The following is a 56779-nucleotide window of genomic DNA, read 5'->3' as shown; positions in this document are numbered from 1 at the left end:
CCGAAAGCGGTAATGTGGCCGCGTATTTGGCGTCGATCCCACCAAAGGTTTTCGTTTGCCCCATACCAAGTGTTTGGTCATCCATGGCCCAGAAATGTGGCCCGTTGAGTTGGGCTTTGTTGGCACCGTGATCTGCAGCCAGCTTTGTGACATCGATAGCCTTAAACAAATCCTCCGGGCAACCGGCAGAGTCGCTGGTGTTGTAAATGTCTACATGGTCGTCGAATACCAGTAGAAACTCGCAATAGCGCATACCTCGAATATCGTTGAGTGTAATGCTGTCCATTTGCTGGTCTTGCGCACGCGCCATACCCGTGACCGCCAAAACGACTCCGAATAAGGAGGATATAGTTTTTGTCATTGTATTCATTTGTTTGTCCTGACTCTGTCGACGTGCGCGCCCCATGCTCGCACACAACAATGGTTTGACATAGCGCTCAATCACAAATGTCGCCGTCAGCGCAGTTGCGGACAGCCGCGCCGCGCCAGCCAGTCACACCGGGACCACGAGCGCCGACGCCCACACCATGAAACCCCGCGCCGACTCCTCCGCCTGGCCCGAAAGTGTCGATGAACAGCGCCACCGCGCCGCCGGTCGCAGGCACCGTGCCGCCCAGCAATTTATAGTGATAGACGAGGTCGCCGCCCTCCAGCGCCGGATCGGACAGGACTAGGACGGCCGCCTGGTTCTTTTCCTGACCTTCGTTGTAGACGGACAGGGTGGCGTTCGGCGGGTTGATCGCGAAACTGTCGTCACCGGTAGCCCAGTGTTTCACAAAGGTCTCAGTGTCCGCATGGCCGGCGATGCGAACCGGGCGGTCGCTGAAGTAGATCGTTTGATCAGAGACTCCGACCAGCCGCAGGGTCTCCGTGTCGGCCTGCATCGACTTCGCCCCTTGGACGAAAAGCAGGTGAACCTCCGGTTCCTCCGACGAGACGCTGGTGAGTGGCAAGATCGCGAGGGCAGCAGAAAGGAAGGCCGCAGGTATCGCCGTGTTCATGATCAATCGCTTCTCAGGCATCTTTTTTCTCCGAAAATCGGGGAGGCTCCGGCGTCGTGGGCACCGTCACGATCCCGCAAGTTCCTTGTTGCAGGCACGGGTGGCCTCGATCGCCGCCTTGGTGCCGGTCAGGTCGACAACGAACAGGCCCTCTTTCTCCGGAAAGGCGACGAGGACCTGACCGTTCGCGACCGCGTCCACGAATTCCGGGCTGTCGGTCAACGCGTAGCCGCCGGCATAATCGCCGCGGAGCTTGCTGCTCTTGATGCCATAGGATTTGCCAACGAACACCTTGCCGTCGACGATGACCTCGATTTCCTGGCTGTCCTTGATCTTGACGTCGGCGAGCGTGAACACGCCGACATAACCATACTGATGATCCTTGGTCAGGCCCATCTGGAACACGTTGCCGACGTCGTCGACCCGTTCGGCCAGGCAGGTCTTGGTGTCGCCGTCGGCGTAGACCGTCCACAGCTCCATTTCCTTGTAAACGGTAAAGGAATCCGCGCTCGACGGGATCGGGCTGTCGGTGTCGGCCAGAGTGGCGGTCGCGGATATGGCTGTCACGACGATGGCGGCGAGGAACATGTTGGGTTTCATGATGTCTCCTTGGGTGAAAGGGTCGGGTATTGGAAATCCGGACGGGTCATCCGCCGCGTTTCGGCATCGGCTGCAGGACTATGAAACCATTGTCCCACATGTAGTAGAACCGCCCGCCGAAGCCCGGCGACAGCAGCGTGTTGAAATTCATCGTTTCGAAGAAATCGGACTCCGCCAGCACGCGACCGGTCTTAGCGTCCAGCCAGATTGCCTGCTGCTTGTAGGTCGGGTTTGCGGTCTGCATCAGCATTTCCTGGGTGACCCCGGGTTCGGCCCGGGCGGTGCCAAGCACGCGCTTGTCGGCCGGACCGTACAGCGCCTGCAGGGCCGTGGTGGCGCCATCCATTGTCCAGGCCACGGTCATTTCGCCGGTGGCCTGATCCAGCGTGACAGCACCGATCTTCATCATGTTCTGGTCGGTCGAGAACACCATCGAATTGTCGACATCAACTGCCGCCTTGGGCGGCGCCCAACTCATCCCCGTCGGCAACTCGGTGCCAAAGGGATAGACACGGGTGATCCTAGTGGGGTCGCTCTGACTGACCGCCACGATCGAGGAGGCGGCTTTCGTTGTGGGGGCGCCGTTGACTTGCAGCACGATCCAGTCGCCGAGTATGCCCGGCGCGTCGCCCGTGGTCTGGCCCTCTTCGAGATAGTTTGGAACGATCCAGTTCTCGTCTTGCGACAGGCTTTTGGTCTCGGGGTCCCAGACGAATCGGTAGAGCTTTAGTATTGAAGGCGCATAGATCGTTATCTTGCCGTTGTGCATGGTAATCGTGTGCGGCACGAGCGTGTTTTCGGGAACGCTAACACTGTCGTAGATCTCGAACGTGTCCGAGTTGATGGCGTGAATCGTCGAACCCGGCGCGGCTTCCGCGCCACCAGGGCACTGGACCGCCGCCAGTGTGCCCTGAATGTTGCAGGGTGTGGGCCGGGTTTGGTTCTTCACGATCAAGGTGCCGTCCGGCGCAATGGTCAGGTGCTTGAAGTTGCTGCCTTCGGGCGGCGCATCGGCCGGAAGGTCGACATGTTTCAGGGTGCGCCCGGTATCGCCATCCAGCAGCACCAGATGATTGCCAAAGGCGATCGGGATATTGCCGTTGGGCAGGATGTTGAGGTTCGCCGCCCCGGTCCATTCGCCGGAGACGTTGGCGTTTTGCAGGACCGTGCGCCAGATTTCCTTGCCTGTGGTGGCATCGACCTTGGCGACGAACGGCCCTGGCGGCACCACGCCTTGTGCTGGCGGGTTGTTGCCGCCGGTCAGGTACAACTCTCCCGGATAGCGATTGTTCATGAACAGCACGCCCTGATACTCGCCATCGGCGCGATAGGCGTAAACGTCGTTGGGCCCGTCCCAGTCACCCAGGAACGTGGCACAGGGGTAAAGCTGGCTGCGCGTGGAATCGGCGACTTCGGCGCCATTCATCGATTTGAAATATCCCGGTGTGTCCAGCCCCTGGACACAGTTCCATTCGCGCTGAATTGTCGCCAGATCGCCCGGCATCGGACCGTTGGCGGCTGCCGGATTTCCCTCGGCCAGGGCCAGGTTCGCAATTGCGATCACATGCATGACCGCAAAGGTTAACGAAACAACGCGCATAGTATATCCTCTTTTCAAATCCATCAGGCTGGAATCCAATCGAATCAAGCCATTGGACCGGAGCTTAAACGCATAAAAGACAGATCATTTGACTTTACGCGCCAGCCTCTTACCCGCGCTAAAAATTAATTGTTCTGTTGACCGACTAGTTGTGAAGCCGTGCGACCCGTCATGCGCCGTACCGCACGGCTCAGCGCCGATTGTTCCGAATATCCCAGTCTTTCCGACAATTCGGCGAGGGAGACATTCTCAGAACCGAGATGCGAGATCATCAGCTCGTGCCGCACTCGGTCAAGCTGTGCGGAGAAGCTGGTCCCCTCGTTCGACAGTCGCCGTTGCAGGCTGCGGACACTTGTCCCGGCGGCCCGGGCCAGGCTGTTGATTGTGGGTTCTCCGCCGTGCAGCATCGCGGCAATCACGGGTCGCATGGATGCAGCAAGGCTGTTGTCGACGACAAGCGGGGCGATCTTTCTGGCAGAAGCCGTCATGGACCGGTCGCGTGCCACGGTGCGAAACGGGTTTTCGGCAATGGACGCGTCGATGCTAATCGTGATCTCGGGATGTGAAGCCTCGGACAGGCGTTCGCCAAAAGCCGGCTTGAGGTGGCAGAAACCATAGTCTGGATGCGGCACCATTTCGATGCCATGCAGAATTGGCGGCTGCAGTCCTGTAAAGCAACATAATTGCTGGATCAGTGAAGCAAACAAGACATGCACCGCGTGGAGGCTTTCACCGTCCAAACCCATCGCGTTCGCAAGCGTGACCTGAGTCTTCGTTGTGTTGGACTCTACCCGCAACGTTTCATGGCTTGAATGAAAAGGCAGCGCGAACGAAAGACGCTGCAACGCTTCCAACGGTGTTCTTGCACCGAGCGCGACACCGCCAATGAAACCGAGTTCGGTGAGGCTTGCCTGCGTTACGATCCGAACCCCGACATCCGGCCCGTGGTCGCGAGCGAGGTTCCGCAAGAGTTCGACCCCGTTCAGAACGGGAATGGGGTCAAATGGCGACAACGCAAACCAATATTCGAGATCGGCACCTTTCAGATATGCATCAGTATCATAGTGGTTGACTTCCATCCATCGTACCAGCGGCAAGACATTGCCAGCGCGGATCAGCGGTACGGTTTGGGTCATTTTGCCTTGCATCTGGTTTTGTTGAACTAAGCCTACTGTTCAAGAAATCAGACATCCATATGTCAGTGTCAACAAGCTAAACGCCATATTTCAATTATGTACCACGCATAGTTCCAACGTAATAGTACAGCAGTTTCGGCCCAAATTCCCAACTAGTGAAGCAGACATCTGATGGTCCTTTCGGACTAGACATTCGGGCATTGCCAACTTGTTTGCCTGTTGTGATCCGACTAGGTCTCACGCATGAAGATGCCATCCAAGATGCCTCGCCTGAAGGGCTTTCGTTTTCCGCGCGAGATCATTGCCTATGCGGTCTGGGCCTATCACCGGTTTGCGCTCAGCGCTGCCGATGTTGAAGATCTGCTCGCGGAACGCGGTGTGATGGTAAGTCGGGAAACGATCCGGCAATGGGTCAACCGCTTTGGCCGCCATTTCGCAAATTGCCTCAGGCGAGACCGGCCAGCCGCAGCAAACAAATGGCATTTGGACGAAGTGGTGATCCCGATCAACGGTAAAAAATGCTGGCTCTGGCGGGCGGTGGATGCGAACGGAGATACCCTTGATATCCTCGTCCAACCGCGGCGGAGTGCAAAGGCAGCCCGCCGCTTTCTGAAGCGGTTGATTTCACAATTTGGCGAACCACGTGTCGTGATTACGGATAAGTTGAGAAGCTATTTCAAGCCCATCCGTGATCTCGCGCCGGGCGCGGATCATCGAGCACACAAAGGGTTGAACAATCGGATCGAAGGATCACACAGAACAACCCGAAAGCGTGAAAAGCTCATGGGACGCTTCAAATCTCCACGGCAGGCGCAAAGGTTCCTTGCCGCTCACGACCAGATCAACACCATATTCCGACCTCGCCGCTATCGCCTCTCTTCCATTTCCTACCGCAACGCCCGATCGGACGCGCACGATCTCTGGAACGGCTATGCTCTCGAGTTGGTCGCCTAACCGCGCCGGCAAAGGCTCTTTGCAACCGCTGGCAAACAACTTGGCAATGCCCTTGCCGGTCATAATCATTGCCATGTCGACGACTGTCGGCTGGATGATCCTGGAAACCGCCGGTCTCAGCTTTCTAGGCCTTGGCAGCCAGCCGCCGCAAGCCGACCTGGGATCAATGCTGGGCGAGGCGCGGTCTGCCCTTATTTCACATCCGCATACGTCGGTGGTTCCGGGGATAATGATCTTTCTGATTGTTATGTCGATAAACCTGCTCGGCGATGGAGTGCGCGATGCACTCGACCCGCGCCTGCGGTCTGGGGCACTGTCCCGTCCACGCGCCATGACGTTGGTTGAGCGCAAGGGGGAAGTCCCGGCACCAACCGACAATCTACTCGCAATTCAGGATTTGCAGACCCAGTTTCACGTTGGCGACCGCGTTTATCGAGCTGTCGGTGGTGTCTCCTTATCCATCAAAGCGGGGGATTGCTTGGGTGTTATTGGTGAGAGTGGATCAGGGAAATCGGTCACAGCACTTAGCGTCATGGGATTGGTGGCCTCACCTCCGGGCGTGATCACCGGCGGCGCGGTGCGGTTTCAGGGCGAGGATCTGATTGGCGCTTCTTATGAGAGCCTGCGTCAGAAGCGCGGTGATCGCGTCGCATATATTTTTCAGGATCCACTATCTACTTTGCATCCGCTCTATCGCGTTGGGCGACAGTTGGCTGAGGCGATCCAGTCGCATCACGATATCCCAAAGGCCGAAGCGCGGGCCCGGGCCGTACAGCTTCTCAGGGATGTGCGCATACCGAACGCCGAGGCGCGGGTGGACAATTACCCGCACGAATTGTCGGGCGGAATGCGACAGCGCGTTGGCATTGCGATGGCGCTGGCAAATGAACCCGACGTGATTATTGCAGATGAACCGACGACCGCCCTTGACGTCACCGTACAGGCTCAAATCCTCTCTCTCCTTGACGATTTGCGGCGCGAGCGTGGGTTGGCGATCATCTTTATCACGCATGACTTTGGCGTAGTCGCACAGCTTTGCGATCGAATTGCTGTCATGTATGCCGGACAGATCGTTGAGGAGGGTCCGACGCCATCTGTATTGGAAGCGCCAGCCCACCCTTATACCAAGCGTCTGATCGCCTGCGTTCCGGAACTAGGTGGTGGACAACGCGCATTAGCGGCTATCCCCGGATTGCCCCCACTTGTCGACAACCTTCCGTCGGGCTGCGCCTTTGCCCCGCGTTGCGAAAAGGCGCAAGACACGTGCCGAACGGGCGAAGTGATGTTGAAAGGTGATGCCTCTCGCGCGGTTCGTTGCCACTATCCCGAGGAGGCGATCTGATGCCCGCGCTCAAAGTGGACAATCTGGCAAAGACCTTTGCGTTGAAAAAACCGCTATTCGGCGCTGCTCCGGCAGGGGTGCGCGCGGTGCGGCCGACGTCGTTTCAGGTTGAAACCGGTGAAACACTGGGTGTGGTCGGGGAATCTGGGTGTGGTAAGTCCACATTGGCGCGGATGCTGGTCGGGCTTCTGGACGCCAGCGAAGGGACAATCGAAATTGAAGGGAAAGCGCTCGACAACGCGGACCCCGCCAAATTCGGCAAACTGATACAATATGTGTTTCAGGACCCGAACAGCAGCCTCAACCCGCGGAAAACCATTCGGCAGGTTATGGAAGCGCCGCTTAGACGCCTTCACGGGATGCCAAAGTTCGAGCGTGAAGCACGAGTTTCCCAAATTTTCGCATCGGTCAATTTGCGAGAAGAGTTCCTCGAACGCTATCCTCATGAATTTTCGGGCGGGCAGGCGCAGAGGATTGGAATCGCACGGGCTTTGGCCGCCAACCCCCGGATCATAGTGCTGGACGAGCCCGTTTCAGCGCTGGACGTGTCGGTGCAGGCACAGGTTTTGAATCTGCTGGCTGACCTCAAAACAGAGTTTGGTCTGACCTACCTTTTCATAACACATGACCTTGCAGTGGTTGAGGCTGTCAGTGACCGGATCATGGTGCTGTATTTTGGTTCGGTGGTCGAGATCGGAGATGCCAGACGCATCTTTGCAAATCCTCGTCATCCCTATACAAAACTGCTGGCTGAAAGCGCGCCGGTTGTTGGCCGTCCACTCACCGCACCCGAGCAAAAGGGAACTGAGCTTCCGGACCCGTTGAATCCCCCACCGGGCTGCGCCTTTGCAGGACGCTGTCCACGTGCAACCGAATTGTGCCGGACACAAGAGCCAGAGCTTGAACCAATGGGAGAAGACCAACTTGCCGCCTGCCACCATCCGATCCAAGACTGAACCCAGGCTCAGCAGACCGGTCCAGGTCGCCGAGGCGATCAAGGACTGGGTGGTAGAGCAGGGATTGCAAGCCGGGGATAGACTGCCCGGTGAAGCAGAGCTGATCGAACGTTTCGGAATGGCCAAAGGCACGATCCGCGAAGCAATGCGAGTGCTGGAAGCGCAGGGCCTGATCAAGACCCGCACCGGACCAGGCGGTGGCAGTTTCGTGCACGAAGTCAGCCAACAGCGTGCCAAAGCATTGTTGGGGAATTATTTCTACTTCAAGGATCTCACGATTGGCGACATCTACCAGCTACGTTTGACTTTGGAGCCAGAGCTGGCAGCAACGCTTGCGGGGCAACTGCCCGAGGAAATCTTGTGCCAGCTTGAGGAAAACATCGCGGAATATTCCGAACCGGCAACCTCCGCCAATGAAGAGCGCGAACAACACGTTGCGTCGCTCCGGTTTCATGCCATTCTCGCGGAGCAGGCAAAAAATCCACTTCTTGGTTTCATCATTGATTTCATGGTTAATCTTTTGGCGGACCTGACGGTATACCGCCAGCTTTACTCGCCGCCAAATACCGAACTTTGGAAGCAGGGCCGTGACCATCAGCAGCGGCTTGTCGCTGCCTTGCGGGACGGTGATTCAGATCTGGCCCGGTCCATTATGGCCGGCCATATGGAGATTGCATGGACCCTAATGCGCCAGCAGGAAGCCGAAATGCAGCGCCGGTTTCTATCGGATTAAAGTGACCAGTTTCAACCACTGGAACGAATGCACCAACTGCTTGGCCGCTTATCCAGCGGCGCAACACTAATCACAAGCCCGATCATTATGCTTGTTATCATTGCACATGAAAGTGACACTTCTGAAATGCTCACAGGTGACGTTTTAACTTTGCGGGTACACGGTAAGGCGGTGTAAGCTAAATTATGTTAAATTTCGTATTTCCTGAGTTTCATGAAATCAGATTTGGCTTGGGCTCCGCATCACTTTTTGTGCTTTCTAAACTGTCCCGTTGGCGCTGATGTCAGACATACTGCATGACTTCACACTTTGGAAAATGAGCCTCCCGACCGGCTTTGGCTATTTTTTAGAGTGTAAGGTGATAGTACGATTCCTCGCACGGAAGTTGGTCCGAATGGAAGTCGGAGGGTTTCCTCCAAAGCGCGGATAAAAGTAAAGTTCGATTTGGCTAACGATGGCGCGTCCGATCGGCAACGCCGTCAAAGGTGATCGGAGTATTCCAGTCTTCAGTGGAACGGGTCATCTCTATTCCTTCGCCTGTCATTGTTGTCTCAGTGTGTTCTGTCCATTTGAAAATGCTGCCATTCTTCGGCGGCCAGAATTTCGACTCGCTACGCTGCTGTTTGTTCTAATTCTTGTGAAGCGCGATGTCCGTTTTGGCGAAATCATCGCCCTTGTAGGCAAGCCCGATGCGGTATGCCTTCGCGCAGGCGTAGGCGAAACAATCACCGAAATTCAGATCTGCTGGATGCCCAACCGCCTGGCCATACTCTGCCGCGGCGCGGATTGCGGCATCGCCAACGATGGTGCTAATTTGGATGTCACGCACTGAAAGCTCTCCCAACAATTGGCTCACTGTTGCGGCACTATCTGCCAGCAACTCCGGTCTTGGTTTTTTGTGCTTTCCAGACCGCGCCCGGGCGAAACAAATACTCGCTTCGTAACGGGCCAAAGGCGACGAGAACAACTGATCCGTCACCGCCTCGATGCGGCCCACAAGGTCCTCTTACCCCGGTTCTCGCAACAGGATGGCAACGATAGCAGACGCATCAATAAACACTACATGCCTTCATAAATTTCATCTGAATATTTTTTCATGTCGAAGCTCGGATCTGGCTCACCAATTGTGTCTGCGCGTTCTAATATGGGCTGCAATCTTTCGAAGAGTGTCATACGGCTTTTTACGGCGTCAAGCTGTGCTTGCAGCGCGTCACGAACCGCCTCAGTCTTGCTCTTGGCTCCTGTCGCTTTTTTCACCTTTTCGGCCAAAGCATCAACAGAATCGTCACGGATATAGAGCGGCATTTGCGTATCCCGCTGCTACTCAAATGAATATCTCGTTTGGGATATTCAAGTAAATCAAGAAGAATATTCACGCACCCGTGTTGACATTTCTTACAGGTTTCAACCTGCTAGGGTCAGGATCCATAAAATGGCTCTGGCCTCAACGGCGGCTTCTTTTAACAACATCAGACGTTTGGAAGAAATGCCCCTATGACCGGGTCGCGGACTCTGTAGACATTTGCCCACTCACGTTGGACTTTCGCTCCCGGTCAACAAGCTCACGTCTCGAAGCACTCGGCTAACCCGCTGCTTTTGCAGTTTGTAAAAAACCCAGTTCTTGATCTTCTTGCTTTCGACCAAGCCCGCCTCCTGAAGGATCCTCATGTGGTTCGTCACTGTCGGCTGTTTGAGGCCTATTTTATCAGTGATGAAACCAACACAGACGCCATCATCGACCAAATCGCCGTCCACCTGTGGCGGGAAGTGGCGTTCGGGCTCAGCCAGCCAATGAAGGATGCGCATGCGGTTCTCATGTGCTAGCGCGCTGAGGTTCTGCGCTATTGACTCAAAATCCCAATCTGAATAGTCACTCATCTATATAGATTCTCCACTATGTAGGCTCCTTATGTCATCAGTCAGTCAAGTCTTCAACTTCGTCCATTGCGACGTCTTTGCGACCAAACCCTATTCCGGCAACAGCCTTGCAGTGTTTACCGACAGCCAAGGGATGAGCGGTGAACAGATGTTGAGCATCACCCAAGAGCTTCGCCACTTCGAATCGATCTTTCTGCACGAATCGAGTGACCGGATTTCTGCTCGAGTTTTCGATTTGTTCGAGGAGCTGCCATTTGCCGGACACCCCATCATCGGTGCAGCTTGCACATTGCACAGGCAATCAGGTGCCGAATTCAAACGTATCTGGACTATTGAGCTCCAAGGAGGGCGAAGCGTCCAGGTTGCCACGGAACATCGCGATGGCTGCTACTTCGGCACACTTGATCAAGGGCGTCCAGAGATGCTGAACGTCGTGGATGCAACACCCGAGCTTGCCCGTGCCTTCAATTTGGATACTTTCCCCGACCTACCGATGGAGGTCATTTCCACGGGACTTAAGTATCTCGTTGTCCCCGTTGACGGCGGCCTTAGAAATGCGCGCATCACGGTGCCGGATTTGGAAGATATGCTGGAAAGCTTAGGCGCTGAGTTCGCTTATCTTTTCGACATCAACACGTTCGAGGGGAGGCATTGGAATAATGATGGGATTATGGAGGATGTGGCAACAGGGAGCGCTGCGGGCGTCGTCGGGGCCTATGCGCTGAAGCATGGGTCGCACCGCCAGGCGAAAGCTTCTCCCTTAAGCAGGGCCATTTTATGGGACGCCCCAGCGAGATCATCGTAACTCCCTACGGTGTGCCTGACGACATAGAGCGGGTCAGTGTGGCTGGTGAGGTTGCGTTTGTGGGGAAAGGCGAGGTCATCGCTCCATGATCCCGTTTTTTGGCCCCGAAGATATCCGGCCTCATCTGGATATCGAAAGTCTGATCCCAACGGCAGAGGCGGCATTCCGTGCCATTTCGGACGGGTCGGCTCAGGCCCCCGTCTATGTGCTGCACCCAAACGATCGCGCCGATATCCATGTGAAGTCTGCCACGCTGCCCAGCTGTCCGATCTTCACCGTGAAAATGGCAGGTTGGTCGCAAGCCCTTGTTGACCGGGGCGAACCAGCGTCCAGCGGTATGATCGCTGTTTTTGACAGCGAAACCTGCAAACCACTCGCGATCCTGCAAGACGATCACTTGATTTCGGACTATCGAACTGCTGCGGCAGGGGCTTTGGTAGCCAGATTGCTTGCTCCCGAAGCCGTGTGCTCCGCGTTGATTGTCGGCACAGGGGTGCAAGCACGTTTGCAAGCTGAAGCGCTATTGCTGGTGCGTCCGATCACGAAATTGAAAATCTGGGGCCGGTCGACTGCGAAGGTCTCGGCACTAGTTCAAGACCTTAAATTTGCATTTCCAAAAGTCGAAATTTCTGCAGTAGACAGCCTGCCCGCCGCCATCGCACAGGTCGAGGTCATCGTAGCAGCGACGGGCGCAAAGAACCCGATGATCCGTGCAGAATGGATCAAACCAGGGCAACTTATCATCTCTGTCGGCTCCGATGACACAACGAAATGCGAGATTGATCCGGCGATCCTGATCGATGCCGATGTCTATGTTGATGCGGTTGATTCAGCTATCAAATACGGTGCGCCAAGCCACGCGATCACCGAAGGTTTCATCAAAAAGACGAACCTTATCGAAATTGGTTTGTTGAACGGAACCATTGCCAAGTGCAATGCAAGTCCAACGGTGGCCTGTCTGTCAGGTCTGGGGATCCAAGACTTAACTGCAGTAAACGGATTCTGGAACAACCTGCAACATCCACGATAATATGCTGCCATTCACGCATAGTGCGGCATCCAGTAAAGTGGGCTCGCTGCTGTAGTCTGACCCTTTCAGTCAGATGACGGGCTCACCATGCTGAGCGGACATTGGTATGATGGATTCCATTCGCGTTGGCACTGTGAATCAAGGGCGACATGAGGATTATCCATGTCGCTTCTGTTCCGGCTCGACCACGAGCGCCTCAACCGCATCAAGCACTGATACCAGAAGCCGCGCGAAGTTCCGCGATCAGACGACCGCACGGTTCTCAGTGGTATCATCCATCTCACCCGCAATGGCCTGCGGTGACTGGATGCGCCGACTGAATATGAGCCACTCAAAACGCTATACAATTGATTTGTTAGATGGTCGCGCCTCGGCGCCTTTGCACGTATCTTCCATGAATTGGCAAAACCGGGGCTCGATGGCGAAACCATCACGATCGACAGCACCCATCTGAAAGCACACCGAACAGCGTCAAACCTTTCAAAAAGGAGACCCGGGTACGAGCTATTGGGCGAACCAAAGGCGGTCTAAACAGCAATTTGCACGTGGTCTGCGACGGTCGAGTACGACCTCTTACTGTCGTCCTCTCAATCGGGCAAATAAGTGACGTCAAGGGAGCGCTGGCTTTGCTCAGCAGCCTCCTACCTGCCAAGGCCTATTGGGAGACAAAGGATATGATACAGTCTGGTTTCGAGAGGAATTGGCTTGACGTGGTATCAATGCTTGCATTCCGGCACGTCGAGGAAGAAAAAACCCAGCCGCCCACGGCGCCACGCTCTAACGCGAATGACATCGTGTCGAGTACTTGATTGCCCGGTTGAAGGACTGGCGTCGTATCGCGACCCGTTGCGACCGATGTAGCGAACTGTTCCGGTCGGCAATTTGAATGTCCGCGACCGTCATCTTCTGGTTATGAATCCCGAGCCTAGCTCATGTTGACAAATGGCGCGGCCAGAGGCGGATTGATGTGATGTCTGTGAAACCGAAGTCGCTGCACTGGCTCGAAATAATAACTCTTAGGCAACGATACACCCCGAGACATCTGCCGTCGGACAGCTAGCCATTTTTTCCTACGTCCATATCAGAATATCGCCTGGAGATGTCCGCTACAAAATCTACGAGTGAAATCCCCAAACCATCACACAGGCTTTTCAGCGTTGCCAAGCTGGGTTGGTGCTTTCGGCTTTCCAGAAGCGAAATGTAGCGGATGCTTTTGCCGGCGCGATGAGCAAGTTCTTCCTGCGACAAACCAGCGTTCACGCGCGCGGCACGAAGTGCAGCGCTGAATGCGTTGAGAAGGAGCGCGGTCTCTGTTTCATCTGACATTCAGAGAAGAACACAAATCTTCTCACTTGCCACCATGAAGTATTCTATGAATAATGAAGTAAACTGTGAATTTTCGAAAGTCCTTCTGCATGCAAGTGATTTCGCTGGTGACCAGCAAAGGTGGTTCGGGTCGGACAAACGCGCTTCTGGTGATGGCGGCTGGTTTTGTGTTTCACGACAAACGTGTTTTGGTAATCGACACAAGCGCCAGTGCAAAAACCGGGGTCAAACCAAATCGCTCTTCTTTCTATAGAAGCTGGCAAGAAAGGATGGAAGGTGGATTAATTGATGCCGCGCAACTGAAACTGGCATCCTGCTGGACAGACATACGACTTGCGGAAATGTTGGCGGCGGCGGAACAAGACGGAGTCGACATCGTTTTACTTGATGCGAGACTGGCGAACCGGCGAATGCTTGAAAAAGTGTCAGGGCGATCCGACTTGATCATTGCATCTGCGGAAACAGAGCTTCGGGTTAGAAGATCCCTGGAAAAAGCTGCCGAGTATTGCACGCACCATCGACTCAGGACTGGACTGCTTGTTAATAGCCCAAATTTTACGCCGAACGTCACGGATGATCTCTCCACTGAGAGCCCAATGCCGGTTTCAGATTCGGATTTGTTCGCGTTGGACGTAATCGCACAACAGGTTAGCTTGGAGGAGTTCGCTTACACAGCTATCGCGTCGCCATTCTACTCAACGGTCGGGCGACTTGAAGATGTTCGACTCGACAATTTTTTCTGGGGTGCCCTGGCAAGGCCAATGAGAAATTGTCTAAAAAATCAATACGGCAAATCCCCATATGTCAGCCCGCAAGGAAATGCTTACAAAGTGTTTCAGCTAAAAGGACAGGTCTTGCAAAGCGGCGAGACCTGAAAGAGTGACTAGAGCTTGCACTGATCGCATTTGAGCTAGTCACAGCCTGCTGTCGGACAATTTTGTCAAATATTCACCAGAGAATACCATGGTTGCAAGTCCACGAAACTGATCAACCTGCTTTTTCGCATGGCTTCAATTATTCACGGATAGCCTCGTGTAAGCGAATCCGCAATCTGACCAAACTGCACGATTGCAATCAATTCAAACTCGATTGCTTAGACGGCCAGCGCAGGCCAGAAGGGGTGCCCTACCCTAAAGGCTGAATCCGTCATCGTCGCCGCGTTCCTGTACAAGCGAGTGTGTTTCTCGGGCGTGAACCTGAGAAAGTTCTTCGGATATTTCGATGATGCGAGAAGAAGCATGCTGATGCAGTTGAGTGACAACATCTCCAGCATGTCTGTGACTGTCAGTCATTCCTAGAGCTTTAAAGTGAGCGGATGCTGTCTCGATATCCTCGGCTTGCCAGCTTAGTGTTGTTCCCAGGCTAATGTTAGGATGATCGCCGAAGCGAGCGATAAACTTTTCACCATCCAGGCCATAACTTTCGGCGGTATTTTTGAGGTCGTTGCGGATTGCGGCCCATTTTCCGGCTTCCAGGTATTCCAGTGCATCCATTTGCTTGGTGCCCATGCCCATCATTGTTGAATAGCGGTTATCCTCGATTATGTAGTTTAAAAGCTCGGGATCGTTAGGCCGCATATTGGCTACCTCGCCTTTTAGTTCACCTATCCGAATATCCATTGAGACGCGCAAATGAGGGTTTTCTACCTCGCGCGCTAGCGCTTCCATCTTGTCGATGGACTGCATTATTGTAGCTGACTTTGACATCCAGCTGTCTGTCACGTCGTCACCTAAAGTGTCGCGCATATAGACTTCATAACGCTCCGTTGGCAGCGAGTAGTTGTCTGACGCCTGATAGGCTTTGTGATCGACAATATCCGCCATCGCTGAGAGCGTTCCGCTGCCCTGTTCAATGTGTTGATGATCATCGATATGCTGGATCACGCGGGCTTTCAGATCAGGGCTGATTGTTTCCTCGTCTTTGCCTTGCTCGATGTGTTGACGCAGCTCGCGCATTAACTCCGGAGACTTGTATTCAGGATCTCCCGGCTCACCATAATCATCGAAATGATGGGCTTGATCCAACAGATGCTCCATTCTTGATACCATAGGTTCTTGTCCTTCTATGAGCTTGATGGCGTACTCTTCGATCTTGTCTTTGATGGCGTTGGCGCGCTCATCAAAGACGTTCGACATTCTTGCGATGGATAAAAGCATCACATCGGCCGCCTTATCGCGGGCCGTGACTTCGACTTCCGGAGTGGTCTCTACGATGGACATTCCCTTTTGAACTTTCCACGTATCGGTCTCGACTTCCTGCCTTAATCCGCGCTCTAGGCGGGTGGTGGCGGTTAGCTCTATTCCGTATTCTGCTGCTGCCTCGACCTGGATGTTTCGCTGTACGTCGATGTTCATTTCGCTGCTCATTCCCATGGCAAGCCACTGACCGTTTTCGACACCTCTGTTGTTCACAACGATATGGACATGGGGGTTATCAGTGTCGTTGTGTAACACGGTCAGATAGTCCCATTTGTCTCCAAAATCACCACTGCCGAATAGTCGATCTGCGAACTCCAAACCGGCTTCATGAGCCGCGTCCGGATAGGTACCTTCGGGAAAAGAAACGATCATATGACGGGTGTAACCGTAGTTGGTTTTACCGTTGAAATCCTCGACCCATGTCTCGATCAAATCATTTATCTGATCTGCGTCGAGCGGGGTCACGCCGTTATCTCTGATGTCCAGTACACCGTCTGCCCTGACGGTCAGATAATTGATCTGGCGGCGCAGTTCTTGGGCGTTTTTGACGCCTCCTTTTCGGACATGTTTTACAACGGCTTCTGGCTTTCCGTACACAGCTCCGAGCCGTGCTTTTACGGACGAAGCTCGCGATACCATGAACTGCACACGTTTGGCGGTCTGCAACTGATGATTGATCTGCCTGGATCGATCGGCACCTTTCTGTGCGTCGTGAAACGCAAGTTCCAACAAGTCTGCAGCGGTCATATCGCGGGCGGCGACGTTCATTCTTCAGGTGTCCAATCATCGTCACGCAAGATCCTACGAATGGCGGATTCTGGCTCTCGGTTGCGGCGCGCTGCTACGATCATCGCCTTCAGATCTTGTCGCTGCTGGATGATCGCACGATGGAGATTTTCCACATCGTGCCGGTCGTCATCCGTCCAGATCACAGTGCCGCGCTTGGCTGATTTCGCAAGCTGATTAAGGTTCGTGTAACCGCCTTGAACTTGCCTCAAATGTTTCTGCCACAAATCCACCAAAGCAGGGTCAGGATCGAGATACCCGATCAATCGATACACAAGGCGTTGGATGACCTGGTTCCGGCTCTTGGCGCCGAGGGCCTTTACAGCTTTGTCCAATCTCGCCTTGGCATCGATTGGAATGCGGACTGAAAAGTTCTCGGTATCGGCGGATTTATTCATAGCTCTGATTTCGTTGAGAGAAATTTGTAACGCAACCACCTTATCCTGTCATAATCACCAAGAGTAAACCGATGCGATTTGGGAAATTCGTATTTTCCCACAATCGTGATCGGAGCAACTTTGCTCTTGGTGGCTATTTCCACGCCGGGAAAAGGGTTCCGTCCCTTTTCCAACCAACAGGCGTGGGTGCCGGAGGACTGGCGCAGGGCAATCACGCAAAGCGTGGGCTGCCCGGACAGCGCCTGTCACATTCCGGCACGTTAAATGCATTCTGCATTTTCCGCGCGCCGTGGCGCGCTCCGGTTCCCGTCACCTCGGCGGTGAGTGCCGGTTAGCTGGTATCAGCTCTTCCGATCAGGCTAATGGTCCTGCAAATCGGTTTAACCGCCGTTGGACAAGTCGTCGAGCTGACCCGCTGTGGCAGGACCCGTCGCGGCGTCTCGGTGAGCTTCTCCGAAGCAGAGGGTTTGCTTAGCTTCGCGTTAAGTGGCGCAAATGGGGATCGAGCGTGCAGCCTTTACGTTAGCTTTGATCGGAGCCTATGGATTGGTGCTGAGAATGGAAAGATTTATGGTCTACACGCCGTGCGAATACTGCACTACCAGGGGTTGTGAAGGCTGCAGATTTCTGTGGTTGTCGCCGCCAACGCAAGAGTTCTTCACCTGAGTGTCCTAGACATCGGATACGGTCTTCTGTCAGGCCTCATCGCGCGGCAGTTCAGAAGCCGCGGGCAGGCAATCGGATCAGTGATCCCAAGGATTCAAAACATTGACGCCAAAGATCTGAAATGGCTTCACGCCTCCGGTTGCGACGGAAAAGACCTGTGTCTTTGCAATCGCCGCGATCTGCGCGCCTGCCAACTTCACGTCATAGGCTTTCGCTTCGGCTTGCATGGTCGCAAGGGCCTCGGCAGCCGCACGGTCGAATGGCAAGATCCGATTGCCGCAGAGACGGCCAAGCGTAAAGTCGGACCCTTGCCAAAGCGCAGCTTTCCGCTTGCCGTCAGTCAGCAGTTCGATCCTATATCTAACATCAAAGATGCTGAGTGTCGTAGTGTGGAACTGCCCGCTATGCCGCGCATTCAACTACCCAATCACCGCTTGCGAAAGGCTTTCGTTCATCAGATCGGACAGAACACTTGTGTCCAAGACAATCACCCGAAGTCCGCCGACTCCGCTTGGTCATCACTACGCTCAATATTGGGCAGAAACACATTTAGGCTCTGCATGTATTCAACAATCACGTCGCCAACCCTTTCGGCTGGTCGAGACGCTTCATCGAGAAGTTGCCGCGCAGCTTCCTCTGTGCTGACGCCACGTTCTGCCGCGACAAACCGAACGCGGCTATAAACATCATCAGATAAGTTCCTGACTGTGAGATTTGCCATTTCGTCCTCCATGTTCAACTGTGATAGCGCATGCGCTACGTGATAGCACTGCATGCAGATAGAAATAATGCTATCAACCGTCTTTAACTGTCGCTTTTGTGCCGACTGTGACAGTTCAGATGTCGGGGACAGGGCGCGTTGCGCCCTGCCCTGGTGGTTTCAGAAGCATTCGGGAACCCAAGCATCGATGCGGGCTTTCTGTTCGGCGGTGATGCGCAAAACCTTTTGGTGCTCTGGCTCTTTGAACAACTTGTGCATCGCTTCGTTCTTCTCCCCCTTCTTAGACTTTCTGAATGCGCGGTAGTCGTCGGTATCCATGTGCAACTCCAGAAGGTCTTTGTACAGTTCATCTAACTGTACAGCTTTCAGCCGCTTGAAGCAGTTTTCAGCCGATGGCGTCCGGATAGACCGAATGTCTGCATCAACATCTTCGGCAATCCCTGCCACAATTTCGGGACGCTGGGTCGTGAACCGGCGCGCAAGAAACGCAGTGATTTCGCCGTTGCGGGTCTTTTTTGCCCGGATCGCGGAACGCCTTGAACGCTTCGACGCTGCCTTTCCCGACCACGTCCTGAAACTAATGATGGGCTTCCTCAACGGCCTCGTCATGCTCGTCGCTAAAGCTTGTATCAAGATTAAGTTGACCTACGATCTCAGGGGCGTTTCGCTCTGCCCCGCCACGCCGATCCCGAACAGGTGGTTGTTCAGCCCCGTCGGAAGAATACCTTTGGGAGGTAAATGCATGAAACTCAGATAAGCATTTTTGTTGTTTCATCACTGTAAAAGGACGTTCCGGTGTATTTGACACTGGCAGAAATGGCAGGGCATCTTTCGATCGCGGCGATCCATCCGGGTCAAACATCAGCGCGAAAGGAAATCAAGACAACTCTCTACAAACCTGGGATTACACGTGCTTCCCCAGAAGAAACACAGAACGTGTTTCGTGAATTGGCAAAAGAGGATGGTTCGTGAGGTTGACCAAATCGTCTCATTGACCGTTTGAGCCAAAGGCGCTCGGCGGGACTATGCAGGCACCTCACGGCGAACGCCGATCACGGGTAATGGAGGGATTTGGGATAATGACAAACAGCCATCTTTGGCCAAGGTATCTGGGTTTCTCCTGCAAGGTCTCGATGGCAAAAGCTATGATGTACCGTTACAGATGGAGGTCTTGATACTGCGAGAAACCCAATGAACCGTCTAGCATTCGCGTCCAGCGTTTCGCCTGAGATCGAGCAGGTCATCCAAACTAAGCTCACCGCTATGGAGGCGGATCATGATGTCCGAGTGCTGTTCGCCATTGAAAGCGGCAGCCGTGCATGGGGTTTCCCATCTCCCGATAGCGATTACGATGTACGCTTCATCTATGTACATCGGCCAGACTGGTATCTGAGCGTTGAGCCCGGTCGTGATGTTATCGAACTGCCGATCGAGGGCGATTGGGACATAAACGGTTGGGATATTCGTAAAGCGCTTGGTTTGTTGATCAAACCTAACCCTGTGATGTTGGAATGGTTATCCAGTCCTATCAGGTACAGATGGAATGATGCGGCATGTGAACGGCTGATTGCCTTTGCAGCCAAGACGACTTTTGGAGAATCCTGTCTGCACCACTATCGCAGCCTGGCACAAAAACAGTGGGACAAGCATGTTGGTGGGAGCCAGGAGGTGAGTTTCAAGGCGTATTTCTACATGCTGAGACCTGCCTTGGCGATCTCCTGGATCAGGCAAATACCCGATACGCCACCACCAATGAACCTGCATGATCTCATTAAAGATCAGGACCTGTCTCCCGACCTATTGGGGCATATTGACAGGCTTTTGGTGTCAAAAAGCAAAACCAAAGAAATGGGCCGTGGGCAGCGCATAGCGATCGTTGATGATTTCATACACGATCAAATAGCGTGGGCATCTGTGGTAAAAAAGAACGAACATCGCCATGATCTCAGGGCCGGGGGCGATAACTTGCTGCGGTACATCGTTAGGGAGTATGCAAAGGACTGAAATGCCATTGTCGCAGGTGAATGACAGCGGTTTGCGCACTCGACCATAGATCGCTACACATCAGACCCCTTCAGTTAAGTTTGTGTTTATGACGGCTGGCAAAATCAGCGAAGGAGTACACGCTCGGTCTACCCTTGGAAAACCGCATCCAGCACCATACACTGTGACTTAGTCTATCAAGTTCGTGGTCCTTCCAATGTGCTGTTGATGTTTCTTCTTCTCACACCGCCTGGTTCGACATGTTGTCGGGCGAGGGACAGGTGTGTTCAAAGAAGGGAAGCCAAATGGGCAATACAAGACGCGACTTTCTCCGCAAACAGAAAGTGAATGTCGAAGATCTGGGTGACATGGGAGAAATACTTCTCGAAAAGGCGGAGCAATCGCTGGTGCCGATCTTCAAAAACGGCGAAGCGGTGGCGATGGTCATCGAGATAGATAGTTTTGATCGTGACTGGGAATTCAAAGGCGAGCCAAAGGGGCATCAAAGTGAGGTGTTTGACGAAGAGCTGCTCAATGCCTTGAGGAAGGCACTGGACGAGTAGCCAATTCGAAGCCTGTACGCGTCACAAGGATTGAGGCGCGTACAGCCACATATTGGAACAGCTCAAGTTTTGCGAAGTTCTGGCAATCAAGATATCAAGTTTCTGATGTTGAGTGGGGTGCAGAACAACTTTTACCATCATCGTCACGGCGCGATCTGGCTCTTGAGATCAATACGACTGCTCAGAGTAATCATTTTCAAGGATACATCTCAACGGTAGCCTCGTAACATGAACAAAGCTGTTGTACTTCGTGGCTACCAATTCAGTGTCTACAACCGTATAGCGCGGGTGGTGTTGCACGAGAAAGGTGTTTCATACGAAACCGAGGAGATCGATCCTTTCGTGTGCAATGTTCCCGAGCACTACATGCTACGGCAACCATTTGGCCGAGTTCCAGTCCTGAGCCATGGTACGTTCGATGTATACGAGACGACGGCTATTAGTCGTTATGTTGATGCGGCTTTCGATGGCCCCAACCTCGTGCCCTCCAACGTCAAAAGCCTTACGCGATTGGCTCAGGTTGTTTCCATCGCAGACAGTTACGGCTACCACCCGATGGTTCGCCAGGTCTTCGCCCATCGAGTCTTTCATCCAGCGGTCGGTGATGAGAGCGACGAGGCAGAGATCGAAATTGGCTTGGAAGCATCAGGGCCCGTTCTGCAGGCACTCGATACTCTGGCTTCTGAAGCGAATATCCTAAACAGGCGGACATTCACGCTCGCTGATTGTCACCTTGCCCCGACGATCGCCTACTTTGTTCAAGCCCCGGAGGGCAAATCAGCGCTACGTGACTACCCTGCTTTATCCGATTGGTGGGCATGGGCATCACAACGGGCAAGTGTCACCAACTCTGATCCCGGCCTGCCAGTCAACCACGTTGCCTAAAATGATTATTCGCCCAGACCGATGTGTTGGATACTTTCTGGACTGATGGCTTATTCCAAGCCTCATAGTTCTAGAGTGAAGAGCCGCGAGTTACCTGAAACCTGAGCATCAAGTGTGTCAGGGCTTCTAATTATGTTGATAACAATGGCAGAATGCCTCAGCGATACTTCTCAAGCTCAGATACGAAGATGGACAGCACCGTTGGATAACTACCCTATCTTTTGGACGTTTCGTCGCTGCCCTTACGCGATAAGAGCCCGGCTCGCACTTGCGAGTTCACGAGAAACAGTCGAGTTGCGCGAAATTCTCTTGCGGGACAAACCAGAGGCCTTCTTACAAACATCTCCATCTGGCACGGTGCCCACGCTTCGACTTCCAGACAAAGTCATAGATGAAAGCTTGGAAATCATGGTTTGGGCGCTCGAACAAAATGACCCGCAGCGGCTTTTGGACATGCCCCCAGAAGGTTGGGACCTAATTTCGGCAAATGATGGTCCGTTCAAAACTGCACTAGATCACACAAAATACGCTACGCGTTATCCAGATCTAGACTTCAATGAGGAACGCAGGAAAGCGATGGGCTATTTGCTCGACCTCAACGAGCGGTTAGTTGGGCGCGCCTGGCTTTTTGGAGATAGAGCCACCCTAGCCGATCTAGCGATTCTGCCATTTGTTCGCCAATTTGCACATATAGACCGGGCGTGGTTTGATGCACAGAAGTGGCCAAGTTTGGTCGCTTGGTTGGATCAGTTCCTAAACAGTGAAGCTTTTTCGCTGGTGATGAGAAAGTATGCAACTTGGTCAGAAGACGATGCGCCGATTTGGTTTAACGGCTAAACGCAATAAGTCGTATCGGCCCTTAGCGGCTGCTGGAAAATACTTCCAAATTCCGCGTTTGCAGGTCGCGGACACAGCTGACTTTTACAGCCACAATTGCCGCAAATGCAGCGTCAGTTCGCCTGTGCATGGGTCAGTTCCTCTCCGACGTCATCCGAACATTTCACGAATTATTTCTTAGCCAACCAATATGCGATGCCCAAGGCGAGTGCCAATCCGGCATATGCTGCAATATGGGCTGCGTCCATCGTTTTGTAATCGAAGGTTATCACTTTCCGAGCGACGGCCATAAGCCCGGTGGCAAGAACCAGCCTTACATGTATGACGTTGGAAGTAAGGTAGAGCGCCGCGTTTGTATAGACTTCGATTGCGATCAGGACTGACAATACAGCTCCCAGTACTATGAGCAGGTCTTCCCCATCGATGAGCAACGTTGGTTTTTCAACAAGATGAATCCCAAAGGTGACGAATGCATCAAGTATCGTCCAACCAATGACCAATACCATCAGTATAGAAAGGCCGCGTGTCATCTGTCGGGCGACAACATTTGCTACTCGGATCACCGGGTCTTCGTGGTTGGGATCCAACTCTACGTGAAGGTCACGGTCGTCGTTGGCCATAATTCGTTCCCTTACTCAATTGGTGAAGAACCTCACACTTATCAGCAGAAATCAGGTTTTACACAATAACCGTGCTTGAGTGCAGCTATTGAATTGAATCGTCTCCAAGGCTCAAAGCACTGGATAGTGGATCGTTCGTAGTTCAAGTTTGCTGATCCGGATTTTGATTTCTACCTGCTCTTCAAGCGGCCTTCGGTGTTCTTGTACCTGTTCCACTGTCTGCGGCATCCCTAGGAAAAACAGCTTTGTGTCGATATCGCTGGATGTGTTCGAAGATTGCTTATCTCGTGGCCAAGCGCACGGTACTTGGGACCTTTTTCGCTGGCACGGTTGAGTCCGGTAACTAGCGGTCCCAGCATACACTGAACAATTCTTTACCATTACGTCCGGTAGATTATGCTTTCAGTGGTGTGCAGTATTGTTGGAACCCACGAGAGAGACCTGCGGTCCAAGCAGCTGAATCCGGTTTAACACCAACTTTCGCGCAGGCTTCGTGATGACGAGAAATGTAGGTTTCGCACATGCCGGCTGTACCGTCAGCGAATTCAATGCTTGCCCAGTCTCCGAACTGGTATTGTTCCGGGGAAACTGAATCTATAGGGCCGCATGCAACTAGTCCAATTGGCGCGTAAACCCCCCCCGCAAAGCGTTGTAAGTAATGTCAATGCCCACACTGATCCCGATTTTTTTCAAGCATGATATAACATCATCAGGTGATAGTCAGGTTAGTTCTAATGAAGCGGGAGCCCCCCACATGACTGCGTTCACAAATGCGATTTCGACATGCCTATCGAAGTACATAACCTTCAGCGGTCGCGCACGACGTCCGGAGTATTGGTGGTTCTTCCTATTTGTTGTGCTCGGTAGCGTCGCTTTCTCTGTTTTGGATGGTCTGTTCTTTGGCAGTGAAACAGAGAGTGGAATAGTCCGTCAGCCACTGTATAGCCTATTCTCGATAGCGGTATTTTTGCCTTTACTCGCAGCGGGTTGGCGGCGTTTGCATGATACCGGTCGTCCTGGCTGGTATTTGTTTCTACCATTGGCCGTATCATTGGTAATGACCTTTGGATTGATGCTTGGTATTTTTGCGTTTTCTGCAACCGGTACTGCGGGCAACGATCCTGAAGAGTTAGGGGCGGCTGTAGCTATCCTGGGACTAGGTGGGGTAGCGCTCGCAGTTGTCGTACAATTGATTTTGGCAGTTTTGATGATTTTTTGGTTGAGCCGTCCAACGCAGGAAGAAGAAAACCGCTATGGACCTATACCTTCAGATCCGTAAATTGGGCTCTGTGCGGACTTCGGATGTCTCAGCAGAATTGAGCCGAACCAATACCTTACTAGTCGACAAGGCGACGCATTGCGGACCTTGATCACGGTCGGACGATGCTGCTATCGCAACACGCGAAACAGCCGTTCGCTGCAGTTGCTCGAACTCAACGGTGACAGAGAGCCGGATCGCGGAGAGGCTTACTGAACACTCTGACCGGTTTGCAAAATTGCCGAAAACACGCGTTATGTGCTTTCTCTCTCAGTTCTGAGAAAACATTTACACTAGCGCGGATAAGGAGCGAGTTGAAAGAGTTTGTGGACCGGAGTTTTCACACAGCCTCCGGACAATCGTGGCGTAGAAGAGTCGATCGATCTCTTGGCGTTGGTTTTGTCAGTAGAAGACCCGAAGCATTCACTCGCGCAATTGTTTGACGATAGTCGGGTTAGTGCTTGCCTCCAACGCCCCAAGGCTCATTATCAGGTTCCCGATATCCAGCCGCTTCATAACTGTCATAGCTGCATACCCTCACAACAATGATTACGAAGAGCGCCATGAGGATTGCTCTGGCAGTTGGGGTTTGGAGCAAGTATTTCATTACTCTTTTTTAATATCGCATGATTGTAGCGCTGCTCAATTAGCTTTCCTCACGCAACGCCACTCTATACCTTCTCTGAGCGGACCTATCTACTCGTGGGTGCCGTGCGATGAAAATGGTGGGGTGTTATGAAATTGATTTTTCGAATAACTGGACGTGCCGCGCTGCTCATCGTTCTCGTCATAGCAATTTTTTGGTCTGTTTTAGCCTTTCCTGTTTTCTCCGGCCTTCGAACCCCGATCTTGGAAAAGATGCTTTCAGAACAAATCGGTCAGACCTTGTATATTAGGGGGGACGTGAGCATCATTTTGGGGGCGACAAGCCACGTTCGCGCGACCAAAGTGAAAATACCCAGCGAAACCATAGAAGATTTGGACTTGGCCGCCTTAGATGTCCTGGAGCTCGACCTGAACCTGCAAGCGTTGATTGCGGGACAGATTGAAATCGACAACCTGATCATTGATGGTCTGAATGTTCATCTAATGACAAACACGGACGGGAAGCAAAGCTGGGTTGCGAACAATCGGCCTGAGGTCAATGTAACGGCTTTTGGGTCGCAGAATGAAACCGGCGGCATTCTGGATTTCCTGAGCGACAAGACAGTGGCGGTCACATCAGTCGAACTGATCGTCGACAACGAAACAACCGGGTTCGAGTTCGATTTCAAATTAGCAGATCTGCGCTTGGATCAACTGGGCGTTGATGCAGGCGCAACTGTGGCAAGCCATGGAACTGTAAACGGGCAGAGCTTTCAGATCAAAGGTGACTATCCACGGGGACAAGCCTTCACGACAAACGCGCGTTTCGGAGCAATGAAGCTGGACTGCAACGGCCACCCGATCACTTCGCAGAATGGAGGCGGTTTCGAAGGCAAGTTGACGTTGGATACTGGCGAAATTGGCGACCTGCTTGAACTTCTCCGACTCGACCGAGATATCGAGGGTCAGGCAAACTTAGCTGCAGACATAAAAAGCCAGAACCCAAAGATGAAAATTACGGATATCAGTGCGGTTTTGAACCTTTCGAACGGTCAATTGCTTAAAGCGGAGGGCTCCATCGAAGATTTGCTCAGTTATGAAGACATTGATCTTGCAATTGACGGACGCTTCTATCCGCAAGGCGATCCACCTGAAACGGCCACGGATCTCAGCGATCTAAAGCTAATCGAGCTTTCAACCCATATTGTCGGTACAGAAAAAGCGCTGGACTTTCAGGATCTGACTCTCACCACAAATGCGTTTGACAATGAATTGAAACAGATCGGCCCTGTTCGCATTGGCCGCATGTTTCGCGCTGACAACGGTAAACTTATGCTGGAAAACATCGCATTGCAGGCGGGACCGCAGGATCAACCCTACTTTGTAGCCAAAGGCAATATCAAAGACCTGTTGCGCCTGAGAGAAATCGACTTCAGCGGTACTATGTCGATTCCGTCATCGTTGTTCTTCCAAGATCAGGCCGAGATAGACATCAAGTCGCTTGGCAGAGTCGAAGGCAGCTTTTCTGTGGATGACTTGCAAGGGTTCCTTAGTCTCAACCAATTCAATGCGCAAACAGTTGATACCGAGGTTTGGCAGCTGAAAACCCAGGCCAAACTCGAGAACATAAATGACTTTGAAGACCTGTCTTTCGAATTGAACCTGAACGTCAAAGACAGCGCCCGTTTCCTAGCGGCTACCGGCCAGCAAGCCGTCAATGGCGTACCGCTAAAGGTCAGCCTGTCCGCGAACGGAAAACAAGACGACTTCACAAGTATACTTGCGCTGACATCTGGGAAGTCGACGTTGAGTGCTAACTTGGACACATCCACAGCCGGCGCGCGTCCCACAACGCAAGGCGAGGTTTTCAGTCAGAGTATCGCGCTCCAAGATGTTAAAGCTGCTGTTGATGTGGCTTCACGCGTTGCAACAAGCATTCGCCAACCCGGAACCAAGGGTGCAAAACGCGACGGGTCGAAAGGGAAATTCACTGATCTTATTGAGGTAGAAGATTTTCTGCTCGATCAGGATGTCGATGTGTCGATTAACATCAAGAAAATTGAGGGCGAACAAGAAATAACCCGTTTGTCCAGCCATCTCAAGGCGAAGGACGGAATTGCCCAGCTCGGGCCCATCGATGTCGCTTATGATGGCGGTCACTTCTCTGCAACGGCAAAAATGAACATGGTCAAGAGCTCGGAATTGCTTTCATTTCAGGGCACAGTAAAGGATTGGAATCTGGCAACTCTGTTCAGTGAGTTTAATACCAAATATTCTGCAGTAGGGCGGCTTCATGGAAATTTTGAGCTTACCGGAAACAGGCGCTCTGTACGCGCCTATATGAACTCGATGAAAGGCTCTGCCTCAATCCTGATGTCAAATGGTGGCATTTCAACCAGTCTTCTTGAACTGTCCGGGCTTGGCATCTTCCCATGGTTGATTTCTGAAGAATTCAGAAAAGGTTACAGCAAAATCACCTGCCTCTCCGCTCCGATCAAAATCGATGCCGGTGACATTTCGTTCAATTCGTTTGTTGCGGAAACCAAAAAGGTACAGCTTGTCGCGCACGGCGATCTGGATTGGATAAAAAACACGATCTCAATTCAGGCTGAGGCTCGAAAGCTCGGCAGGCCTCTTTCGCGGAGCGCTTGGCCATTTGAAGTCGTAGGGACATTGACGCATCCTAAAATCAAGCTTCTTCATCACAACGTTTTTCAAAAACGCGCGGATGGAGCCGCAGAGTTCCCTAAAAATCGAAAAACCTGCGTTCCGGATATAAATCAGCTGAGATAATTGATTACTGCTTCCTTTTCGATTTAGCCCGGATACGAGCGGCCTTCCAAAACAGCGCTTGCTTTGTCAGAACGCTCTTTCGAGTTCACTTGTTCAGCACAGACTGAGAAGCCTCTATGTTCAAGAAAGTGAAGTTTCATTAGAGCGTGGACCGCCCAAACAATCCATACCTTTGGCGACATGATGCACTTCTACCGTAGTGTGAGACACATGATCGATGTGATCCAGCACTGCCTTGTATTCAGCGACGGATTTCGGTGTCTCAGATGCAATCGAAGCAATAACCGAATAGTGGCCCGGGCCGATTTGCCAGATATGCAGGTCGGTGATCTTATCACCGTCAGTTTCGACAGCTGTGCGAGCTTTGGCTTCGATATGCCCGCCTTCCGGCACGCGGTCTAACAGCACGCCGCCAGAGTCCTTGATCAGTCCCCAAGACCATCGCGAAATCACTATTGCCCCTAAAATGCCCATTACGGGGTCCGCCCAAAACCAGCCGTAAGCACGGCCAAGAAGGAGAGCAACAATGGCGAGCACCGATGTTAGTGCGTCCGCTAAGACATGCAGGTAGGCTGCCCGCAGGTTGTTGTCCTGCCCGTTTCCACGGTGACGCTCGTGATCATGATCGTGGCGGTGATGATGCCCGTGGCCATGATTTTGAAGGTGGTCATCGCGCAAAAGCCAAGCACTCAGTAGGTTCACAATCAGTCCGATCACCGCTACCATAATTGCTTGGTTAAAGCTGATCAGTACCGGCTCTATGAGGCGCTGAAAACTCTCCCACCCTATCAACAGCGCGATCAGTGCCAAGATCACAGCGCTTGCAAACCCAGCGAGATCACCCACCTTGCCAGTACCGAAAGTGAAAGCCCGATTGTTGGCATTCTTCCGTGCGTAACGGTATGCCAACACGGCGATGAGCATTGCGGCGGCATGTGTGGACATGTGCCATCCATCTGCAATCAAAGCCATCGAGCCGAACCAATGTCCCGCCGTTATCTCCACGACCATCATTGTTGCGGTAAGAGCAATGACCAACCAAACCCGTCGTTCGTTGCGCTCCTGGTTGGCACCAAGAAAGACGTGGTCGTGTTCAAGCGTCGAGGTTGCTTCTTGGCTCAATTCACTGCTTTCCTGCAAAGTCTCACTCGTCATTTGAGGTATGATTTCAAAATCTGGATCATCTCCTCGGCACCTTTTTCACGGGCGGTATCACCAGCGGCTTTCACAACATGGTTGCGGAGGTGCGCTTCAAATACCTCGTTGGTCAGACCCGTCATCGCTCCGCGAATGGAGGCAATCTGGCGAAGTACTTCGGCGCAATCGGCATCTGCTCCCAACGCACGCTCTACACCTTCGACTTGACCTTTAATCCGCCGAAGCCTGGCAATGAGTTTGGAATTGTCGCGGCTGAGGTGGCCCATGGATACTCTCCTAATATAGTATAGAGGGTTATATTATTTAAGTACGAAAATACAAGCCTGTTGGTCTTTCGATAAATTCTCGGTCAATCGAAGAAAGCAGCCGTTCATGAATACCGGAGCATCCGTCTAAAGGGCTTTTTGCGTACCTCGGAGCAGACGCAGCATGAGCCCCTGCCCCGTTTGCCACGAACTAGCTATCGACCCAAACCGGACATTAACCTGCTGATCGACATGCTGCAATGCACCCGTCAGACCGGCCATTCGCCGCAGGTGCAAAACCTTGCGCAGGCTAATCCACAGTTCGCAGGACAAAGCAGACACTCACGTGGAATGACGCTTTGAGACTGCGCGCCGTAGCCGCCTCGCGATGAAGCTTACTTGCATGAAACGACTTCAAACGTGCGGCTCGCCCTGTGACGGATCAACTCTCTGCGCTCGTTCTAGTTCGGAACAATCTTCACGCCGATTATATTTACTTCAGGCGTTTCTTCGGGGACCAAAGCGACCTTCAATTTCTTTCCGGTTGATCGATCGACGATCGATATCGCGCTTCCCTGTTCCGCAAAGTGCGTGTCCCCCCATGCCATCAAAGCAAGTAGGGGCAGACCAAAGCTCACGCCGATGTCTGTAAGCGCATATCCGTATCTGGTTCGAGAATTGCCTTCGCGGTACGGAATACGCTTGAGCATCTTGGCGTCGACCAGACGCTTGAGACGGTCCGTCAACACGGATCGCGGTATGCCGATGTCCGCGCGGAAGTCATCGTACCGTATCACACCATAAAACGCCTCACGCATAATCAGAATTGTCCACCGGTCCGACATAATGTCGGTCGCCAGAGCCGCCCCGCACTTGTCTATGGGGACGGGGGATTGCCGACGATACGTGCTATCTGGGTTTGACATCCGGTTTTAGCTCCTGTATTTGCCTCCTGAGTTCATAATAAGGTTTCAACTCATGTCCGCAATATCGTTGATACTTACCGCGAAGATCGTGGTGACAATTGTTCTGGTGTCGGGGCCATTCTTGCTGTCTCCGCGGCACCGGCTCGAGACCATGACTGGCGTCTCCGCCGCGTCCGCGACCCTTTTCCGGCTTTATGGAATGGCCACTACAGCCTTGCTCGTTGGCTACGGCGTGGGGCTTTGGCAAAGCATTAATGGCGAGTTTCCCTGGGCTGCAGTCCTGATGGGTATCGTGTCCAATGTGGGTGCTGCGGGAATTCTCGCCTTTGCTCCGGCCGCATCGTCACGGGCTTTTGCCACCATTCTTGGGACGATTGGTCTTCTTCTTATCTGGGCAGCACTGAGTCCGACGGCTGCCATTCAGCCGGTTCTCTCCGGATAGCGTAGACAGAGCTTCTATCGAGCAAACCGCGTCCAAGGCCAGATAGTTCAAGCCTGCGGTCACTGGCCGCCGTCCTCCCTTCTCCAGACCAAAGAAAGACCACACCTATGCGATCTATGGACACTCACATCAAACTCTCGGCCCTTTGGCTGTTCATCCTTCTCAACATCATCTTTCGCGATCTCCACCAGTTCGTGATGCCCGGGTTCCTCGAAACCATCATGACAGGCCAATTCAACGGCATGGCGATCACTCCGGAACTGATGTTGATCGGTGGCATCGTTGTCTCGGTGCCAATTTCCATGGTTCCGCTTTCACTTATGCTGGAGCGTCGCATCGCCCGACCTCTCACATTCGTCGCGGCGCTTGTCACGACACTCACAATGATACCGCCCGCGCCTATCGATCTCGATGACACCTATCACCTAGTTCTACAGCTCATCGCAATGACGGCCATCGTCGTCATCGCTTGGCGATGGAAGCCGGCACTGACCGCCGGCGCTGCGCACCGCACCTGACCCCAACCACGAATGCACAAACCCGTGACTGATGCAAACCCTCAACTCATGCATGAGAAAAACCAACCTGAGATATTCGGGCATCTCAAATCAACCAATGTACCTACTGTGTGGCCATGCACCTTAACCAGGCACGCAAGGCGGGTGTTGTGCAGGCCAAGCTGGACACGCTCATTGTCTGGCGAGAGGTGGACCATTTCTCGCCGGCCGAACAAGCGGTCCTCGCCTGGACCGAAGCGCTGACATACCTCGACGGGACAGGGATCTGTCGGACATCCGGCGGGATTTGTGAAAGCACTACTCCGATAAGGAGATCTCGGTCATCACAGCAGACATCAGCATGATCAATCTTTGGAACCCGGTTCAGAAGTCAAGCACTGACAGAGGCATGCCCGGCAACCGTTACCAAGTAGGAGAGACCCGGTATTCTGGGCCTCACTGTCAACCCGACTGGAATTGTGCCGTTCGTGACCTGGGCAGGCCGTAAATGGACGCTAATGGAGGCGATCTTGAAAAACGACATCACATTCGCAAGGCTCACTGAAGTTGAACCGGTCGAGATTGCAGATCACATGTCAGACCCTCGGGTCGCTGAGCACATGCCGCTTTTGACTTCTGCGTGGGATGTCACTGTCGCGGCCGGGTTTGTCGCCAAGAAGGAAGGATACTGGGCCAGGGACGGTCTTGGACATTGGGCTTTCCTGGTCGACGACACATATGTCGGATGGGGCGGTTTTCAGAAGGAAGGCGAGGAGTGGGACTTCGGGTTGGTCCTGAAACCCAGCGCGTTCGGTCTTGGACGGCGCATTGCAATGAAGGCACTTGATTTCGCGATGGCGGACGACCGTATTCCATTTGTGACCTTTCTGTTGCCGCCGTCCCGCAAAAAATTGGGAGCGCTCGGCAGACTGGGTGCAAAGCCGGTTGGCCAGATCGAGTACGATGGCGAGAAGTTCCTCAAATTCCGTCTTGAGACAGTATGACAGGATTGTCCGATCTGTAGCTTACCGACGGCTTCAGAATATGTCGTAGGTTCGGCCCATTGCGGAACTTGAACACGGCATGCCAATGCTGCTGGTGCAACCCGCATAGCCGACATTCGCTGCAAGTGCGCTAATATGACATGTCGAACGGATAAGACGCGGGACTTTCCTGCCGCTCGGTTTTCTGGATCCAGGGTCCGCATTATACGTTTCGCAACTGCGCCATAAAATAACAAGAGCGGACAGCTAACTGAATTCCAATGGCGGCTACTGGCAATCTTAGGGTATTGCCGTGACGGCTATGAAAATTGAATAATATCAACAACAATGATATCCTGACGGTATTTTAAAAACGAATTGTGAGGTCGCTTTGATTATGAAGTACTCTATTAGCATTCTAATTTTGTGCATGCTTTCGTCATGCTCAACTACACGAGTTACAACTGAGTTTGATGCGCTCAGTGACTTAGCCGAGAAGACGGAAAAAAGACTAGCACCACAACTCAAACCAGGGCTTGAAGCCGCAGCCGAGGCTGAACTTTCTGCTTCAGCGGCAGCTGGAGACGCATGGTTTCTGAGTGACGATTGCAGCTTTGTCGTTGTCGGAGATACGAGCGTACCGGCAACAAATTGTACTATTGAAAAAATTGTAATCGGCGATCGACCCCCAGAACAAAACGAAGCAACGTCAGCGAAACGAAAAATGGCAGCTTTAACTACATATGTATCAGCCCTTTCATTACTCATGGACGCTTCTTTGGAAGAAGAGGTGGTTTCGGCTTACTCATCTGCAATTGCAGCATTGTCAGATTTCGCAAGTGCTACAGAGTCAGCCAGCCTTTTGAGGTTTCTGAAAGAACGGGCCGATGCCAAAGATGCCGAAACGGCAGTTGTTAGCGAAGCCATTGCAACGCTCAGATATACGAAAATGCGATCAGTCGTCCTGAAATCTGACAGAGACGTAGCAACGGTCGCCAGAGAACTACAACTGCATCTGGTGAATTTGGGAATTGACAATGATTTTCGATCAAAATCCAGATCGCTGACGGAAAAAAACATAGCGGTGTTAGAATATGACGTCGATGCGCTAGGTGCAGAAGGGTACAAATCGGCCATCAAAGCACTGCAAGCCGAACACAGTGCCTTCATGAAATATTATCAAGGGACATCGATTTATGACGTCGGCATGATTGCTCATGTCCATTCTACACTTGCAGATGCGCTTCGTTCACCAGACTCTCCGGAAGAAGTAATTGATTATTTGGAAGCGCTTAAAACTTTGGTCGAAAAGGTGGAGGGATGAACCATGGCAGAAGACACCACTACTTCAATCGAGTACTTTCAGCAAATTCGAAACCGCCAGAATGAACTTTATCGCAAGAACACAGCTGCAATACACGCCGCAGCCAAGAAAGGGAACAAAGCAAAGGTTAAGGAACTGCGGGCTGAACGTGCTAAAATGGCCGAGAATGACCAGTTAATTTTTGATGCTGAACTCGCCTTTCAAGCCTCACAGCTAGAGCAATCCGAAGCAGAAAAACGTCTCGGGAAACACACCCGTGAGATAAACAAGTTTGTCAAAACCGTAAAAACGGTGGCCCAGATCCTAAAGTCGACTGCTCGGTTAGCTTCAATCCTAACGAGATTCATCAACGTACTGTCTTAGAAGCAGCGGGTTCGTACGGAAAGCTGTTCCCGGCAGTGTGCGCTGCTGGGAATGCCAATCGAGCGGAGCAATCAAATTCGCGAATAGTAGTCGAACAAATAAAACATCTTCAGATCTTCTCACTTGGCATGGATACTAATGAGGTCCTTAAATAGACCAACCTACCTGCGCCACCGCGTGTGACGTAGCAAAGTATAGATTAACACTCAGGCCAAATAGTTTGCTTAACGTACTATCCTACCGCCTACCGGACTCGACCCCATCTTGCCCGACAGAACCGTCTCGCTTGGTTAAGTCGGCCCACTCCTGCCGTTGACCGAAGTGCGCTGTCGCTGCAGTGCGGCAAGTCTTTACTGCCATTCGCTGCCAACCAATAAATTCAACGTCATACCAGCCGGGGCTGGGCGAGCCGCGCTGGTTAAACATTGGTTTATTGTGATGCCTATATCGTAACTTTGCCAAAAACGTTGTCGGCGCTTTGCCAAAGCACCGACAATTGCGCCGAAGAAGCAACTTTAGGTGTCTCGCTGATGCCCAAACAGCTCTGCCATCACGATGCCGAAAATACCGCCGAATGCCAGTTCCACGAAGAGATAGCGTTGATTAAGTTGGCTCACGGTTATCTCCTCGTTTGCTGAAAACTGTAAGGGCACCGCGAACAATGCACCCACCATCGCAAGAACGATTGCGAGGATCACCACCGCAAGTGGCCAACCAATCGGATCGTCCCTCGTTACAATCCCGCCATTGGCGAAAAACCACATCACAATGGACGAAACATAGGCGACGGTTAGTGGGAAAGAAATCTCCTCGATATTCACCGCATCGCTTGGCGGAGCGAAGACAAAAAGAAAATAGGCAGAGATACCCAAATGGGCGAACAGGATTAGCAACCCAATGTACATAGAAAAACGTTGTCTGTTAAGCATCTTATTGCCCTATTCTTTCAAGATATTCATCATAATAATCATAAACCTGCCGATACGTCCCGCTACGGTTGCGACGAAGGAAGAGTCCACTCTCCTCTAACTTCGCGACTGCAGCGGAAAAAGCTGTGACGACCTGCTCACCGAAGTCGTCCGTCTCGAATAGAAAAGCGAATCCGTCTTCGAGTTGCCCGAGGCTAGCGCTATCTGGCCCATTGTCGATGTAGTGCCGCTGCGCACAATCTACGAAACGTTTCAGAAAAACCTTGACCATCTGTTCGGCCTCGGGTCGTGTCTTTATGTCGGACCAAAATGTCTCATTTGCATTTAACTCCACCAGCATCGAATGTGATAGCTGCATGCAGGGCATAGGGTTTTTCTGCTTGATGAGGATCGTCTGAGTAGTCATCACCTCGTCCAGCACCGCGGCCCCCTGTTCGCTTATAATCTGGCGTTGTCGGCCTAGGGTGTATTGGGCCAGCGTCGTGCCATCGGGGGCGGCCAGACCACCGATCTTTAGTTCTGCTAGTAGCGAAAGAAACCGCAGGTAGAAGTCGCTGTAGACGTCAATGGACGCATCTGTTCCAGCAAGAATTTCATAGCGTTCATGGAGGTAACGCAGGATGAGCCCCACATCTTCCGCACCACCCCGCTGAAAGTAGCTGACATTGGCAGTAAACTTATCGAATATCCGTTTCCATTCGAGGTCTGAAGCAACGAAACCTGCGTCAATCAGTGCCCGTACAGCCTGCAGGCTGAAGAGCACGTTAGCTTCATCAAGAAAGTTCGAATCCGCCAAGTGGATTGGGTAGCTCGCCGCCAAGGCATCGAGGCCAATTGGTTGGGCCGCGATTGTCTCCACAATCAAGCGCCTGTCTGTCAGATCGTCTCCGGAGAAGACGGTCAGCGGGATGCGGCGCAGAATCTCGCCGGAGGTATCAGTAACTTCTCCCCAAAATAATCCGCGTGACACGTTTTCTGGAAAGCTAAGGTCGTCGAAGCGAAAAAAGAACTGTCTATAATTGTTTCGCTGGTCGTTCTTCAGTGTGGCGCCATCTGAAATCGGAATGAAATCATCAGAAGGTCGTTCCAAGGCATACTGCAGCCGAGCGTTTAGATCGCCAGAGGGGAGGCTGTTGCTAGGGATCGTGATGCGCAAGCCAAACGGCTCTGCGTAAGCGAACGGAACAAAACCGAGAATGAGCAACAAAGCGATAAGACAACGCATCTGTAATCCACTAGTTCTAAAGTAATGAAGCATCCTAACAGACAAAGCATGATTCGAGCGAGACCGGCACAACCATAGCGCTTACGTTTCTGCTTAGTCTGCGGGACAAGCTGATTTTCAAACAACCAATACGGCCCAAATGCGAAGAAAGCAGAGTGGTGATTCATGCACCGCTCGTACGCATCACAGAATCAGACGGACCAAGCTCCGGAGCCTTTAACAACCGCGATCAGTCCGGCCCAGACCGGACATTCCAATGTAGTCAAACACTGCGGTGCAGCTTCACTAGACCGGACTTTCGCCGCACTGCCGAAAAGCTGACCTACTCGAACTCACAGATCGCGGGACAAAACGGTCATCCAACTCGCGTAAATCCCATCCCACAGGCAGGTCAGTGTTTGACAATGTCGAAGCCATAACTGACTGACTGATCAGAACAGACAACGTAACCACGTCTTTTCAACTCATCAACTGACGTTTCGACATTGGTGCCTGCACCAGAGATCTCATTAGAAGTTCTGTCGATCAGCACCACCAAGTTTTTTGGCACAAACTTGTCTCTCCTGTCGAACACTAACTGGCCAGAAGAAACGACTATGCGATAACTCATACCAAGGGTATGTTCCCGCCTAACACCAAACCCAAGCAGACCGCATTTGAAGTCATATCATTAAATTCCGAGAAATTTCCTATGGATGAAAACTCAGTCGAACAACTATCATTTAAGCATCTGAACCCATTTCTTTCTTTACTACCACTCCAAATCAAAACTGATGTGACTAAAGAAGACTTCGAAGCACTACTTTCCAACAGTCTCAAAAAGATCGCGATCTATCGACCAGATTCTCCTGAGCCAAAAAAAGGTGCTTCAGAACAAGACTTCGACCTTGTGAAACTGGAAGACGTAAAAGGGTGGCATTTCATTGCAGCAACTTGGGCTTTGCGCAGTTTTCCCGGCTGGCTGGGCACGATACCAGAGGCCTGGATTGAATCCTCGCCCGAACAAGACGCGGAGACTACTGACGAGAAAATTGCTGAAGCAGAAGTGGCGATATTCGAAGAAGACCGTCGTCGTTGGCAACAAGTTGCGCAACACTTACTGCTAGTAGGACTACGTACACAATCCAACTGTAAGCACCAGTGTGTCATTCACAGCACCAATGATAGCGTGGCGAAAGCAGCTCGTGAGTTTCTGGTCACCGGTCATTTTGGCGTTCATTTGAACGAAAATCCGATCGCCGAACGCTACACTGACAGAGCTCTACAAGCGGCTTGTCTTGAAGGAACCGCGATGCAGGCATCATTGTCGGGCGTACATCGTCCAATCAATACCAAAGCAGACAGAAAATCGCTTCAGGGCCCTCGTCTTCAAGATGCAATTGATCCAATGGGTGATCAGGGGTATCGCCTCACGTCAGCAATTTTACTGCGCTCCTTGACCCCGGAAAATGTAGATGAAGAGCCAGATGAAGGCACCGTGGAAAGCAATACCGAACTAGAATCGATGTGCGATGAACCTCCTTTAGGGTTAAGCTTTACGGGCCTGTCACTGGCGCAACAAAAGGTCTGGTCACAACGGGGCAAGACCATTCAAGACTTTGCAAAAAGACTTTCCAGTTTGTTTGATCGAATTTCTTACTTCGAAGAAAAGAAGCATCATCCTCAAGACCTCGGCTTGAATCAACAGGGCTTCCGGCTCCTGACACACCCTGTATCGAGCAAGAATTTACTGAAGGCTCAAAGAGCTTTCGATGTATCGTTTAGACCTCTTACTCCGCTAATGCTGACAGGAGACAGTACTTCATCAGAAGACCACGAAGTAGCGAGGGCCCAAGAATTGGAATCTGAATGGTTCCACGGAGGCGAGCTTGAACACTTAGGTCTAAATGAGGACTCCGCTAAGTTTTCTTTCGTGGCGAGGCGTCATGGCAGAGAACTATTGAAACAAACGGTATTGCCAGTTCATCTGGATGAAGAAATCGAGCTCAGGGTTTGGAATACAGAATACCTAGCACCGCCGGATGACCCCGATGTAGCGCTTTTTGAGGAACTAGCTGATGTCAGCAAAGATGGCGCGCGAAGATTTGCAGTTTGGTATGACAGCGGTCATGTTTTAGCAGATGGCCAAGTATCCGAACTCAAGTACACTGATGTCCTTTTTCCTGAGTCCAATTGGATCTTTTTACCATTTTCTGATGGTGACAGAGAGTTTTCCGTCACTGCCGAGAAGCCCAAAAGATTAAAAGGTGAATCGGATCATGAGATGCTTTTGAAGGTCGGAAGCGACAATTCGATTTTTGATTATCTACTCGAAGCAAGCGACAGCTTGGTCAAACCAACCGGACCACTATGGGCGATATGTGATGATGGCGCAGGAGAAATTGCGGATTTCATATTCCTAGACTTGGAAGGTCGCAAGCTTTGGATAGTTCACGCCAAGGGAGCTAATTCTTATAGCCAAGAAAGAGAGATCAGCGTCTCTGCATACGAGCAGGTTGTTGGTCAAGCCCACAAAAACATTCGCTACTTAGCCCCTGGCATTCTGTCCAAGGAACTCGAGCAAAGGCAACCAAAACACATCTGGAAAGATGGACAACGAGTTTCCGACCAAGATCTTGAGGCGACTATAGGTACTATAACGAGTTCTCTAAACGATCGACCGCACATGATGGAGTCTTTCCTAGTCGTAGCCCAGCCACACGTGAGAGAACGCTATTGGAAAGAATGTAGACAAGGTGTCGCCAATGGGGACGACAATAAAAAAACAAGATCATTCAAGCTTTTGAGCGCGCTTTTGACTGAATTGCAAATGACTGCGCAGAAGGTGGGAGCAGAGTTTAGGGTGATTGGTCATGCAGACGCTCCAGACGCTTCTGACGGAACCGAAGCTTCGCATATTGTTTGAGCACATTTTTGACTGCCAACAATGTCTAGGTTATTTGCAGCATAGTTTTCTCTTGCGAGATAAAGCGATGAAAGCTTGTCATGCGGTTCAATTCGAAGTGTACTCAAAGACCGTACCATGTCGGCAGCATTTGGGTGTTGACCTATAGCGATTTTTTCCAAAGTTTCTCTTACTCTTTTCTCACCCACTCCACCGATGATTATTGCCACACCAGCTTCTTTTGCCGGTAATCCAAACGATCTAAGTTTGAGCGTCAAAGTAGTTTGTGTCTTCGGCCCGCACCATGGAAAGAGTACGACCTCGTTCCCGAACTCGTGCAGAGAGTTTTGGTCCAGTTCCAGTAATCTAGCCTCTTTCGCACCCGCGTTGAAAGAACTCCTAGCTTGAGCGCTTAATCCAATCTTTTTACTACATTTTCCAGTGGTATAAATCTCCTTCATTTGGCGGACTACGTCTTCACTTGGAGATAAGGTGGAACCCGCAAAGCGCGCCGGTCGTCCGCTCGAAGAAGGCGTTACAAAAATTGTCGGAGGCCGCATTACTATTTTGGAAACCTTTAGAAACCTGCCAGCAAAAATAATTGGATCACCAGACCTCAATTGGTGGCCAATAGGTATTGAACCCAACAATTCTGACCCTTGCCTGACCGAAAATTGCGTTACTGTAGGAAACGAAACTCCAAATCTTGGGTTACTTACGTAATCTTCCCCTGTTTGCGTCAGCTCCAAAGTATTGTTTTTCTCTTGAAGCAATGGAAACCTTGGGTCGGCCGTATTCTTCCGCTTTAGGTGCTCCATGGCATGTTCGTAAACATGCAGAAATTCATCTTTAAAAGGGCCGTTGTCTATGAGCGTTTCGACGACATTCTCCCAATGGACACCGTTTCGCGCCATCGAAAGTAATTGCTGATAAAAGGTCGAAAGATTGCACTTATGGGTGTCGGGTTCCTCAAACTCTTGCTTGAGGATTAACTCCAACTGCGCAACCGCTTGAAATACACCTAAATGTAGCTTGGTAAGAGGATGAGATTTTTTTTCATGGGGAAAGTCAGTAACAAATACCTTCAGCTCGGAGACTTTGCCATGCGAACGCCCAGAACGTCCTAAGCGTTGCCGTAGTGAAGAAACCGTCGGTCCGGCGTCAACTTGGCCGACTAGGTCAATTGTTCCAATGTCTATCCCTAGTTCGAGAGTGGGCGTCGAAACAACAACACCACTACTCTTTTCATCGCGAAGGAACGCTTCTGCCTCTCGCCGAATCTTGGGATCTAGAGAGCCATGGTGCGAAAAAACGTTCCCACTATGCTTCCCTGAATCCAAGTCAGCGGTTAAGCGGTCCACAATCGATCGCGAGTTTCCAAAAACAAGTGCCTTGGAGGTCGAGTCGCCTTTTTTGACAACCCGGTCAACAATATCCTTGCGGATTGCTGACGCAATCTTCTTGTATGCGCTTTCTCCATCTTTCCCAAGATCTGGCTCTAGAAATGAACTCAAGTGATAACTTGTGCGACTGATAGGCGTTTTGTCTCGCACGACCTGAACTCTTCCTTGATCTTCAGGACGCAAAAACTCCTTCGCATGAACTTCGCTTGAATCCGACAATGTGGCTGAGAGTGCAACTCGTTGAAATGGTCCAAGTTCGGCTTCGAGACGCGCAAGTTGCGCGATCAATTGAGTTCCTCTCGGTCCATGAAAAAACGAATGGAGCTCATCGACAACAACCCAACGCAAGTAAGGAAAAGTGTTCAGGTGCTGGCGTTTTCGAAGAATGCCTTCGAGCGTTTCTGGTGTAGTGATTAAAACCCCACCCTTTTGCCAAGCGTTCTTTGTGACGCCAAACTCTACATTTCCACTTCCTGATGAAGCTTCACCGTGTCGCTTCCATGCACCCATTCCTCTTTTCTCAAATATAGGGTGCAGTCTTTCCTTTTGCTGATCGATAAGCGCGCGTTGCGGACAAATGTAGATTGTTTGAATACCTTCTACCGAATGATCAGAAGATGAAACAATCGGTAAAAAAACGGCCTCTGTTTTACCTGTTGCCGTTGGTGCCGATACAATTACATCGTGCGACTCCCCGTCGATAATTGACTTGCTCCAAAGCTCTTTTTGGATGGGCCTTGGCTCCAACCATTTCTGCGACTCCGCAAAACCAATTATTTCTTCTTGGAAGGGCCAATCACCTGCGTTGAAAGGATTTTTTGACATTTGCTATCATCCTAGCAGCCAGCAATTATACGTTCTTATTTCGGGAAGCGTCAAACCTCACTACTGTCTAACGTTGCGCGACCTCATTTAACAAGATCCGAATGTCCAACACGCAAGCCTTCTGCCAATGCATAGAGGTGGTCGCGGAAATTCGGACCAGTCGTTAAGATAGATCGCATTGTGAAAGAAGTAATCCAGAATGTGACCTGCCCCCCACTGGTCCCTCGTTTATAAAGAGAGTCTGCGGGTTTGATTTTGGTAGTCGTCGGTTTCGGGCTTGGCAAGCGCGCCGGGCGCGGAGCCCTCAAATTGCTCAAGCGTCCGGCGCGCTTCGGCCGGTGTTTTGTTCCCGAGCGATGAGTGCGGCCTGACGGTGTTGTAATCGTAACGCCAGAGCGCCAGCTTCCGGCGGGCGTCGTCCAGGGTATCAAATATCTCCTCGTTCAGCAGTTCGTCGCGCAGGCTGCCGTTGAATGACTCGATAAAGGCGTTCTGCTGCGGCTTCCCTGGATCGATGTAATGCCACGGGATTGCGTTCTGATCGGTCCACCTCAGAATGGCCCGGCTCGTGAACTCTGTCCCGTTGTCGCTGACTATGCATCCGGGTTTACCGTAAATCCGCACCAGCGCATCCAGCTCACGCGCAACACGTGCGCCGGAGATGCTGGTGTCAGCAACCAGGCACAGGTTTTAGCGGCTGCAATCGTCTATCACCGCCAGGATGCGGAATTTCCGGGATGCCCCGAAGTTGTCAGCCATGAAGTCCAGAGACCAGCGCGCATTGGGATACGCAGCCTCCGGCATCGGGGAGCGCGTTCCACGGGACCGCTTGCGGCCGCGCCGCCGCTTCACTGACAGCCCTTCTTCCCGGTAGAGCCGATACAGTTTTTTGTGGTTCATTCTCATGCCCTTGCGCTCAAGCAACACGCCAATTCGGCGGTAGCCGAACCGGTGCCGCTTTCCGGCGATCTCCTGCATCTCTTTGCGGATCTCAGGGCAGTCCGGCGGGCGTTCGCACCGGACTGTCTTTGGGTCGACACCGACAAGCCGGCAGGCCCGGCGCTGCGAGATCCCGTGATCCCGCATCGCCCTGAGCGCTGCCTCTCGCCGCTTGGTCAGCGCCGTCAGTTCTTTCCCAGAAGATCCTTCAGAACCACATTGTCCAGCATCGTATCGGCCAGCAGCCGCTTCAACTTGGCGTTCTCGTCCTCCAGCGCCTTCAGCCTCGCGGCCTCCGACACCTCCATGCCGCCATACTTGGACTTCAGCTTGTAAAACGTTGCCGGGCTGAGCCCGTGCCTGCGGCACACCTCCGCCGTCGGCATGCCTGCCTCTTGCTCCTTGATCATCCCGATAATCTGCGCCTCGGTAAAACGGCTCTTCCGCATTCGTCTGCTCCTTCAGGGTTGGGCAGACTCTACATCATGGTGAGGGATTTCGCGGGGGGCAGGTCATGACTACTTCAAGTTGTCGGAACGGCAGATTGACAACTTTGATGAGGCGCAAGGAATGTCTACTGGAGACCCTGACACGTCAGAGCAAATACGCGCCTTCGCCAGAACGCTCCTACAGAGCCAATGAAATATCCGCCCACAGTATTTCACCGGCCCTTTAGGCGTATCAGCTGCCTCTCTTCGCAACACGCTAGAGGCTAAACAGTGTGGTAACCTAGTGTTTAGCTTAGTCCATCACCCAATCAATTCGGGAGCATATTCCCTAATGCGAGCCTCGCACAACGCACCAGCATGACGCGTCAAAACATCCATTTCGGCATCAGAGAGCCGCTTGAGATTGGTAGAGATACTTGAGGCGAATTCGGCGTCGCCAGCATTTTTCTCGCCTTCATGGCTATCGATCGAAAACCACATGGGAAGAGGTCCGCGGTTAGCGGCATGAGCAAGTTCCATGCGTTTGAACTGAAGCCCGCGAACTTGCTCCATTAAGATACCAATGGCCTTGAGTAGAACTTTCGTACCTAACTCCGTGGGAGCCTCGACGATTTGGAACGGTTTTCCCCCATCACTCACAAGCGCATAGTCTAGTTTGTTTCGCTCAACTCGCATCAAGGGATTAACGCCAAGATTGTCATACACACCGCCATCTGTCAGCGTGACATATTCTGTATGATCATTCGGAAATTCGTCTTCAGAGACGCGTAGTGGCGGAAACACCGGTGGGAAAGCAGATGAAGCAGCAACAGCCGTGCTAATCTTTTGCACAGATGCGGAGACCTGGCCCAGCTCATGCTCTCCCATCTCTTCTGGATCGCCGCCGCCAGCAACATAGAAGAACATATTGCCTGTTGAGAGGTTAGTTGAGTTAAAATAGATGCGTGGTCCGTTGGCTAAACGTGAAAGTGTTTGATTTCCGAATAAGTGCTTATCGTAAGAGGCTGCCAGTGCATTCAAGCGCGTGCTAAACGGATTTAATACCCCTTCTAAGAAAGATGACACTGCGATCGATCTTGTTTTGAGATAGTCCTCGAGCTTGTCAAGCACTGACGGATCGTTCCAGTTTGCGCACAAAAATGCTCCTGCAATACTGCCACCGCTTACGCAAGAGAACAGGTCCACCTTCTTCAGCAATCCAAACTCTTCGAGCTTCCGAAATGTCCCCAAGTGGAACGCAGCAGCGCGAAACCCACCACCAGATAACGCAAGACCAATTCGTTTTGTCTCGCCGTCAATTTCAATACCCATGATTTAAACTCCTGTTCTAAAACAATTTAGTTTAACATTAACCGCTGATTGCTGACCGTAGGCAGCAAGCTCCCTTTTTCGCAAACGCAAATCACGCCGTCTTTGAGAGCAAGCTATCTCGGGATCTAGTTCTTTTCGCAATTCAAACGTTCGCCCCGGCGCCACTTTGCGGGTTCAATAAACGTACCTTGCCAGATACCGCGCTTTGCACTCTTTGCTTCTTCTTGAACGGCCAGATATTCGGCCTTCAAGTCATCGTCCAGGTAAGCTTCATAAACGATCGCATGTCCCTGGCGGACCATTTCTAGATTCACGTTCAGTTGGTTCAAAAAAATCGTAGCCACCGGACGCCCGTAAGTTGAATCACCGGTAAATCGATACGTTGCTTCATCTGTCAGCAAGCCGGAAAGTACCCACTTTGAACGCTGCCCACACTTATAACATGCGCCATTTGCACGTTCGCAAAGTTGAGCTTTCTCGGGTGCATCGATGCCGTACATTCGAATTTCGATTAGTGGAGTATCACCATCATCTATTTCCTCAGCTTCAACATTATTTAGGAAGGCAACATATGGGTCCGCATATGCCATGGTAGACATGAAGATAGGCAAAGCCAAAGCAACTATTAACGACTTAAGCACGATGTTCACTCCTCTATCAGTTTTAGTCGTTCCGACAGGTTTCAAACGGCAACGGCGTCAGTAACCGTCTGTAAAATTTATAAAAATTCGTTATTCTAAAAAAAAGCAGTGAAAACTTCTCGGCTTTAAGGGTCGAATTCGACATCGACGAACTCAACCGCACTCTCCATTTCTTTTTGTCCTTTTCCAATAGATTCCATGTCTGTCCGGAGTGGTTGTGGTTTGTCCAACCACCCTTTTTCCCCTACTTCGCGCGGCGAAGGTTGCTTCGAATACGTCTTCATAACCGAGTAGTTGAAGATGCTGTCCTGCGGATTGAATCCTGAAGCCACATCTTCAAAGTCGGTCAGATACGATTTCGTGTTGCTAACCCGTTTGCCGATCTCAGCCAGCAACTCTGCGTCAGGGATGGTATCGTACTGTTTGCGCTTGGTTGATACCAAGCACTTCGCGGTGGGCGCTTCTCCCGGCTGTGGCAACGGGAGGATCGAATTCAAGATTTGATTTACTTCGTCATCCGGTCCGGCGTGTCTGTTCCATGGCGTCGAATTGTGACTTCCATGATGGCCCGCTTTCAAAAAATCGACGGGTTTTGACAAATGATCCTTACGAGTATGCCACATGACATTCCAACTGCCGTTCCTTTTACCTTCACGGTATTCGTCCTCCCACTCGGCATCGCCCACAAACAACAGTCGTTTGGATTTCCACTCAATCAATAGAACCGTGCTAACGTTATTCTGAATTTTTGTATCATCTACAGCGAACGCCAACCCGTTTGACAACAAGCGGGATTGCAAAATGCGGAAGTCTTCTGCGCTAATATTTGATGGGCCAACCTTACTCGGCGATTTTGCCTGCCCGCCGAAATGGCTGGCGCCCTCTTGAAGTCCTCGAAGTGCTTGATCCACTTCTTTTCCCAAATAGTAACCGTCAATATCCTGTTCCGGCGCGAGGACAAAAATTTCAGTATCTGGAAGTTCAATACCAAGATCTGAAGAAGTCATGCCCGCAAAAACATACTTGGGCTCAATGCCGTTCTTCGCTGGCAGATCCTTCGTTAAAGCGTTCGTAGCACTCCTATTGTTAATGCCATAGAGTGCAACCAAATCAGAAAACTCTGGGCTCAGTGCAGCGCCGGAGGTGGCTAATTCATTCATAGCCGTCGCTGCGAAGTCATGAAGGGCAATAGATCGCTGCGCCTGACTGTGCGTTTCGTCCATTGCGACTGTAATCCAGATGTTCCCGATTTCGATTTTCCTGAAGTATTTGGGGTCGAAACCTTTAATGTGATCTTCGTGCCTGTGAGTAACAACGATTGCGTCGAGCCGCTTTGTCCCATTTTGGGTTCCTGCAGGCAGTTCATGTTCCGCCATGTGGGCAATAGCGCGCTTCATTACACCCGTCGAAGCGCTCTCTTTTGATCCGCAATCAATCAACATATGGAAGCCGTCATTCCCATCGGGAATGCGTATATAAAAGCAATCACCGCATCCCACATTATAGCTTCTTATCAAGAGCTTACTTCCCATGCCCGACCTCCCTGGTAGTAATCGCCGTCTTTTCTCGCCAGGGTCATATGAGGCGAAAGTTGGAACCTTAACGTGTCTCCATCTTCTGTTACAACGACAGGCGGTATATGGGTGCCTAGCACACCCTTAGAGCCACCGAGCGTAGCGCCGACCTGCCCGGTTCTAATTCGGCGGGCAAGGGTTTGAAGAAATTCATCACGTCGTTTTTTCCCAGCGCTGATTTCTTCTTTCCACGCTGCGGTTCGGCCGCCTTGACTTCCGGGTTTTCGGACCCAAGATAGAACTGTTCCTTTTTCATCAAAAACAATCGTTCCACCGCATAACATAGTTGTTGTTTTTCCTTCATACTCGCCGAATTCCGCGCCCTTCAGAAAAACTGTCTCTCGCCACAAGTACTCCAATATTATTTGTCTGGGCAGGCGCCGCGCCTGGTGCGTCAGTTTCTGGGAGTCATAAAGGTCAGCAACGAATACATCTTGGTTGGCGGGAACCAATAGCGCCTCCCTGTTGTCATCAAGGAAGCGGTAGGCGCCAGCGCGGGAGCGCGAAATACTATCGACATCGTGAAAAACATCGAGGCGCAGTCGGTCGTACACATATCGCGGTTCTCGCACAGCTTCGGCATCGCTTTGACCCAAGATCTCGCGCTCTACAAAAACCTCAAGCATCATTTCAATGTAACCAAACGGGTCTGTTGGGTTGGCTAATTCCTCTGCCCGCAACACGGCCAAAGCGTAATCGCGAAATGTGGCATCAACGGGAGGAAGAATGTCCAATGGTTGAATAGCAACCCGCTGCATGCGCTGAATTGCATACCAGAACGCGTCCCCAGCAGAGTTTTTCTCGTTCTGTAAGTAGTGTTTCGAGAGTTTTAAAAGAATCTCATACATGGCTCCTGTCATCACTTCCGACAGTGCATGCGGGCCGTGTCCCTCGCGGTCCGACATTTTAAGCCCGTTGTCGGCAGTACGCAGGTATTCATTCCCGCTGACAGCCTTCCCAAATTCCGATGCTATCCAAGCCAACTGGTCAGCCTTAGAAAGATCGCCGCCAGTACTTGCAACCAGCTTTTTCCTGAAAGTGTTATTTCGCAGAATGAGCAGGATTGCCGTGAAATCACTTATGAATTCGTGAAAAGCGCCCGTTTCATCCAAGCAACTTTCCATGAAGTAAGGACGAACGCCGTCAAGAACGGCATGACCGAACTCATGGTTAATAATATCTGTCGAAAGGCACGTATAGACACGCTTACCGTCCTCATCATCGAAATAATAAAACTGCAAAGACTTACTATTTCGATCGTAGAACGCATTTTTTCCGTAGCCGGCATGAGGAACAACGATAAGTCGATTTCCTTCAAACCCATACGGAATGGGTCGACCGAGGCCTTGGCCTTGCTCGAAAAACGCCAACGCGCGTTGCAGCACCGCCCAAACATTTACTTGGTGAAATTGCAAACTCTTTGTGTTTTTATCGTCCAAAGCTTTGCCTTTTGGATCCAAAAACACCTCGTTCTTCGAGTCCCATCTTGCCATGGGCGCAAGTTTCCCTGTGTCTCCATTGTAGTCGACGATCGCAAAACGAGAATTCGTTGGTCCATCCGAAATACCGGGCTCCCAACGTACGAAAAGCTCTTTGTCAAAGCCGAACTTCGGATCTTCCTTCGCTACCAAAGGGTCTTGCAGGTAGACGACAAAGGGGATTTGCAATCCGACTTCTTGTTCCACCGAATTATTCAGGTACTGAGATGCAGAATATAGCCTCTCTCTCGTAGCTTTTGTCATTTTGCGCCGTGCGCCCATCGGCACGTCCCCTCATACCTTGGGGCCTACGTCTGGCTGCGCAAACAGCCAGACGTCAACCAAATCCGGTAAACCTTGATTAAAGAATGTCAAAGAAAAAGATACGCGTCAAACGTGCATCGAGCGTACTGCCTTCGCATGGGAAACCACATCTCGCGCAAGCTTCGACAAGGTGATAACACTTGTTTTGAGAAAAATCCTGAAATCCAAACGAACATCAGTTCATGAACTCCACACGCATTCAGTTTACAAAAACCGATTTCCTGCAGTTTCTGAATTGCCCAAAGTCGCTTTGGATCGCCAAAAACGAACCAGATTTATACCCAGATGGGGAGTTTTCTCACTACACGCGAAAGATCGCGGCCGAAGGCTACGAAGTCGAAGACTACGTTCGCAGATTGCTTAAAGCGAAACCTGATGCACAGTCTTATGCGTATCAATCAGAATTTTGGACTGAGCGAGGGCTGTATGCTAGGGCAGACGTCATACGCCGAAATGAAGACGGGACAATCAACATCTATGAGGTCAAATCCTCCACCAAGGTGAAGAAGAGTACACCGAACGATCAAATAATAGATGCAGCTTTTCAAAAGGTGGCTGCAGAAGAGACTGGTAGGTCGGTCGCCAAGGTTTTCATTGTGCATCTCAACGGGGATTATGTCCGCAATGGTAAAATCGAGCCAGAAAAGTTATTGGTTTTTGAAGACGTTACAGATGAAGTCGCGAAGACAGAGGACAGTGTTCGAGCCTCAATCGAAGAAGCGCTTGCGTTTCTGAAGCTCTCTGAAATCGATCAGAGCTCCTGCACGTGTTTGACTCACAATAAATCAAACCGCTGCGACACCTTTGAACACTTCAATCCTGGGATACCAAACCCATCCATTTACGATCTACCCAGGATCAGCAAATCAAAGCTAGTTAATTTCGTGGACGATAGGCGGTTTAGCTTAAGCGAAATCGCGTTGGACGAGGTTTCAAAGAAACAATCGCTGGTTCTCGAATCTGCTCATTTGGGTAAACCACTGATCGACCGTGACGCGATAGCTTGCTTTTTCTCTAATACTAGGTATCCGGTTTATTTCCTCGACTACGAAACCTTCAGTTCGGCCATCCCGCTTATTAACGGTGCCCGGCCGCAAGCACCAATTCCCTTTCAATACTCCTTACACGCTAAGCGAAGTCCGCAAGATGAAGAATACCTTAACTTCGAATATTTGGCAGAAGAAGCAGTCATGCCATTGGCCTTAGTTGAGCATATGCAAAAACATATTGGGCCGGAAGGGAGCGTCGTTTCTTGGCATGCATCCTATGAAAACACACAAAACAAGAATATGGCGGCGCTCTATCCTGAAAAAACGCAATTCCTAAAGAACTTGATCAAACGCACAGTTGATCTCGAGAATCTCTTCAAAGAAGCTTACGTGGATATCGCATTTGGCGGCTCGACCTCGATTAAAAAAGTCCTTCCAGTTCTTGTCCCTGAATTTACCTACGAAGGTATGAGTATTGCTAGCGGTACGGAAGCGATGGAAGCTTGGGCTAGACTGATCAACATGCCGAATGGGAGAGAGAAAGAGCAACTCCGCAAGGATATGCTGGAGTATTGCCAGCTTGACACCTTAGCAATGGTCAAAATTTTCGAAAAACTGCTCCGTTATACCGAGACAAATTAGCACTAAGCTACTATGCGTGAGGAGAAACACCCGTGGCCACAAGTTGTTTCAGCCTTGTGGCAGATTTTGGCAAGAACGGCGATTAGATCCGTTGAGCCAAAATCTGTATCGGACTCTAACAAAACACTTAGTAAAGTCGGCAATCGGATGTAGCTCGTCAGCTAAAGGTCCATGGGATCAAAGCGCTTCGAGTCGAGGATGCATCCATCATGCCTAATATGCCTGCCGCGAATACGAACGCCGCGACCTTGATAATAGTAGAGAAGGCTGCTGATTTGGTTCTTGGCAATTGAATGAACGTCAAGATATCGACAACTCCCGAGATCGCTATCTGAGTGTCGTCTGTGGGTGGCTCCTGCATTGCAAATGTTTTTTGGTGATTTCTGCGGTTATTTTCGTTAGTATCGCTGTCTGTCCGGCCTGTTAGCGTGGCAGCGTTATCGCCACTGGCCCTGAAAAGTTCCGCGAGCAAAGTTCCAATCGACTTATCGACCTAGGAGGCCCGCGGACACTCCCGGAGTGTCCTTGCTCGTGGTTGACTTAATTCCGCATCATCACTTCAACGTCTTGCATCTCGGAGACAGCCGGCGTGGTTACAGCGCTGGTTGCCGGTATTCCTGTTTCTTCGTGAGCATCGCCCAGATGGCTCGCGCCGCTTTGTTCGCCATGGCGATTGTCGCTAGTCGGAATGGCTTGTCGGCGATCAGCTTAGCGGTCCAGAGGTCAACCTTTTCGGATGAACGCTTTGCCATCACAGCGCGAGATGTCATGCTTACGACCAACAGCTTGTGAATGTAGCGATCACCTTGCTTGGTGATCTTGCCCAGACGCTCCTTGCCACCGGTGGATTTGTTGAGTGGGGTCAGTCCGAGCCATGCCGCCAGATCGCGCCTGGTCCGGAACTGTTTGGCATCGCCAATCGTTGCGACAATCGCTGAAGCCGTGACCAGGCCGATGCTAGGCAAACGCATCAATCTACGCACATCTGCATTCAGAATGGGATGTTGCTCGATCATCTTCGAATATGCGATGCCCATGCGGCTGTGGTGAAGACCTTGATTTTATGCTGTTGCCGGAGGTGGAACCTTGCTGGGTTTTCAAATCCAAGACCGATGAACCTCCGACCCTTCGGCCCTCAGTTTGGCGTAAGTCAGGATTTGGAGCTCATTTCTGGCTCCGATATGGCCATATTCTTTGGTGCCAGAGCAATGCCATAACGCTAGAGCGGTCCCCGGACGCCCACCAAATGTCTGCTTTTGTACTTGGGTTCTTCTTGTTGGGCACTTGCAGCGAAGGTCGGCTTCCCGCCGATTCTGTGGAAAAACAACGTGTTGCTGGTGCGGAAAGTTGCCGTCTGAACTGAGGGCGAGCGCCTTTGTGGTCAGACTTTTCGCGTTTGCTGCGATGCAGGAAAGATCTTTGCCAGTTTGCGGAGGTTTTGGGCGGTGGCGGCGAGGAGGAATTCGTCATTTGCGCCGCATGGTCCGCGTAATCGGAGACGGCCCAACCCGAGGATACGCTTGAGGTGGGCGAAGAGCATCTCGACCTTCTTTCGAAGCTTCATTGAGATGTCGTACTGGCGGGTCTTGGCGATATCGCGGGCGACTTGGCGAGCGTCTTCGTGTTCTTCGCGAGTGATCTTGCGCGCATCGGCATTAGGGCAGCATTTAGCTTTTGATGAACAGGCCTGGCAGGTGTGTTTCAAAGCTTGGTATTTTGCGACGCCTTTGCCCGTGGGGCCTCGTTTCGGGTCGGAGTAGTTCCTTCGGAATTGCTTGAGAGCCTCGCCCTCAGGGCAGATGTACTGGTTGTTTGCGGCATCCCATTCGAAGTCGGCGCGGGACCATGTGCCGTCTGTGCGCCCGGCCTTGTCGATCACCGGAATATGCGGTGCGATTTTTCGGTCAACCAGCCATCCGAGCATTGGACCTGACCCGTAAGCGGTGTCAGCGATCAGGCGCTCGGGATGCAAATCGAACTTGTCTTTCACACGCTTCAGCGTCGTTTTTGTTGAACCAACCTCTGCCTGACGGATGGAACGCGTCGCTTCCACATCAACGATGACGCCGTGATCGGTGTCGATCAGATAGTTATCGGAATAGCTAAAGAACGCTGGGCCTTTGCGAGCCGCCGTCCATTGGCTGGCCGGGTCAGAATGGGACGTGAACTTCGGTTTGACTGGCGTCGCGGCACCAAAAGCTGCCTCATCCAGTGTATCGAGATATTCCCGAACAGCGCGTGGCGCATCCGCACGATCAATTTCGGACACATCCCATTCCTCCTTCGCCGTTGAGTTCTGCTTGTTTGCGTCAGCCTCGATCAAGCTGGCATCCACCGCCATGCGCTGGCCACTCACGAGGCCTTCTGTGATACAACGGGCGACGGTTGTCTCGAACAGATGGCGGAGCAGTTCGCTCTCACGGAAACGCCCGTGCCGGTTCTTTGAGAAGGTCGAATGATCAGGAACCCGGTCGTTGAGATCGAGGCGACAGAACCAGCGATACGCCAGATTAAGATGTACCTCTTCACACAATCGCCGTTCTGAACGAATGCCAAAGCAGTAGCCCACCAACAGCATTCTGATCAGCAGTTCAGGATCGACTGAAGGACGGCCCGTGTGGCTGTAGAAATCTGCCAAATGTGCGCGTATGCTGCTCAGATCAACAAAGCGGTCAATCGACCGAAGCAGGTGACCTTGGGGAACATGGTCGTCCAACGAAAACTCATAAAACAATGCCGCCTGAGCTTCCTGTCTCGGTCCCATCATGGCTGATCCTCCCGCTCGTTGAGAGAATTGAATCAGCGACCGACGTCTCGATCAAGCAGGAGTTTTTCAACGAAATACGCCCGTTCGTGCCGTACTTCAGCCCCCCTACCCTTCCCGGTCCAACTTTAACCAATAGCGAGTGTACCGGCGTTCACCGGTTCGGCTCAGAGCGCCCTTCTCTACCAGATCCTGCAGATCCCGCGTCGCGGTGGCGCGGGACGTTCCCGTGATCGAGATATAGTTCTCAGCGCTCAATCCGCCTTTGAAACCGTCCGGTCCGGCCTTGAACAAACGGGCGACTACCTTGCTTTGGCGGGCGTTGAACTGATCACGATGTCGGTCGTAGAAATGCGTCTTGGAGATAAAGAACCCAACCCGGTCAAGCGTCACCTGCTGCGCTGTAAGGACGGTCTCGGCAAACCAGACAAGCCATGGTGTGACGTCTAGCGTCTTTTGATGACGTTCGAGCTGGTCGTAGTAAGCCTTCCGCTCTCGCTCGATCGTGAAAGCAAGGGCAATCAGGCTTGGCTGACCAATATTTTGCGCCAGGGACTTTTCCGCCAGCGCCCTGCCCAACCGACCATTGCCGTCTTCAAAGGGGTGAATGCTCTCAAAATACAGATGGCTCAATCCGGCCCGGATCAGTGCGCGCAATGGTTCGGGACCATCCGGTGCGGTCCGATTGAACCAGGTGACGAACTGGTCCATTTCAGCCGAAACCTGATGTGAAGGTGGCGCTTCGAAATGCACCGTTGGGCGGTCGAGGCGGCCTGAGACGATTTGCATAGCATCCTCATGGCTCCGGTATGATCCAATCGCTTCCAGGTGTCTATCATGGGACAGAAGCATGTCATGCCACCGAAACAGGGTGTCGTGTGACAGTGGTTCCGAATAGTTGGAATAAACGTCCACCATCATTTCAGAAACGCCCTGCTCGCGCGGTTTGGATGGATAGCTGTCGGGAGCCAGTCCAAGATGGCGGCGCAAGGAAGATTGCACGCTAAGCCGATCCAGCATTTCACCTTCGATCGCGCTGGTCTTCATCGCTTCTTCGCTTAACAGGTCGATCCGCAATTGATCTCGATCCGATGTGTTCACATGATGAACCGCTCCAAGAACTTCCCCTGAGGACAACAGGAACTGTTGCTCGTATGGTTCGAGTCTTGCGGCATCGTAACGAAATGTCGGCCAGTTAAGGTTCTGCCAGTTCCACATCGTGAGGTATAAGCTCCCCTTCTATAACTCACTATTTATCACTATATGATTTATAGAGGTCAATCCTATTGCTCACCTTTTTCAATCTTTCGATCCAACCATCGATTGGACGTGCAATCTGAAAACGGTGAATCTTGTCTTGTTTCCTGAAATTTACGTGGCATTGGAGGTCCGCGAGAGCATTGCCTTTGGGGACAGCTCTCCCTTTTGGATTTTAGCCAACAATGAAATCAGGTAAGCCCCTGGAGACTGTATGTTCTCAGCACGTTGAAAGATGTATCCGAGAACAATGAAACGAATAGCTGGGCCAAACGTTGATTTCATTGCATACCAGGTTTCGCCAAGCCGCAGGTATTCGGCGATATCATCCATAAGCCGATCACAGTGGTGCTGATTTTTTGCAAAGCGTAATTCTGAGCATAGCCGTGGAAAACTACGCTCCATTTGGTCTGGAGAAACCTGAATCTGAGAAAGTTTTTCTTTCTTAACTTCCGGATTCAAAGAGTCCTCTTTGTGCCCCTCAATTTCATTATCACTGTCCCTCAAATTTTCTGTATCTGCCTGTGTTATCTCAGAGATTTCCACAGAGATTTCTGCCAGCAGTTCGCTGAGGACATTCGCATCCGGTTTGCGACGCAGAGCATTGCGTACGGTGGTCATCAGATCAGAGATAGCGGTGTCATTTGCTACGAGTTCCCTAAGGCGAGCCAGAGCGGCGGAAACCTTGTCGCGGAGTACAGTGAACTCCAGAACGCGATCAGCATGCCTCTGGGCTTCCTGGATGAACTCAGCGTGCCGTTCAGACAAAGGCATTAAAGAGAGCCCAGTTGCGGTGACCACCCTGCCCTGTCGATCCCGTCGCGCCCATCGCTTGCCGTTTGCGCTCATGATGCGACGAATAAGTCCAAGCTCAACCAGCGTCGAGATATGACGTTCAACTGTCTGCACGCTGACATGCGTTCGTTTGGCGATCGCCGCGTTGGACGCGAAGCAGATGTGATGATCATCTTGGTCCGCAGCAATCTGATCACCGCCCAAAAAAGAAATCATCGCTCTCAGGACATTGAGAGTTGTGGATTTTAACCCAAGAGGTTCTCTGGCCTCTTCAACGGCGCGAAGAAGGTTCCACTTTTTGGGCGTACAACTCCCCTGCCCTGCCGTTCCCGACAAGGTTGCTCCATTTGGAGCCAATGCTGTTAGTGTTTTCATGAGATGTTGTCAGCAGACAAAGAAAACCTGTTCACCCAGAGGCGTTTTTTATTGTGTCGTGATTCTCAGGCTGTTAGGGTTTAGGTGTCTAATCTATAACCACTAGTTGGTTTTCAGCCCTCGGAGCCTCAGGTTTCGGGGGTTTCTTTTTGCTTTCTCCTTTTTGCTCGTTGCCTCATGTAGAGTTAACAGATGTTAACTCGCTTACTCCTCCGCGCTTTCTTTGAAGCGCTCGTAGGACTCTTGAATGATTTGTCCAAGGTTGACCGAAAGCCAACTTGTGTAGGCTTCATTATCCCCTGCCCTTTTGATTGTCATGTTCACCGCCGAATTGCTGGTCTTGATAACAACGTCGGGCGCTGGTCGGACTTCTTGGGCTTCTTTCTTGGGAGCCAAACTGCCCAGAAGCCCGTTTAACCGATCGTCTGAATTAGCTACGTTGAGCGTCTCCAAGAGCTTTTTAGCCTTGTCCGCTGTTATCACTCCTTTCCGCAACGCATCGGCGAGTGCTGTCCACTTGGGCCGCCCGGATTTCGGTGCCGGACCAATCATATCCCCGAGATCGTCCGGAATATCGTTTGTGACTCGCTCCAACTGTGACAGCGTGTTCTTGGAAATCGCCAGCGCTGTAATCGCTTCCGAGCGGTCATATCCCTGGTTTAAGATTTCGCGTGCGAACCGGGCTCTCTCGTAATAACTCAGGTCAACCCGTGAAGAGTTCTCAAGGCCTTTTGCCTGAAGCGCTTCCTTATCATCAAGTGTTCTTACCAGCGCGCGAACAGGCTGGTTTAGATACTGACAAGCTAAGATGCGACGACGACCGTAGATAACCTCGAAGTGACCGTCGACTTCTTCGGAAGGGCGTAACAGGACGGGAACTTGTTGGCCTCCTGCGTCCTTGATGCTTTCAGCAAGTTCCAGAACTGCTGAATCGACATTAACTTCGGCGTCAGAGTTAACAGGTGTTAACTCGATTCCAAGCCTATCTTTTGGGCCCCAAGGCAAAATGAGTGAGGTATCGATATCTTGGATGCCCCCGGCTCCAACACGGACCGATGCAATCGTACCGCGTGGAAGCGCCGCATTGGCGCGTTCCGTCTTTGTAGGTGGAATTGGCGGATTTCCGGCTGCTGCTGCAATCGCTGCAGCCATGCTAGTCTTGTTTTGTTTAAGTGCCATTTCAACGGCCCCACGCGGATTGAATCATGTTTGAAACTTCGTGCCCAACGGCATCCATGCTTGATCTGGCGCGGTCATAGGTCGACCGCGTCATTTCTGATCGAACGACTTCGTACATTGTCATTTTCAGCATCGCGGCATCAGCAATGGCAGTACTTCGTAGCGCAGTTGCACCGATCACTCGATCCTGAAACAACGCTCGCATCAGGCTGACAATTTGCTGAGACGGCGTATCTGAGGGGTCGTCCCGTGTTATGAGAAACCGGAAATTGTCATGGACTATCGGAATCCCGGAATTTTCAAACTCTTCAAGATACGCCGAAGTCATTTCAAGAAACTGCTGTGTGGAGGCTACGTCCAACATGCTCGGTGTTAGCGGCACAATTACAGACGTTGCCGCGAACAACCCCGCCAGCGTTAGGAAGCCCAAAGAAGGTGGGCTATCGACAATGATCACATCATAGTCTGCCTCTACCGTCTGGATTGCATTGGCGAGCCGATTATAAAAGGGGACACCTTTTCGAGCGTAGACAGCGGTTTCCGTTTCAAATTCTGACAGGATCAACTGGGCGGGGGAAAGATCCAAACCAGGGAAATATGTGGCACGGATACACTCGGACATTGGGACCGGATCCTCGTAGCGCAAAGCATCGTAGATTGAATTTCCCTCGAACTCGATCTCAGGCTGTATTCCGCAGAACCCAGTCAGGCTGCCTTGTGGGTCAAGGTCGATGGCCAGAACGCGATAACCTTGAAGCGCAAGATAGTGACACAGGTGAATAGCCGAGGTGGACTTTGCACTACCTCCCTTGAAATTCATGAGTTGAATGACTTGAAGCTGATCGCTGTCGCGGCGGCCAGGGAGGTATTTGCCGGGCTTTCTGGAGCTGCTTTCAAGAATCTGGCGCATCGTCTTGATTTCGGCTCCGGAGTAAAAGCGCCGGCCGTTTTTGATGACTTCTGGTTCTGGAAGAGAGCCCTCAGCATGGCCCTTTCGCAAGTATTGTCCGGTTGTGCCAAATAGGTCGGCCACCTCTGTCGCGCTGAAGAGGCGAAGGGTCTTTGACAACTCTGGAGAATACGCCTGAGTTAAGTGGGTCGTCAGTGCAACTTGTAGACGATCGGAAATTTCACGTGTAACGTGAGACTGCGTCGTCGCAGCAATGGGTGTGGTCTGTAGCATAGTTGCAGTTTTCCTGCTCAT

The 56779-nt window shown here is 51.8% G+C and carries 56 protein-coding genes and 4 pseudogenes (1 of these 60 cut by a window edge); 27 read left to right on the top strand and 33 right to left on the bottom strand.

From position 1 onward, the window contains the following. The 5 genes from ACXAET_RS21265 to ACXAET_RS21245 form a co-directional block, all read right to left on the bottom strand. A protein-coding gene (locus ACXAET_RS21265; protein ID WP_475190406.1) for a hypothetical protein crosses the window boundary here: on the bottom strand, positions 1-370 show its 5' portion. Its footprint begins 326 nt before the window's first position; only the first 370 of its 696 coding nucleotides appear in the window; it begins with the start codon at positions 368-370; its stop codon lies off the left edge, out of view. A gap of 67 nt (positions 371-437) precedes the next feature. After that, a complete protein-coding gene (locus ACXAET_RS21260; RefSeq protein ID WP_475190402.1) occupies positions 438-1022 on the bottom strand; it encodes a hypothetical protein in 585 nt (194 codons plus the stop codon). A gap of 45 nt (positions 1023-1067) precedes the next feature. Beyond that, on the bottom strand, positions 1068-1601 hold the full coding sequence (locus ACXAET_RS21255) for a hypothetical protein (RefSeq protein WP_475190397.1): 534 nt from the start codon (positions 1599-1601) through the stop codon (positions 1068-1070). 46 nt (positions 1602-1647) lie between these two features. Then, complete coding sequence (locus tag ACXAET_RS21250) at positions 1648-3201, bottom strand: hypothetical protein (RefSeq protein ID WP_475190393.1); 1554 nt, start codon at positions 3199-3201, stop codon at positions 1648-1650. Between the two features lie 125 nt (positions 3202-3326). Beyond that, positions 3327-4337, bottom strand: coding sequence for an AraC family transcriptional regulator (locus tag ACXAET_RS21245; RefSeq protein WP_475190390.1), 1011 nt, complete (start codon positions 4335-4337; stop codon positions 3327-3329). A gap of 243 nt (positions 4338-4580) precedes the next feature. Between ACXAET_RS21245 and ACXAET_RS21240 the strand changes: the two genes are divergently transcribed. From ACXAET_RS21240 to ACXAET_RS21225, 4 genes and pseudogenes are all read left to right on the top strand, one after another. After that, the gene (locus tag ACXAET_RS21240) at positions 4581-5291 is read left to right on the top strand and encodes an IS6 family transposase (protein ID WP_475190385.1); all 711 of its coding nucleotides are present in this window, start codon (positions 4581-4583) and stop codon (positions 5289-5291) included. 52 nt (positions 5292-5343) lie between these two features. Beyond that, positions 5344-6633 (top strand): annotated as a pseudogene (locus ACXAET_RS21235) (dipeptide/oligopeptide/nickel ABC transporter permease/ATP-binding protein); the annotation flags it as partial. Further along, positions 6630-7589, top strand: a complete 960-nt coding sequence (locus ACXAET_RS21230) for an ABC transporter ATP-binding protein (RefSeq protein ID WP_475190586.1) — start codon at positions 6630-6632, stop codon at positions 7587-7589. The pseudogene ACXAET_RS21235 and the gene ACXAET_RS21230, both read left to right, overlap by 4 nt. Further along, positions 7558-8322, top strand: coding sequence for a FadR/GntR family transcriptional regulator (locus ACXAET_RS21225; protein WP_475190381.1), 765 nt, complete (start codon positions 7558-7560; stop codon positions 8320-8322). Before ACXAET_RS21230 ends, ACXAET_RS21225 begins: the two co-directional genes overlap by 32 nt. Before the next feature lie 628 nt (positions 8323-8950). On the opposite strand, the gene ACXAET_RS21220 is transcribed toward ACXAET_RS21225, so the two are convergent. From ACXAET_RS21220 to ACXAET_RS21210, 3 genes are all read right to left on the bottom strand, one after another. Next, positions 8951-9301 carry a PIN domain-containing protein gene (locus ACXAET_RS21220; RefSeq protein ID WP_475190585.1) on the bottom strand — a complete coding sequence of 117 codons (351 nt, stop codon included), beginning with the start codon at positions 9299-9301 and terminating at the stop codon, positions 8951-8953. Between the two features lie 80 nt (positions 9302-9381). Continuing rightward, a complete protein-coding gene (locus tag ACXAET_RS21215) occupies positions 9382-9627 on the bottom strand; it encodes a type II toxin-antitoxin system VapB family antitoxin (protein WP_475190378.1) in 246 nt (81 codons plus the stop codon). A gap of 225 nt (positions 9628-9852) precedes the next feature. Next, complete coding sequence (locus ACXAET_RS21210; RefSeq protein ID WP_475190375.1) at positions 9853-10200, bottom strand: ArsR/SmtB family transcription factor; 348 nt, start codon at positions 10198-10200, stop codon at positions 9853-9855. A gap of 31 nt (positions 10201-10231) precedes the next feature. Here ACXAET_RS21210 and ACXAET_RS21205 point away from each other — a divergent pair, with 31 nt between their 5' ends. The 3 genes and pseudogenes from ACXAET_RS21205 (at position 10232) to ACXAET_RS21195 (ending at position 12921) form a co-directional block, all read left to right on the top strand. Continuing rightward, positions 10232-11005, top strand: a complete 774-nt coding sequence (locus ACXAET_RS21205) for a PhzF family phenazine biosynthesis protein (protein WP_475190371.1) — start codon at positions 10232-10234, stop codon at positions 11003-11005. Positions 11006-11090: 85 nt separating this feature from the next. Next, a complete protein-coding gene (locus tag ACXAET_RS21200; protein WP_475190365.1) occupies positions 11091-12035 on the top strand; it encodes an ornithine cyclodeaminase family protein in 945 nt (314 codons plus the stop codon). Positions 12036-12197: 162 nt separating this feature from the next. Continuing rightward, positions 12198-12921 (top strand): annotated as a pseudogene (locus tag ACXAET_RS21195) (IS5 family transposase). A 170-nt stretch (positions 12922-13091) separates the two neighbouring features. Here ACXAET_RS21195 and ACXAET_RS21190 read toward each other — a convergent pair. After that, complete coding sequence (locus ACXAET_RS21190) at positions 13092-13361, bottom strand: helix-turn-helix domain-containing protein (protein ID WP_475190360.1); 270 nt, start codon at positions 13359-13361, stop codon at positions 13092-13094. A gap of 89 nt (positions 13362-13450) precedes the next feature. Between ACXAET_RS21190 and ACXAET_RS21185 the strand changes: the two genes are divergently transcribed. Next, positions 13451-14236 (top strand): ParA family protein, encoded by a 786-nt coding sequence (locus tag ACXAET_RS21185; RefSeq protein ID WP_475190358.1) that lies wholly within the window; start codon positions 13451-13453, stop codon positions 14234-14236. Positions 14237-14491: 255 nt separating this feature from the next. On the opposite strand, the gene ACXAET_RS21180 is transcribed toward ACXAET_RS21185, so the two are convergent. Next, positions 14492-16327, bottom strand: a complete 1836-nt coding sequence (locus ACXAET_RS21180) for a relaxase/mobilization nuclease domain-containing protein (protein ID WP_475190356.1) — start codon at positions 16325-16327, stop codon at positions 14492-14494. Beyond that, positions 16324-16743 carry a ribbon-helix-helix domain-containing protein gene (locus ACXAET_RS21175; protein WP_475190353.1) on the bottom strand — a complete coding sequence of 140 codons (420 nt, stop codon included), beginning with the start codon at positions 16741-16743 and terminating at the stop codon, positions 16324-16326. Before ACXAET_RS21175 ends, ACXAET_RS21180 begins: the two co-directional genes overlap by 4 nt. Positions 16744-16814: 71 nt before the next feature. Here ACXAET_RS21175 and ACXAET_RS21170 point away from each other — a divergent pair, with 71 nt between their 5' ends. Further along, on the top strand, positions 16815-17078 hold the full coding sequence (locus ACXAET_RS21170) for a hypothetical protein (protein ID WP_475190351.1): 264 nt from the start codon (positions 16815-16817) through the stop codon (positions 17076-17078). A 408-nt stretch (positions 17079-17486) separates the two neighbouring features. Here the strand turns inward: ACXAET_RS21170 and ACXAET_RS21165 are convergent, their stop codons facing one another. From ACXAET_RS21165 to ACXAET_RS21155, 3 genes are all read right to left on the bottom strand, one after another. Continuing rightward, positions 17487-17828, bottom strand: a complete 342-nt coding sequence (locus ACXAET_RS21165; RefSeq protein ID WP_475190349.1) for a PIN domain-containing protein — start codon at positions 17826-17828, stop codon at positions 17487-17489. Between the two features lie 68 nt (positions 17829-17896). Beyond that, a complete protein-coding gene (locus tag ACXAET_RS21160; protein ID WP_475190346.1) occupies positions 17897-18130 on the bottom strand; it encodes a FitA-like ribbon-helix-helix domain-containing protein in 234 nt (77 codons plus the stop codon). 159 nt (positions 18131-18289) lie between these two features. Beyond that, entirely contained in the window at positions 18290-18448 is a 159-nt protein-coding gene (locus tag ACXAET_RS21155) for a hypothetical protein (protein WP_475190343.1), read from the bottom strand. 94 nt (positions 18449-18542) lie between these two features. On the opposite strand from ACXAET_RS21155, the gene ACXAET_RS21150 reads away from it, so the two are divergent. The 6 genes from ACXAET_RS21150 to ACXAET_RS21125 all read left to right on the top strand — a co-directional run bounded on the left by ACXAET_RS21150 (position 18543) and on the right by ACXAET_RS21125 (position 22398). Continuing rightward, a complete protein-coding gene (locus ACXAET_RS21150; protein ID WP_475190341.1) occupies positions 18543-18887 on the top strand; it encodes a hypothetical protein in 345 nt (114 codons plus the stop codon). 38 nt (positions 18888-18925) lie between these two features. After that, complete coding sequence (locus ACXAET_RS21145) at positions 18926-19102, top strand: hypothetical protein (RefSeq protein ID WP_475190336.1); 177 nt, start codon at positions 18926-18928, stop codon at positions 19100-19102. 219 nt (positions 19103-19321) lie between these two features. Further along, a complete protein-coding gene (locus ACXAET_RS21140; protein ID WP_475190329.1) occupies positions 19322-20134 on the top strand; it encodes a nucleotidyltransferase domain-containing protein in 813 nt (270 codons plus the stop codon). A 284-nt stretch (positions 20135-20418) separates the two neighbouring features. Continuing rightward, the gene (locus ACXAET_RS21135) at positions 20419-20676 is read left to right on the top strand and encodes a hypothetical protein (RefSeq protein ID WP_475190326.1); all 258 of its coding nucleotides are present in this window, start codon (positions 20419-20421) and stop codon (positions 20674-20676) included. A gap of 228 nt (positions 20677-20904) precedes the next feature. Continuing rightward, the gene (locus tag ACXAET_RS21130) at positions 20905-21561 is read left to right on the top strand and encodes a glutathione S-transferase family protein (protein WP_475190322.1); all 657 of its coding nucleotides are present in this window, start codon (positions 20905-20907) and stop codon (positions 21559-21561) included. Between the two features lie 201 nt (positions 21562-21762). Beyond that, a complete protein-coding gene (locus ACXAET_RS21125; protein WP_475190317.1) occupies positions 21763-22398 on the top strand; it encodes a glutathione S-transferase in 636 nt (211 codons plus the stop codon). A 170-nt stretch (positions 22399-22568) separates the two neighbouring features. Here the strand turns inward: ACXAET_RS21125 and ACXAET_RS21120 are convergent, their stop codons facing one another. Further along, positions 22569-23018, bottom strand: a complete 450-nt coding sequence (locus ACXAET_RS21120; protein WP_475190314.1) for a phosphate-starvation-inducible PsiE family protein — start codon at positions 23016-23018, stop codon at positions 22569-22571. Positions 23019-23412: 394 nt separating this feature from the next. Next, positions 23413-23568 carry a DUF2799 domain-containing protein gene (locus ACXAET_RS21115; RefSeq protein ID WP_475190582.1) on the bottom strand — a complete coding sequence of 52 codons (156 nt, stop codon included), beginning with the start codon at positions 23566-23568 and terminating at the stop codon, positions 23413-23415. A 114-nt stretch (positions 23569-23682) separates the two neighbouring features. On the opposite strand from ACXAET_RS21115, the gene ACXAET_RS21110 reads away from it, so the two are divergent. Then, positions 23683-24297, top strand: coding sequence for a DUF805 domain-containing protein (locus ACXAET_RS21110; RefSeq protein ID WP_475190310.1), 615 nt, complete (start codon positions 23683-23685; stop codon positions 24295-24297). Positions 24298-25011: 714 nt separating this feature from the next. Then, positions 25012-27654 carry an AsmA family protein gene (locus ACXAET_RS21105; protein WP_475190306.1) on the top strand — a complete coding sequence of 881 codons (2643 nt, stop codon included), beginning with the start codon at positions 25012-25014 and terminating at the stop codon, positions 27652-27654. Between the two features lie 120 nt (positions 27655-27774). Here the strand turns inward: ACXAET_RS21105 and dmeF are convergent, their stop codons facing one another. The 3 genes from dmeF to ACXAET_RS21090 all read right to left on the bottom strand — a co-directional run bounded on the left by dmeF (position 27775) and on the right by ACXAET_RS21090 (position 29983). Beyond that, entirely contained in the window at positions 27775-28809 is a 1035-nt protein-coding gene (gene dmeF / locus ACXAET_RS21100) for a CDF family Co(II)/Ni(II) efflux transporter DmeF (RefSeq protein WP_475190300.1), read from the bottom strand. Beyond that, on the bottom strand, positions 28806-29078 hold the full coding sequence (locus tag ACXAET_RS21095; protein WP_475190295.1) for a metal/formaldehyde-sensitive transcriptional repressor: 273 nt from the start codon (positions 29076-29078) through the stop codon (positions 28806-28808). Before ACXAET_RS21095 ends, dmeF begins: the two co-directional genes overlap by 4 nt. Positions 29079-29518: 440 nt before the next feature. Next, positions 29519-29983: a winged helix-turn-helix transcriptional regulator gene (locus tag ACXAET_RS21090; protein WP_475190293.1), complete on the bottom strand. Its 465-nt coding sequence runs from the start codon at positions 29981-29983 to the stop codon at positions 29519-29521. Between the two features lie 52 nt (positions 29984-30035). Between ACXAET_RS21090 and ACXAET_RS21085 the strand changes: the two genes are divergently transcribed. The 6 genes from ACXAET_RS21085 (at position 30036) to ACXAET_RS21060 (ending at position 33592) form a co-directional block, all read left to right on the top strand. Beyond that, positions 30036-30425, top strand: coding sequence for a hypothetical protein (locus tag ACXAET_RS21085; RefSeq protein ID WP_475190290.1), 390 nt, complete (start codon positions 30036-30038; stop codon positions 30423-30425). A 107-nt stretch (positions 30426-30532) separates the two neighbouring features. After that, entirely contained in the window at positions 30533-30943 is a 411-nt protein-coding gene (locus ACXAET_RS21080; protein WP_475190287.1) for a DUF6326 family protein, read from the top strand. A 74-nt stretch (positions 30944-31017) separates the two neighbouring features. Further along, positions 31018-31287 carry a carboxymuconolactone decarboxylase family protein gene (locus tag ACXAET_RS21075; protein WP_475190581.1) on the top strand — a complete coding sequence of 90 codons (270 nt, stop codon included), beginning with the start codon at positions 31018-31020 and terminating at the stop codon, positions 31285-31287. 153 nt (positions 31288-31440) lie between these two features. Further along, entirely contained in the window at positions 31441-31926 is a 486-nt protein-coding gene (locus ACXAET_RS21070; RefSeq protein WP_475190576.1) for a GNAT family N-acetyltransferase, read from the top strand. 376 nt (positions 31927-32302) lie between these two features. Further along, a complete protein-coding gene (locus tag ACXAET_RS21065; RefSeq protein ID WP_475190285.1) occupies positions 32303-33229 on the top strand; it encodes a hypothetical protein in 927 nt (308 codons plus the stop codon). 3 nt (positions 33230-33232) lie between these two features. Further along, positions 33233-33592, top strand: a complete 360-nt coding sequence (locus tag ACXAET_RS21060; RefSeq protein WP_475190282.1) for a hypothetical protein — start codon at positions 33233-33235, stop codon at positions 33590-33592. Positions 33593-34107: 515 nt separating this feature from the next. Here the strand turns inward: ACXAET_RS21060 and ACXAET_RS21055 are convergent. Both ACXAET_RS21055 and ACXAET_RS21050 read right to left on the bottom strand, forming a co-directional pair. After that, a complete protein-coding gene (locus tag ACXAET_RS21055) occupies positions 34108-34521 on the bottom strand; it encodes a hypothetical protein (RefSeq protein ID WP_475190279.1) in 414 nt (137 codons plus the stop codon). 1 nt (position 34522) lies between these two features. Beyond that, the gene (locus ACXAET_RS21050) at positions 34523-35746 is read right to left on the bottom strand and encodes a hypothetical protein (protein WP_475190277.1); all 1224 of its coding nucleotides are present in this window, start codon (positions 35744-35746) and stop codon (positions 34523-34525) included. A 691-nt stretch (positions 35747-36437) separates the two neighbouring features. Between ACXAET_RS21050 and ACXAET_RS21045 the strand changes: the two genes are divergently transcribed. Then, positions 36438-38651, top strand: a complete 2214-nt coding sequence (locus ACXAET_RS21045) for a hypothetical protein (protein WP_475190274.1) — start codon at positions 36438-36440, stop codon at positions 38649-38651. On the opposite strand, the gene ACXAET_RS21040 is transcribed toward ACXAET_RS21045, so the two are convergent. From ACXAET_RS21040 to ACXAET_RS21015, 6 genes and pseudogenes are all read right to left on the bottom strand, one after another. Then, on the bottom strand, positions 38597-40858 hold the full coding sequence (locus ACXAET_RS21040) for a DEAD/DEAH box helicase (RefSeq protein WP_475190268.1): 2262 nt from the start codon (positions 40856-40858) through the stop codon (positions 38597-38599). The genes ACXAET_RS21045 and ACXAET_RS21040 overlap by 55 nt on opposite strands. Positions 40859-41086: 228 nt before the next feature. Beyond that, positions 41087-42246: pseudogene (locus ACXAET_RS21035) on the bottom strand (IS3 family transposase). A gap of 300 nt (positions 42247-42546) precedes the next feature. After that, positions 42547-43557 (bottom strand): patatin-like phospholipase family protein, encoded by a 1011-nt coding sequence (locus ACXAET_RS21030; RefSeq protein ID WP_475190265.1) that lies wholly within the window; start codon positions 43555-43557, stop codon positions 42547-42549. 125 nt (positions 43558-43682) lie between these two features. Further along, positions 43683-44198, bottom strand: coding sequence for a thermonuclease family protein (locus ACXAET_RS21025; protein ID WP_475190262.1), 516 nt, complete (start codon positions 44196-44198; stop codon positions 43683-43685). 125 nt (positions 44199-44323) lie between these two features. Continuing rightward, a complete protein-coding gene (locus tag ACXAET_RS21020; RefSeq protein ID WP_475190257.1) occupies positions 44324-45730 on the bottom strand; it encodes a ComEC/Rec2 family competence protein in 1407 nt (468 codons plus the stop codon). Then, positions 45712-47532 carry a hypothetical protein gene (locus tag ACXAET_RS21015; protein WP_475190252.1) on the bottom strand — a complete coding sequence of 607 codons (1821 nt, stop codon included), beginning with the start codon at positions 47530-47532 and terminating at the stop codon, positions 45712-45714. Before ACXAET_RS21015 ends, ACXAET_RS21020 begins: the two co-directional genes overlap by 19 nt. Before the next feature lie 224 nt (positions 47533-47756). Here ACXAET_RS21015 and ACXAET_RS21010 point away from each other — a divergent pair, with 224 nt between their 5' ends. Together ACXAET_RS21010 and ACXAET_RS21005 are read left to right on the top strand one after the other, a co-directional pair. Further along, on the top strand, positions 47757-49205 hold the full coding sequence (locus ACXAET_RS21010; protein ID WP_475190250.1) for a DUF2779 domain-containing protein: 1449 nt from the start codon (positions 47757-47759) through the stop codon (positions 49203-49205). A gap of 161 nt (positions 49206-49366) precedes the next feature. Continuing rightward, a pseudogene (locus tag ACXAET_RS21005) lies at positions 49367-49498 on the top strand (GMC oxidoreductase); the annotation flags it as partial. Between the two features lie 300 nt (positions 49499-49798). Here the strand turns inward: ACXAET_RS21005 and ACXAET_RS21000 are convergent. Further along, positions 49799-50242, bottom strand: a complete 444-nt coding sequence (locus tag ACXAET_RS21000) for a transposase (RefSeq protein ID WP_475190248.1) — start codon at positions 50240-50242, stop codon at positions 49799-49801. Here ACXAET_RS21000 and ACXAET_RS20995 point away from each other — a divergent pair. Then, a complete protein-coding gene (locus ACXAET_RS20995; RefSeq protein WP_475190244.1) occupies positions 50230-50568 on the top strand; it encodes a ubiquitination-like system serine protease family protein in 339 nt (112 codons plus the stop codon). The two genes, ACXAET_RS21000 and ACXAET_RS20995, sit on opposite strands and share 13 nt — an antisense overlap. Positions 50569-50586: 18 nt before the next feature. On the opposite strand, the gene ACXAET_RS20990 is transcribed toward ACXAET_RS20995, so the two are convergent. The 5 genes from ACXAET_RS20990 to repA all read right to left on the bottom strand — a co-directional run bounded on the left by ACXAET_RS20990 (position 50587) and on the right by repA (position 56758). Continuing rightward, entirely contained in the window at positions 50587-51972 is a 1386-nt protein-coding gene (locus tag ACXAET_RS20990; protein WP_475190241.1) for an IS1182 family transposase, read from the bottom strand. Between the two features lie 105 nt (positions 51973-52077). Continuing rightward, positions 52078-53187, bottom strand: a complete 1110-nt coding sequence (locus ACXAET_RS20985; protein WP_475190239.1) for a DUF4172 domain-containing protein — start codon at positions 53185-53187, stop codon at positions 52078-52080. Positions 53188-53340: 153 nt separating this feature from the next. After that, positions 53341-54396, bottom strand: coding sequence for a plasmid replication protein RepC (gene repC / locus ACXAET_RS20980; RefSeq protein ID WP_475190234.1), 1056 nt, complete (start codon positions 54394-54396; stop codon positions 53341-53343). Between the two features lie 204 nt (positions 54397-54600). Then, positions 54601-55575, bottom strand: a complete 975-nt coding sequence (locus tag ACXAET_RS20975; RefSeq protein WP_475190230.1) for a ParB/RepB/Spo0J family partition protein — start codon at positions 55573-55575, stop codon at positions 54601-54603. 1 nt (position 55576) lies between these two features. Continuing rightward, complete coding sequence (gene repA, locus ACXAET_RS20970) at positions 55577-56758, bottom strand: plasmid partitioning protein RepA (RefSeq protein ID WP_475190575.1); 1182 nt, start codon at positions 56756-56758, stop codon at positions 55577-55579. Positions 56759-56779 lie beyond the last annotated feature (21 nt).

It is taken from the genome of Ruegeria sp. AWH4_226, assembly GCF_056159225.1.
This window is presented reverse-complemented; position numbering and strand designations above follow the sequence as displayed.

Bases quoted from the DNA above. Each gene is read 5' to 3' on its own strand.
- ACXAET_RS21260 (WP_475190402.1), bottom strand. From the start codon at position 1,022: ATGCCTGAGAAGCGATTGATCATGAACACGGCGATACCTGCGGCCTTC.
- ACXAET_RS21255 (WP_475190397.1), bottom strand. From the start codon at position 1,601: ATGAAACCCAACATGTTCCTCGCCGCCATCGTCGTGACAGCCATATCC.
- ACXAET_RS21250 (WP_475190393.1), bottom strand. From the start codon at position 3,201: ATGCGCGTTGTTTCGTTAACCTTTGCGGTCATGCATGTGATCGCAATT.
- ACXAET_RS21245 (WP_475190390.1), bottom strand. From the start codon at position 4,337: ATGACCCAAACCGTACCGCTGATCCGCGCTGGCAATGTCTTGCCGCTG.
- ACXAET_RS21240 (WP_475190385.1), top strand. From the start codon at position 4,581: ATGAAGATGCCATCCAAGATGCCTCGCCTGAAGGGCTTTCGTTTTCCG.
- ACXAET_RS21215 (WP_475190378.1), bottom strand. From the start codon at position 9,627: ATGCCGCTCTATATCCGTGACGATTCTGTTGATGCTTTGGCCGAAAAG.
- ACXAET_RS21210 (WP_475190375.1), bottom strand. From the start codon at position 10,200: ATGAGTGACTATTCAGATTGGGATTTTGAGTCAATAGCGCAGAACCTC.
- ACXAET_RS21205 (WP_475190371.1), top strand. From the start codon at position 10,232: ATGTCATCAGTCAGTCAAGTCTTCAACTTCGTCCATTGCGACGTCTTT.
- ACXAET_RS21200 (WP_475190365.1), top strand. From the start codon at position 11,091: ATGATCCCGTTTTTTGGCCCCGAAGATATCCGGCCTCATCTGGATATC.
- ACXAET_RS21190 (WP_475190360.1), bottom strand. From the start codon at position 13,361: ATGTCAGATGAAACAGAGACCGCGCTCCTTCTCAACGCATTCAGCGCT.
- ACXAET_RS21185 (WP_475190358.1), top strand. From the start codon at position 13,451: ATGCAAGTGATTTCGCTGGTGACCAGCAAAGGTGGTTCGGGTCGGACA.
- ACXAET_RS21180 (WP_475190356.1), bottom strand. From the start codon at position 16,327: ATGAACGTCGCCGCCCGCGATATGACCGCTGCAGACTTGTTGGAACTT.
- ACXAET_RS21175 (WP_475190353.1), bottom strand. From the start codon at position 16,743: ATGAATAAATCCGCCGATACCGAGAACTTTTCAGTCCGCATTCCAATC.
- ACXAET_RS21170 (WP_475190351.1), top strand. From the start codon at position 16,815: ATGCGATTTGGGAAATTCGTATTTTCCCACAATCGTGATCGGAGCAAC.
- ACXAET_RS21160 (WP_475190346.1), bottom strand. From the start codon at position 18,130: ATGGCAAATCTCACAGTCAGGAACTTATCTGATGATGTTTATAGCCGC.
- ACXAET_RS21155 (WP_475190343.1), bottom strand. From the start codon at position 18,448: ATGGATACCGACGACTACCGCGCATTCAGAAAGTCTAAGAAGGGGGAG.
- ACXAET_RS21150 (WP_475190341.1), top strand. From the start codon at position 18,543: ATGTCTGCATCAACATCTTCGGCAATCCCTGCCACAATTTCGGGACGC.
- ACXAET_RS21140 (WP_475190329.1), top strand. From the start codon at position 19,322: ATGAACCGTCTAGCATTCGCGTCCAGCGTTTCGCCTGAGATCGAGCAG.
- ACXAET_RS21135 (WP_475190326.1), top strand. From the start codon at position 20,419: ATGGGCAATACAAGACGCGACTTTCTCCGCAAACAGAAAGTGAATGTC.
- ACXAET_RS21130 (WP_475190322.1), top strand. From the start codon at position 20,905: ATGAACAAAGCTGTTGTACTTCGTGGCTACCAATTCAGTGTCTACAAC.
- ACXAET_RS21120 (WP_475190314.1), bottom strand. From the start codon at position 23,018: ATGGCCAACGACGACCGTGACCTTCACGTAGAGTTGGATCCCAACCAC.
- ACXAET_RS21110 (WP_475190310.1), top strand. From the start codon at position 23,683: ATGCCCACACTGATCCCGATTTTTTTCAAGCATGATATAACATCATCA.
- ACXAET_RS21105 (WP_475190306.1), top strand. From the start codon at position 25,012: ATGAAATTGATTTTTCGAATAACTGGACGTGCCGCGCTGCTCATCGTT.
- dmeF (WP_475190300.1), bottom strand. From the start codon at position 28,809: ATGACGAGTGAGACTTTGCAGGAAAGCAGTGAATTGAGCCAAGAAGCA.
- ACXAET_RS21095 (WP_475190295.1), bottom strand. From the start codon at position 29,078: ATGGGCCACCTCAGCCGCGACAATTCCAAACTCATTGCCAGGCTTCGG.
- ACXAET_RS21090 (WP_475190293.1), bottom strand. From the start codon at position 29,983: ATGTCAAACCCAGATAGCACGTATCGTCGGCAATCCCCCGTCCCCATA.
- ACXAET_RS21085 (WP_475190290.1), top strand. From the start codon at position 30,036: ATGTCCGCAATATCGTTGATACTTACCGCGAAGATCGTGGTGACAATT.
- ACXAET_RS21080 (WP_475190287.1), top strand. From the start codon at position 30,533: ATGCGATCTATGGACACTCACATCAAACTCTCGGCCCTTTGGCTGTTC.
- ACXAET_RS21070 (WP_475190576.1), top strand. From the start codon at position 31,441: ATGGAGGCGATCTTGAAAAACGACATCACATTCGCAAGGCTCACTGAA.
- ACXAET_RS21065 (WP_475190285.1), top strand. From the start codon at position 32,303: ATGAAGTACTCTATTAGCATTCTAATTTTGTGCATGCTTTCGTCATGC.
- ACXAET_RS21060 (WP_475190282.1), top strand. From the start codon at position 33,233: ATGGCAGAAGACACCACTACTTCAATCGAGTACTTTCAGCAAATTCGA.
- ACXAET_RS21055 (WP_475190279.1), bottom strand. From the start codon at position 34,521: ATGCTTAACAGACAACGTTTTTCTATGTACATTGGGTTGCTAATCCTG.
- ACXAET_RS21050 (WP_475190277.1), bottom strand. From the start codon at position 35,746: ATGCGTTGTCTTATCGCTTTGTTGCTCATTCTCGGTTTTGTTCCGTTC.
- ACXAET_RS21045 (WP_475190274.1), top strand. From the start codon at position 36,438: ATGGATGAAAACTCAGTCGAACAACTATCATTTAAGCATCTGAACCCA.
- ACXAET_RS21040 (WP_475190268.1), bottom strand. From the start codon at position 40,858: ATGTCAAAAAATCCTTTCAACGCAGGTGATTGGCCCTTCCAAGAAGAA.
- ACXAET_RS21030 (WP_475190265.1), bottom strand. From the start codon at position 43,557: ATGGGTATTGAAATTGACGGCGAGACAAAACGAATTGGTCTTGCGTTA.
- ACXAET_RS21020 (WP_475190257.1), bottom strand. From the start codon at position 45,730: ATGGGAAGTAAGCTCTTGATAAGAAGCTATAATGTGGGATGCGGTGAT.
- ACXAET_RS21015 (WP_475190252.1), bottom strand. From the start codon at position 47,532: ATGGGCGCACGGCGCAAAATGACAAAAGCTACGAGAGAGAGGCTATAT.
- ACXAET_RS21010 (WP_475190250.1), top strand. From the start codon at position 47,757: ATGAACTCCACACGCATTCAGTTTACAAAAACCGATTTCCTGCAGTTT.
- ACXAET_RS20995 (WP_475190244.1), top strand. From the start codon at position 50,230: ATGCGATGCCCATGCGGCTGTGGTGAAGACCTTGATTTTATGCTGTTG.
- ACXAET_RS21000 (WP_475190248.1), bottom strand. From the start codon at position 50,242: ATGGGCATCGCATATTCGAAGATGATCGAGCAACATCCCATTCTGAAT.
- ACXAET_RS20990 (WP_475190241.1), bottom strand. From the start codon at position 51,972: ATGATGGGACCGAGACAGGAAGCTCAGGCGGCATTGTTTTATGAGTTT.
- ACXAET_RS20985 (WP_475190239.1), bottom strand. From the start codon at position 53,187: ATGTGGAACTGGCAGAACCTTAACTGGCCGACATTTCGTTACGATGCC.
- repC (WP_475190234.1), bottom strand. From the start codon at position 54,396: ATGAAAACACTAACAGCATTGGCTCCAAATGGAGCAACCTTGTCGGGA.
- ACXAET_RS20975 (WP_475190230.1), bottom strand. From the start codon at position 55,575: ATGGCACTTAAACAAAACAAGACTAGCATGGCTGCAGCGATTGCAGCA.
- repA (WP_475190575.1), bottom strand. From the start codon at position 56,758: ATGCTACAGACCACACCCATTGCTGCGACGACGCAGTCTCACGTTACA.